At 62.2% G+C, this 57,671-nt stretch carries 50 protein-coding genes and 4 pseudogenes (1 of these 54 running past the window's edge); 25 read left to right on the forward strand and 29 right to left on the reverse strand.

The genetic code is table 11. From position 1 onward, the window contains the following. The first annotated feature begins 119 nt into the window (after positions 1 to 119). The 5 genes from M9890_03570 to M9890_03590 all read left to right on the forward strand — a co-directional run bounded on the left by M9890_03570 (position 120) and on the right by M9890_03590 (position 5,666). Positions 120 to 875, forward strand: a complete 756-nt coding sequence (locus M9890_03570; GenBank protein ID MCO5176042.1) for a glycosyltransferase family 2 protein — start codon at positions 120 to 122, stop codon at positions 873 to 875. After that, the gene (locus M9890_03575) at positions 875 to 1,816 is read left to right on the forward strand and encodes a glycosyltransferase family 2 protein (protein MCO5176043.1); all 942 of its coding nucleotides are present in this window, start codon (positions 875 to 877) and stop codon (positions 1,814 to 1,816) included. The genes M9890_03570 and M9890_03575 overlap by 1 nt, the downstream gene beginning before the upstream one ends. Beyond that, positions 1,816 to 2,913: a glycosyltransferase gene (locus M9890_03580; GenBank protein ID MCO5176044.1), complete on the forward strand. Its 1,098-nt coding sequence runs from the start codon at positions 1,816 to 1,818 to the stop codon at positions 2,911 to 2,913. Before M9890_03575 ends, M9890_03580 begins: the two co-directional genes overlap by 1 nt. Next, on the forward strand, positions 2,910 to 4,445 hold the full coding sequence (locus M9890_03585) for a glycosyltransferase family 39 protein (protein ID MCO5176045.1): 1,536 nt from the start codon (positions 2,910 to 2,912) through the stop codon (positions 4,443 to 4,445). Before M9890_03580 ends, M9890_03585 begins: the two co-directional genes overlap by 4 nt. 126 nt (positions 4,446 to 4,571) lie before the next feature. Continuing rightward, complete coding sequence (locus M9890_03590; protein MCO5176046.1) at positions 4,572 to 5,666, forward strand: L,D-transpeptidase family protein; 1,095 nt, start codon at positions 4,572 to 4,574, stop codon at positions 5,664 to 5,666. On the opposite strand, the gene M9890_03595 is transcribed toward M9890_03590, so the two are convergent. The 5 genes and pseudogenes from M9890_03595 to lysA form a co-directional block, all read right to left on the reverse strand. Next, complete coding sequence (locus M9890_03595) at positions 5,663 to 5,920, reverse strand: YggT family protein (GenBank protein ID MCO5176047.1); 258 nt, start codon at positions 5,918 to 5,920, stop codon at positions 5,663 to 5,665. The two genes, M9890_03590 and M9890_03595, sit on opposite strands and share 4 nt — an antisense overlap. Positions 5,921 to 6,045: 125 nt before the next feature. Next, a complete protein-coding gene (obgE, locus tag M9890_03600; protein MCO5176048.1) occupies positions 6,046 to 7,476 on the reverse strand; it encodes a GTPase ObgE in 1,431 nt (476 codons plus the stop codon). 106 nt (positions 7,477 to 7,582) lie between these two features. Continuing rightward, positions 7,583 to 8,308, reverse strand: a pseudogene (gene rpoD, locus M9890_03605) (RNA polymerase sigma factor RpoD). A gap of 495 nt (positions 8,309 to 8,803) precedes the next feature. Beyond that, positions 8,804 to 8,842, reverse strand: a pseudogene (locus M9890_03610) (hypothetical protein). A 470-nt stretch (positions 8,843 to 9,312) separates the two neighbouring features. Beyond that, complete coding sequence (lysA, locus tag M9890_03615) at positions 9,313 to 10,635, reverse strand: diaminopimelate decarboxylase (GenBank protein MCO5176049.1); 1,323 nt, start codon at positions 10,633 to 10,635, stop codon at positions 9,313 to 9,315. Positions 10,636 to 10,850: 215 nt separating this feature from the next. Here lysA and M9890_03620 point away from each other — a divergent pair, with 215 nt between their 5' ends. Next, positions 10,851 to 12,275 (forward strand): class II fumarate hydratase, encoded by a 1,425-nt coding sequence (locus M9890_03620; GenBank protein ID MCO5176050.1) that lies wholly within the window; start codon positions 10,851 to 10,853, stop codon positions 12,273 to 12,275. 294 nt (positions 12,276 to 12,569) lie between these two features. On the opposite strand, the gene M9890_03625 is transcribed toward M9890_03620, so the two are convergent. Together M9890_03625 and M9890_03630 are read right to left on the reverse strand one after the other, a co-directional pair. Next, entirely contained in the window at positions 12,570 to 13,631 is a 1,062-nt protein-coding gene (locus tag M9890_03625) for a LuxR C-terminal-related transcriptional regulator (GenBank protein ID MCO5176051.1), read from the reverse strand. Then, a complete protein-coding gene (locus M9890_03630) occupies positions 13,631 to 15,415 on the reverse strand; it encodes an AAA family ATPase (protein MCO5176052.1) in 1,785 nt (594 codons plus the stop codon). The genes M9890_03625 and M9890_03630 overlap by 1 nt, the downstream gene beginning before the upstream one ends. 236 nt (positions 15,416 to 15,651) lie before the next feature. Here M9890_03630 and M9890_03635 point away from each other — a divergent pair, with 236 nt between their 5' ends. Next, entirely contained in the window at positions 15,652 to 16,518 is an 867-nt protein-coding gene (locus M9890_03635; protein ID MCO5176053.1) for a polyphosphate kinase 2 family protein, read from the forward strand. A gap of 2 nt (positions 16,519 to 16,520) precedes the next feature. Here the strand turns inward: M9890_03635 and M9890_03640 are convergent, their stop codons facing one another. The 8 genes from M9890_03640 to rny form a co-directional block, all read right to left on the reverse strand. Continuing rightward, complete coding sequence (locus tag M9890_03640) at positions 16,521 to 17,573, reverse strand: hypothetical protein (GenBank protein MCO5176054.1); 1,053 nt, start codon at positions 17,571 to 17,573, stop codon at positions 16,521 to 16,523. Next, positions 17,570 to 17,908: a hypothetical protein gene (locus M9890_03645; GenBank protein ID MCO5176055.1), complete on the reverse strand. Its 339-nt coding sequence runs from the start codon at positions 17,906 to 17,908 to the stop codon at positions 17,570 to 17,572. Before M9890_03645 ends, M9890_03640 begins: the two co-directional genes overlap by 4 nt. Before the next feature lie 13 nt (positions 17,909 to 17,921). Next, the gene (gene dtd, locus M9890_03650) at positions 17,922 to 18,374 is read right to left on the reverse strand and encodes a D-aminoacyl-tRNA deacylase (GenBank protein ID MCO5176056.1); all 453 of its coding nucleotides are present in this window, start codon (positions 18,372 to 18,374) and stop codon (positions 17,922 to 17,924) included. Further along, positions 18,362 to 18,853, reverse strand: a complete 492-nt coding sequence (ispF, locus tag M9890_03655; GenBank protein MCO5176057.1) for a 2-C-methyl-D-erythritol 2,4-cyclodiphosphate synthase — start codon at positions 18,851 to 18,853, stop codon at positions 18,362 to 18,364. The genes dtd and ispF overlap by 13 nt, the downstream gene beginning before the upstream one ends. After that, the gene (gene ispD / locus M9890_03660; protein ID MCO5176058.1) at positions 18,850 to 19,488 is read right to left on the reverse strand and encodes a 2-C-methyl-D-erythritol 4-phosphate cytidylyltransferase; all 639 of its coding nucleotides are present in this window, start codon (positions 19,486 to 19,488) and stop codon (positions 18,850 to 18,852) included. The genes ispF and ispD overlap by 4 nt, the downstream gene beginning before the upstream one ends. Before the next feature lie 185 nt (positions 19,489 to 19,673). Continuing rightward, positions 19,674 to 20,477: a PHP domain-containing protein gene (locus tag M9890_03665; GenBank protein ID MCO5176059.1), complete on the reverse strand. Its 804-nt coding sequence runs from the start codon at positions 20,475 to 20,477 to the stop codon at positions 19,674 to 19,676. 73 nt (positions 20,478 to 20,550) lie between these two features. Beyond that, on the reverse strand, positions 20,551 to 20,835 hold the full coding sequence (locus tag M9890_03670; GenBank protein ID MCO5176060.1) for a stage V sporulation protein S: 285 nt from the start codon (positions 20,833 to 20,835) through the stop codon (positions 20,551 to 20,553). A gap of 649 nt (positions 20,836 to 21,484) precedes the next feature. Further along, positions 21,485 to 23,017 (reverse strand): ribonuclease Y, encoded by a 1,533-nt coding sequence (gene rny, locus M9890_03675; protein MCO5176061.1) that lies wholly within the window; start codon positions 23,015 to 23,017, stop codon positions 21,485 to 21,487. Between the two features lie 256 nt (positions 23,018 to 23,273). Between rny and M9890_03680 the strand changes: the two genes are divergently transcribed. Beyond that, positions 23,274 to 23,549, forward strand: coding sequence for a DUF5808 domain-containing protein (locus M9890_03680; GenBank protein ID MCO5176062.1), 276 nt, complete (start codon positions 23,274 to 23,276; stop codon positions 23,547 to 23,549). A gap of 17 nt (positions 23,550 to 23,566) precedes the next feature. On the opposite strand, the gene M9890_03685 is transcribed toward M9890_03680, so the two are convergent. Beyond that, entirely contained in the window at positions 23,567 to 24,694 is a 1,128-nt protein-coding gene (locus M9890_03685) for a hemolysin family protein (protein ID MCO5176063.1), read from the reverse strand. Between the two features lie 318 nt (positions 24,695 to 25,012). On the opposite strand from M9890_03685, the gene M9890_03690 reads away from it, so the two are divergent. The 8 genes and pseudogenes from M9890_03690 (at position 25,013) to M9890_03725 (ending at position 33,205) form a co-directional block, all read left to right on the forward strand. Continuing rightward, positions 25,013 to 27,571 (forward strand): SMC family ATPase, encoded by a 2,559-nt coding sequence (locus M9890_03690; GenBank protein ID MCO5176064.1) that lies wholly within the window; start codon positions 25,013 to 25,015, stop codon positions 27,569 to 27,571. A gap of 240 nt (positions 27,572 to 27,811) precedes the next feature. Further along, positions 27,812 to 29,198 (forward strand): annotated as a pseudogene (locus M9890_03695) (gamma-glutamyltransferase). 356 nt (positions 29,199 to 29,554) lie between these two features. Beyond that, positions 29,555 to 29,803: a hypothetical protein gene (locus tag M9890_03700; protein ID MCO5176065.1), complete on the forward strand. Its 249-nt coding sequence runs from the start codon at positions 29,555 to 29,557 to the stop codon at positions 29,801 to 29,803. Positions 29,804 to 29,986: 183 nt separating this feature from the next. Next, positions 29,987 to 30,145: a hypothetical protein gene (locus tag M9890_03705; GenBank protein MCO5176066.1), complete on the forward strand. Its 159-nt coding sequence runs from the start codon at positions 29,987 to 29,989 to the stop codon at positions 30,143 to 30,145. Positions 30,146 to 30,527: 382 nt separating this feature from the next. After that, a complete protein-coding gene (locus M9890_03710) occupies positions 30,528 to 30,908 on the forward strand; it encodes a hypothetical protein (GenBank protein ID MCO5176067.1) in 381 nt (126 codons plus the stop codon). A gap of 225 nt (positions 30,909 to 31,133) precedes the next feature. Then, positions 31,134 to 31,385, forward strand: coding sequence for a hypothetical protein (locus M9890_03715; protein MCO5176068.1), 252 nt, complete (start codon positions 31,134 to 31,136; stop codon positions 31,383 to 31,385). Beyond that, positions 31,375 to 32,049, forward strand: coding sequence for a hypothetical protein (locus M9890_03720; GenBank protein ID MCO5176069.1), 675 nt, complete (start codon positions 31,375 to 31,377; stop codon positions 32,047 to 32,049). The genes M9890_03715 and M9890_03720 overlap by 11 nt, the downstream gene beginning before the upstream one ends. Positions 32,050 to 32,161: 112 nt before the next feature. Then, a complete protein-coding gene (locus M9890_03725) occupies positions 32,162 to 33,205 on the forward strand; it encodes a M20/M25/M40 family metallo-hydrolase (protein ID MCO5176070.1) in 1,044 nt (347 codons plus the stop codon). A gap of 142 nt (positions 33,206 to 33,347) precedes the next feature. Here the strand turns inward: M9890_03725 and M9890_03730 are convergent. The 6 genes and pseudogenes from M9890_03730 to M9890_03755 all read right to left on the reverse strand — a co-directional run bounded on the left by M9890_03730 (position 33,348) and on the right by M9890_03755 (position 38,545). Continuing rightward, a pseudogene (locus tag M9890_03730) lies at positions 33,348 to 34,092 on the reverse strand (peptidase MA family metallohydrolase). A gap of 373 nt (positions 34,093 to 34,465) precedes the next feature. Then, positions 34,466 to 35,585 (reverse strand): peptide chain release factor 2 gene (prfB, locus tag M9890_03735; protein MCO5176071.1). Its coding sequence is split into 2 segments (ribosomal slippage): positions 34,466 to 35,515 and positions 35,517 to 35,585, totalling 1,119 coding nucleotides; the frame shifts between segments, so codons are not numbered across the junction. Positions 35,586 to 35,702: 117 nt separating this feature from the next. Further along, positions 35,703 to 35,867, reverse strand: coding sequence for a hypothetical protein (locus tag M9890_03740; protein MCO5176072.1), 165 nt, complete (start codon positions 35,865 to 35,867; stop codon positions 35,703 to 35,705). A gap of 66 nt (positions 35,868 to 35,933) precedes the next feature. Continuing rightward, a complete protein-coding gene (locus M9890_03745) occupies positions 35,934 to 37,184 on the reverse strand; it encodes a hypothetical protein (protein ID MCO5176073.1) in 1,251 nt (416 codons plus the stop codon). Positions 37,185 to 37,253: 69 nt separating this feature from the next. Further along, positions 37,254 to 37,745, reverse strand: a complete 492-nt coding sequence (locus M9890_03750; protein ID MCO5176074.1) for a hypothetical protein — start codon at positions 37,743 to 37,745, stop codon at positions 37,254 to 37,256. 212 nt (positions 37,746 to 37,957) lie between these two features. Beyond that, complete coding sequence (locus M9890_03755) at positions 37,958 to 38,545, reverse strand: LuxR C-terminal-related transcriptional regulator (protein MCO5176075.1); 588 nt, start codon at positions 38,543 to 38,545, stop codon at positions 37,958 to 37,960. 425 nt (positions 38,546 to 38,970) lie between these two features. Here M9890_03755 and M9890_03760 point away from each other — a divergent pair, with 425 nt between their 5' ends. Together M9890_03760 and M9890_03765 are read left to right on the forward strand one after the other, a co-directional pair. Then, entirely contained in the window at positions 38,971 to 39,321 is a 351-nt protein-coding gene (locus tag M9890_03760) for a hypothetical protein (protein MCO5176076.1), read from the forward strand. Next, positions 39,305 to 40,618, forward strand: coding sequence for a hypothetical protein (locus M9890_03765; GenBank protein MCO5176077.1), 1,314 nt, complete (start codon positions 39,305 to 39,307; stop codon positions 40,616 to 40,618). Before M9890_03760 ends, M9890_03765 begins: the two co-directional genes overlap by 17 nt. A 9-nt stretch (positions 40,619 to 40,627) precedes the next feature. Here M9890_03765 and coaE read toward each other — a convergent pair whose 3' ends face one another. The 7 genes from coaE to M9890_03800 form a co-directional block, all read right to left on the reverse strand. Further along, positions 40,628 to 41,227 (reverse strand): dephospho-CoA kinase, encoded by a 600-nt coding sequence (coaE, locus tag M9890_03770; protein MCO5176078.1) that lies wholly within the window; start codon positions 41,225 to 41,227, stop codon positions 40,628 to 40,630. A gap of 44 nt (positions 41,228 to 41,271) precedes the next feature. Further along, positions 41,272 to 43,272, reverse strand: coding sequence for an ATP-binding cassette domain-containing protein (locus M9890_03775; protein MCO5176079.1), 2,001 nt, complete (start codon positions 43,270 to 43,272; stop codon positions 41,272 to 41,274). A 382-nt stretch (positions 43,273 to 43,654) separates the two neighbouring features. Further along, positions 43,655 to 45,568: a molecular chaperone DnaK gene (dnaK, locus tag M9890_03780; protein ID MCO5176080.1), complete on the reverse strand. Its 1,914-nt coding sequence runs from the start codon at positions 45,566 to 45,568 to the stop codon at positions 43,655 to 43,657. A gap of 57 nt (positions 45,569 to 45,625) precedes the next feature. Further along, a complete protein-coding gene (locus M9890_03785; protein ID MCO5176081.1) occupies positions 45,626 to 46,183 on the reverse strand; it encodes a nucleotide exchange factor GrpE in 558 nt (185 codons plus the stop codon). A gap of 22 nt (positions 46,184 to 46,205) precedes the next feature. Beyond that, positions 46,206 to 47,246 (reverse strand): heat-inducible transcriptional repressor HrcA, encoded by a 1,041-nt coding sequence (hrcA, locus tag M9890_03790; protein MCO5176082.1) that lies wholly within the window; start codon positions 47,244 to 47,246, stop codon positions 46,206 to 46,208. A 105-nt stretch (positions 47,247 to 47,351) separates the two neighbouring features. Beyond that, complete coding sequence (locus M9890_03795) at positions 47,352 to 48,056, reverse strand: hypothetical protein (GenBank protein ID MCO5176083.1); 705 nt, start codon at positions 48,054 to 48,056, stop codon at positions 47,352 to 47,354. After that, on the reverse strand, positions 47,999 to 49,585 hold the full coding sequence (locus M9890_03800; protein ID MCO5176084.1) for a bifunctional (p)ppGpp synthetase/guanosine-3',5'-bis(diphosphate) 3'-pyrophosphohydrolase: 1,587 nt from the start codon (positions 49,583 to 49,585) through the stop codon (positions 47,999 to 48,001). The genes M9890_03795 and M9890_03800 overlap by 58 nt, the downstream gene beginning before the upstream one ends. Before the next feature lie 329 nt (positions 49,586 to 49,914). Here M9890_03800 and M9890_03805 point away from each other — a divergent pair, with 329 nt between their 5' ends. The 7 genes from M9890_03805 to M9890_03835 form a co-directional block, all read left to right on the forward strand. Next, positions 49,915 to 51,864 (forward strand): molybdopterin-dependent oxidoreductase, encoded by a 1,950-nt coding sequence (locus tag M9890_03805; GenBank protein ID MCO5176085.1) that lies wholly within the window; start codon positions 49,915 to 49,917, stop codon positions 51,862 to 51,864. Beyond that, positions 51,865 to 53,751: an NAD(P)H-dependent oxidoreductase subunit E gene (locus tag M9890_03810; protein MCO5176086.1), complete on the forward strand. Its 1,887-nt coding sequence runs from the start codon at positions 51,865 to 51,867 to the stop codon at positions 53,749 to 53,751. Continuing rightward, positions 53,748 to 54,734 carry a 2Fe-2S iron-sulfur cluster-binding protein gene (locus M9890_03815; protein MCO5176087.1) on the forward strand — a complete coding sequence of 329 codons (987 nt, stop codon included), beginning with the start codon at positions 53,748 to 53,750 and terminating at the stop codon, positions 54,732 to 54,734. The genes M9890_03810 and M9890_03815 overlap by 4 nt, the downstream gene beginning before the upstream one ends. After that, a complete protein-coding gene (gene fdhD, locus M9890_03820; GenBank protein ID MCO5176088.1) occupies positions 54,718 to 55,581 on the forward strand; it encodes a formate dehydrogenase accessory sulfurtransferase FdhD in 864 nt (287 codons plus the stop codon). Before M9890_03815 ends, fdhD begins: the two co-directional genes overlap by 17 nt. Positions 55,582 to 55,715: 134 nt before the next feature. Then, the gene (locus tag M9890_03825; protein ID MCO5176089.1) at positions 55,716 to 56,963 is read left to right on the forward strand and encodes a molybdopterin molybdotransferase MoeA; all 1,248 of its coding nucleotides are present in this window, start codon (positions 55,716 to 55,718) and stop codon (positions 56,961 to 56,963) included. Next, the gene (locus tag M9890_03830) at positions 56,960 to 57,427 is read left to right on the forward strand and encodes a hypothetical protein (protein ID MCO5176090.1); all 468 of its coding nucleotides are present in this window, start codon (positions 56,960 to 56,962) and stop codon (positions 57,425 to 57,427) included. The genes M9890_03825 and M9890_03830 overlap by 4 nt, the downstream gene beginning before the upstream one ends. Before the next feature lie 8 nt (positions 57,428 to 57,435). Then, positions 57,436 to 57,671: the 5' portion of a hypothetical protein gene (locus M9890_03835; GenBank protein ID MCO5176091.1), read on the forward strand. Its footprint extends 163 nt past the window's final position; the window shows 236 of its 399 coding nt (coding positions 1-236); it begins with the start codon at positions 57,436 to 57,438; the stop codon falls past the right edge of the window.

The raw sequence follows: 57,671 nt of genomic DNA on the forward strand, positions 1-57,671 counted from the left end.
TTGCCTTGCGTCTGCAATAGTCGCAGCAGGAACGCGGCTGCGCGATTTCGGGGCGAACGACGCACTGCGCGAGGCGAACGCGCGCATCCGCCACGCGTTCAGCGATTCGGCATCCGACGATGCGTGATGACCTGACCGCCATCGTTCTGACGCTGAACGAGGAGAAGCACCTGTCTGGCTGCCTCGCTTCCCTCCAGCGGCTCGACTGCGCGATCCTCGTCCTCGACTCCGGCTCCACGGATCGCACCGTCGCGATCGCTCAGGAGGCTGGTGCGGCGATCGAGGCTCGACCGTTCGATGGCTACGCGAATCAGCGCAACGCTGCGCTGGACATGGTGGACACGCCGTGGGTGCTCTTTCTCGATGCCGACGAACGGCTCACACCGGATGGCTGCAATGAACTCCTGGCGGTTCTGGACGGTGTTGCGAACGACGTCACTACAGCCCGCATCCCGCGCCGCAACATCGTGTTCGGTCGGGCATTACGCGGCGGTGGCTGGTGGCCCGATCACCAAACACGCCTGCTCAGGCGTGGCGCGGCGGCCTACGATGCGCGACGGCAGGTTCATGAGGTGGTCGAATCGACGGGGCGATCTGTCGATCTGGCGACACCGCTCATCCACCTTAACTACGAAACCCGCGCCGAGTTCATCGCGAAGCAGCGTCGCTATACGAAACGCGCAGCCAAGCAGGCTGTCTCCGAAGGACACGTGCCGCGCCGCCGTGCCTTTCTCTCAGCGCCGGTTCGCGAGCTTGTTCGCCGCTTCGTCCAGCTGCACGGCTATCGCGACGGCATCATCGGGCTGTTCCTGGCAACCGCGCTCGCCATCGAGCAGGTTCGGTGGGTCTGGCTATGTCGCCGCGGAGCGTTCTGATGGCGGGCAAAGTCGACGCGGTCGTCGTCTCGTATAACGTGCGCGATCTGCTACTCGAATGTCTCGCCTCGTTGATCGGTTCGAAGGCGGCAGGCGAGCTGGCGCGCATCATCGTCGTTGACAACGCCAGTAGCGACGGAAGCGCCGAGGCAGCCGGGGCGTTCGACCCGGCGATCGAGGTCATTGAGGCACCGAACGATGGCTACGGGTCGGGCGCAAACGTCGGCATCGCCGTCAGCGACGCCGAGATGGTGATGGTGCTGAATCCGGACACCGTCGTGCGAGTCGGAGCGATTGCCACGCTGACCGCGTGGCTGGATGCGCACCCGGACTTCGCCATCGCCGGGCCGCGATTGGTCCGCCCGGACGGCACGACCCAGTCCAGTCGTCGAACCTTCCCGCGGCCCTACACGCCACTTTTCGAGAGCTCAATCGTTGAAGAGTGGTGGCCGGGTAATCCTGTGGCCCGCGATTACCATCTGGCAGATAGTGCCGACGACGTGGATCAGGAGGTCGACTGGGTGGTTGGCGCAGCAGTGCTTGTGCGAAAGATTGCAATTCAGCAAGTCGGAGCATTCGATCCATCGTTTCGCATGTATGCTGAGGAAGTCGAATGGTGCTGGCGTTTGCGACAACACGGATGGCGGACTAGCTACGTGGCTGCGGCTGAAATCGTCCATCACGAGAGCGCCAGTGCATCACAGGATTTGCCCCGCCGCCTGCGCGAGTTCGACGACAGTCGCATTCAGCTAACCGAGAGGCTGTTTGGCGCGACCTGGGCACGCCTGGTCAGCATCGGGATTCGGACGGACTACGCCATTCGGCTGCTGCGCGAATCAGCGAAATGGCTACTGGGTCATCGCCGGGATCTGCGGCGCGCGCGGATGCGATTCTATGCGGACGCGCTTCGGCGCGGCCCACAACGCCGGGGAGGCGGTTGATGGCGGGCACCCACGTGCTGCTCGTAACTGGCGAGTATCCTCCGACGCCGGGCGGCGTCGGGGATTACACGGACAATTTGCGCAGTGCCTTGAGCCAGGCTGGCATCGGCGCAACCGCCTATGCACCGGCGAGCGGCGGCAGCCCGCACGTCGTCGAATACGGCAAATGGGGTTGGCGCGCGGCGCGTCGTGTCGGGCGCGTTGCACGGCACGCAGGCGCTGACGTCATTCACATTCAATACCAATCCGGCGCGTTCGACATGCATCCCTCGACCAACATGCTGCCGTGGATGCTGCGGAAGTCGTACCCGGTCATAACAACGTTCCACGATCTGCGGCCGCCGTACCTGTTTCCGAAGGCCTCATTCATTCGGCGATTCACGATGTTGCGTATGGCGCGCACGTCGTCACAGGTCGTCGTGACCAATCCATTCGACGCGGGAACGCTGACGAACGCGGGCATCGAGGTTGTCGAAATCCCGATCGGGCCGAATCTGCCGGCACCGGACACCGCAGCAACGCCGGACATGAACGTGGTCGGCTTCTTCGGCTTTCCCAGCCGGGCGAAAGGCATCGTCGAGCTGATTGAGGCAATCGGACTGATCGACTCGCGTCGCCGACCGAACCTGCTGCTCATTGGCGATCTCGGTACGCCATCGCCCAACAATGACCTCGTGGCGCTGGCCGATATCGAGCGGCTGGCAGGACAGAACGAGGTCACCATCAACCAGACCGGCTACCTGTCCGCGCAGGACGCGAGCAACGCACTGGCGAGCGTCGGCGCGATTGCGCTGCCGTTCCAGCGCGGCGCGAGCTTGCGGAGTGGCTCGCTGCTGGCAGCGCTACAGGCCGGGCGGCCCGTCATCGCCACCGCCCCTCCACGAGCTGAGGCGCTTCGCGACCTCGGATCGCTGCCGCAATTGCTCTCGATCCCGCGCGGCGATACCGGCAAACTGTGGGACGCGATCGAGTCGGCGCTCTCGTCACCATTCGCCGCGGTGCCGCTGCCGGAGCGCTTCGACTGGTCGGTGATTGCCAGCGCGCACGGCGATCTGTATCGGTCAGTCATCGACCAGTGGGAACGCGACCGTCGATGACGGCGATCCCCCGACCGGACACTGGGCAACGCACACGTTTGCAAGAGGCGATCGCGGCCCACGCGACACTGCTGCACTACCTTGCGCTCTCCATCATCATCGCGATCGGTGCGTGGTTGCGGCTGACCGGACTCCGTCGGCAAAGCCTCTGGTTCGACGAAGTCGACGTTGTGGTGCGCGCCCAGCGACCGTTCGATCAGGTGATCCATACTTTCGTTGCTGCCGGGGAGAACGGACCGGTCTACAACCTGATGCTGGCGATCTGGATTCGGGTCGCCGGAATCTCGGAAATCGCTGTGCGATTTCCGTCGGCTGTTGCGGGAGTCCTGACGATCCCGTTGCTGTACATCCTCGCCCGTCGAGTAGCCGGGAACCGCGCCGGTTTGCTGGCAGCCGGCCTCCTCGCCATCTCGCCGTATCATCTCTGGTACTCGCAGGAAGCGAAGATGTACACGCTCGTCGTGCTGGCGGCGGTGGCGTCGAGCCTCTTGCTGGTTGAGGCACTCGCCCGCAACCGCGCACTCTGGTGGATCGGCTACGTTCTGGCGACGACCGCGATGTTCTACCTCCACGTCGCGACCGTGCTGGTGTTCGTCGGTCAGTCGCTCTACGTCGTGCTGAACCGTCGCCAGTGGCGCGGACGCGAGCGCGGCTGGCTGCTGGCAGCGGCGGCGCTAACGCTGCCGTATCTGCCGATCGCCGTCTGGGCCATGCGTGTCGTAGGAGGCGGTGCCCCGACCTGGCAGCCGACCGTCGGTATCTGGGACGCCATCAGCATCCTCAGCATCAAGATGGCGGTGAACAGATCGACGACAGACGTTGAGCGCTGGGGCGCGGCGCTGTACGCCCTGCTGGCCATCAGCGGCGTCTACGTGCTCTGGCGCAGACGCCAGCCGCAGCGCTGGTGGCTGCTCGTTGGATTGCTCGTCGTCGTCCCGATCGTGGGACTCTGGGCAGTGTCGCTGCGGCAATCGGTCTTCTCCGACCGCTATGCAATCGTCGCTCTGCCCGCTTACCTCATTCTGGTCGCGGCAGCAGTGGCGGCCACGCTGGCATCCAGACGCGGCTGGGTGCTTGGCGTGCTGGCGGTGTTCGCACTTGTGACGTTCGCCTGGCAACCGATCCGCGACGTGAACCGGACCTACTCGGCAGTGAAAGAGGACTGGCGCTCAGCCTACGCCGACATCGCCCGGCGCGGTGAACCGGGTGACGTCATCATTGTCCACCCCGGCTACATACTCACGACGCTCGACTACTACTCCCAACGTGAGCCGCTCCTGAAGCAGTATCCGGTAGCCACGATCCCGACCTTCAAGGTCAAGTGGTTGACTCGTGACCTGATGATCCAGCAGATTCACGATCAGGTAGCGGGCGCGCAACGCATCTGGTTCGTGCAGTCTACAGACCGCATACCCGCCGAAGACCCGGACGACACCCTGAGATCATGGCTGATGTCGACCGGAACCGTTCTGTACGACCACAAGGTGACGGGCGTCCGCGTCACCCTGTTTGAGATGCCGGAAGGCTGGTAGCGCTGACCTGTCGTCGTGCCCAATGGTCACGACTACGTCCGATGTCGCCCCTTTTCAATCACACGCATCTGTGGCTTACTCCTGTACGTACACGTACGTACGCTTCTTGAAGGGGGTCCGCGGCGGATGCGGGGCATTGTCGTTAGCTTGGTAGTGTTCCTGATTGTCACAGGAGCGTTGCTCTATCGCACCTCGGCGCAGGGCAATGACACTGCGATCGCAACACCGACGACTCCGGCGCTGGTCGCAATCCCAACGAACACACCTGCTACCTCGGCGGCGACACCAACCGCTCGTCGCAGCCTGAGCCAGACGCAGGTTGAGCGGCTTCCGTCGACCGCAACGGCGACAACACAGATTGAGACAGAGCCGACGCCGGAGCCGACAGAGGCCGCTCCCGTTCAGGAAATCGCCACAGTCGTCCAGAGTGATGAGCCTGCAGACGACATCATCGAGGCCGACTTTGAAGAAGCGGACGTCGTGGAAGACGAAGTCGACGAGTCGGACGAGAGCAGCGATCTGCATCTGGCGGGTGCCGCGACTGCGGACGACGCGCTCCACTCTGGCATCTGGGCAGACGCGATTCACACGATCGACGGCGGTGTGATGGCGATGGTCCTGCCGGAATCAGCCAATGTGCGCTCAGCGCCAACAACCGATGCACCGGTTGTCACCGAGCTGCTCGCCGGGTGGCCGATCACGCTTTACGGTGCCGAGATCGGAGAAATGGCCAGCGGAACAGACGTCTGGTACCGAACCTGGTCGGGGAGCTACCTGTCGGCAGCGACGGTGGGGCCATTTGTAGCACCGACACCGGACGAGACGTACTCTGGTCACTGGGTAGATGTCGATCTGACGACCAATTACGCAATCGCCTATGTCGACTCGACACCGGTGTACGCGGCAATCACGATCACCGGCAAGCCGGGCTTCGAGACGCCGACCGGCACCTACACGATTTTTCGCCGCGTCGAGTCGGACACGCTCGACAGCTCAACGACCGGCATCGCCGCCGGAGATGCCGAGTCGTATCTGATTTCGGATGTGCCGCACGTCCAGTACTTCGCCGATGGCGGGTTCGCGCTGCACGCCAATTACTGGAGCGATCCGTGGGAGTATGGGTATGACCGGAGTCACGGCTGCGTCAACCTGATGCCCGAGGATGCCGCCTGGTTCTGGAACTTCCTCTCGATCGGCTCGGCAGTCTCAATCCACTACTAGCCGATCTGCATCCGCACCAGCATCTGGCGCAGGATCTGCAGGAGCAGGATGGCGAAGATCGGCGAGATGTCGATCATGCCAATACGCGGAACGACCGACCGGATCGGGCCAACGATCGGTTCAGTTAGTTCATTGAGAAAGCGCGAAATAGGGTTCGTACCCTGTGGATCTACCCAGGAAATCAGTGCGCGACCGATAATGGCATAGGTCATTATCTGGAGAAACGTCGCCGCAATGTCGAAGATCAGCGCCACAAGCGGCACCTTACTGTAATCAGGCTCAACATAGAGAAGCGTCGGCGGGCAATAGTCCACACCGACACTTGAATCATATCAAGTTGACTGTTACGGAACCGCCGGAGATTTGCAGAAAGCCGCGCTTAGCGCTTCCGCTGCTGTGCAGTGCGGCCCTTCTGGCGTCGGCGGTGACCGGACTTCACGATCTCGCCCTCGAAGCTGTCTTCGAGACGCTGGCGATGGGTGCGGCGCTCGCGATCCAGCTCGTCGTCTTCGACCGCTGCCTGATCCCAGATCAGTTCGGCATCGCCGATGTGAACGGTATCGCCCGGCTCAACGCCGAGCGCTTCGAGCTGGGCGGAAATGCCTGATGCCTCCAGAATGCGCTGGAAGCGATCCGCTGCATCATCACTGGCGAAGTCCGTCATCGCCAGCGTGCGCTCGATCTTGCGGCCGGTAACGGAGTAGTGATGCCGTGACAGGCGCTCAGCCTCCCAGAGGTCCTCGTTTTCCGTTTCGAGTGTGTACACACGTCGGGTCTCCGGCGGAACAAGATCGGCCAACTTCGGAATGTCACGCAGGCGTTCGTAGATCGCGAACATCATTTCCTTGACGCCCTCGCCGGTCACGCCGGAGATCTCGAACACACGCTCAACACGATCATCAAGTGCCTCGTGGAGCAACGGCATGAGCACCTGCGTATCCGGCAGATCGATCTTATTGATCGCCAGAAAGCGTGGCTTATCGCCGAGCTCGTCCGAATAAGCGCGCAGCTCCTGATCGATTATGTCGAAATCCTGAATCGGGTCGCGATCTTCCATGCCGCCCGAACCGTCGATTACATGCAGCAGCAAGCGGGTTCGCTCGACGTGGCGCAGGAACTCGTGACCCAGGCCAACGCCCTCGGCCGCACCCTCGATGAGCCCAGGGATGTCAGCCAGCACGAATGTATCGCCACGGCGTCCACCAACCTCGACCACACCGAGATTTGGCTCCAGCGTCGTAAACGGATAATCGGCGATCTTCGGCTTGGCGGCACTGGCGGCAGCCAGCAACGTGGACTTGCCCGCGTTCGGGAAGCCAACCAGCCCAACGTCCGCGATCAGCTTGAGCTCCAGCCGAATCCAGCGCTCTTCGCCCGGTTCGCCTAGCTCGGAAATCCGCGGCGCCTGCCGCGTGGACGTCGTGAAGTGGGCATTGCCCAGCCCGCCCTTGCCGCCGCGAGCGATGATGAGCTCGTCGTCTGGCTCGATCAGGTCGGCGATCGGTTCGTCGGTCTCATCATCAATGACGATCGTGCCGGCGGGCACGTCAACGTAGACCGTCTCACCAGTCTTGCCATACATGTTCTGATGGCGACCGGCCTGGCCATGCCCGGCGCGGAAGTGCGAGGTGTACTGGAACGGCAGAAGCGTCGCCATTTGCGGATCGACGCGCAGCACGACGTTGCCGCCGCGACCGCCATCACCGCCGTCCGGCCCGCCCATCGGGACGAACTTCTCGCGGCGGAACGACACGACCCCACGGCCGCCGTTCCCTGCCGTCACTCGAATGCGTGCACGATCGACGAGCAACCGTTAGTCTCCTTTAGCGCACTGCTCCAATGTGCGGGCACCTGCCGCAGCAACAAGCCTGCCACAACCGGCCACCCTGCACCTGTCTCTGCTTGTGCGGACGGGCTTACTCCAGATAGTCGCGCAGTTGCCGCGACTTTGTTGGGTGGCGCAGCTTGCGGAGCGCCTTTGCCTCGATCTGCCGGATGCGCTCGCGGGTGACGCCGAACTCTTTGCCGACCTCTTCGAGCGTGCGGCTGCGCCCGTCTTCCAGACCGAACCGCAGCTCCAGCACGCGCCGCTCGCGGTCCGAGAGCTGGCTGAGCACACTCTCCATCTGCTCTTTGAGCATTTGCTGCGAGGCGGCATCAGCAGGGGCTAGCGCCTTCTGGTCCTCGATAAAGTCGCCGAGGTTGGAATCCTCTTCCTCACCGATCGGCATGTCGATTGACACTGGCTCCTGCGAGATCTTCTGGATGTCGCGGACCTTCTCCGGGGTCAGATCCATCTCGCGGGCGATTTCATCCGAGGTCGGCTCGCGACCCAGCTCCTGCTGGAGCCGACGAGAGGTGCGAATCAGCCGGTTGATTGTCTCGACCATGTGAACAGGTATGCGGATCGTCCGCGCCTGATCGGCGATTGCGCGTGTGATCGCCTGCCGAATCCACCAGGTGGCATAGGTCGAGAACTTGAAGCCCTTGTGATGCTGGAACTTTTCGACTGCCCGAATCAGACCGAGATTGCCCTCCTGGACCAGATCGAGCATCGACATGCCACGACCGACATACTTCTTGGCCACGCTGACAACCAACCGCAGATTTGCTTCGGTCAGCTTGCCGCGTGCCAGATCTCCGCGCACGATCATCTGGGAATAGGTCGTGGCGAGCTGCAACGAGGTGGCAGTCAGCAGGACCACCGCCTCCTCCTGATCGAGGGTGGCATCAGACGCTTCGATGCGCTGTTGAACTTCGCGCGGCAGCAGCTCCCATTCGACGCGGCGACGCCGAAGCTCTTCTTCCAACGCATCGGTGGTCATCCCGAAGCCGTCTGCAACCGATTTCAGCAGCGCCTCAGGTAGCTGGGTGACAGGCAGCACGGCTGCCAGCATGCGCGGTTTGGTTGTGGCAGGCTGATCTGGATACGCCTCAGCGAAGAGGACATCAACGAACCGCCAACCCTCGGTGAATGTGAAGAAGATTGACCGAGCGATCTGTTCGGTGGAGCTGTGAATCGTCGAGGCGATGCTCTGCTCTTCGCCATCCACGTTGCCCTCGTGGATCTGATGCGCAACGCGGACAAGATGATCTCGCTGCTCCATTGCTCGCGCGAGGTCAACTTCCTGCTCGGCGGTCAGCAGCGGCACGCGACCGATCTCGCGCAGATACATGCGAACAGGGTCGTCCAGACTGACGCCTGATAGATCGATATCGGCAAGGCGCGTCTCAAACAATGCGTCCAGCGAGTTCGTCGTCTTCTCAACTTCGACCAAGCCGGATTCGGGCGGCGTTGAATCATCCGTGGGCTGGCTCTCGCGCGTGATAGTGATACCCACCTCCGTCAATCGAGTTTCGATGGCGTCAAGGGTTGCGGGGTCAGCGTCCGGATCCATCTCCTTGCTCAGATCATCCCAACTCAGGTGGCCCGCGCTGACGGCCATTGCGACGATCTTCTCGACGAGGTCAGATCGAACGTCAGCGCTGGTCGCCCGCGCATCCTGCGCGGGACGTGATGCCGATCGGTTCTGTGGCGTATTCGGCTTGCGGGGCTCGAAGGATGTCGTCTGGCACGGGTGCTCTCCCTGGGATTACCTGGGGCGGTGCGAATTGAGTGTGACCTTCGGTGTTGTAGTCGGTTCAGTTATGCGGACGCTGGTGGTGGGCCGCCGATGACATCCCGCCGCAGCAGGTCTTCGACCGTCTCACGGCGCTGGACCAACCGACTTTCTCCATGTTCTACGAATACAACGGACGGACGGTACGCCTGGTTGTAATTGCTGGCCATCGCCAGGCAGTAGGCTCCAGCCGCCGGGATCGCCAATCGGTCACCAGGAGCCAGCTTCGGCAGGTCGACTCGCTCGATCAGGATGTCGCCGGATTCGCAGTATTTCCCAGCGATCGTGACCGGGTACAGATCGCCGTCGTTCGGCGCTCCGACGAGTTCCGCAGTATACGCCGCTCCATACAGCGCCGGGCGAATGTTATCCGCCATGCCCCCGTCCACCGACACATAGGTCCGAATGCCGGGGACCTCTTTCCGGGATCCCACAGTATAAAGCGCAACGCCAGCTTGTCCAACGATTGTCCGGCCCGGCTCGATCGTCAGCACCGGCGTGGGCAGCCCGAGCTGCACTACGCACTCGCGGGCGCAGGCACCGATTGCAGCGGTGTACTCCTCAACGAGTGAGTCCGGATCTTCCAATTCATAGGGGATGCCGAGGCCGCCGCCGGGGCTCATCTCTTCGATCTCGATGCCATGCTCGTCGCGCATTTGCGCGCCGAAGGCAAACAGCGTCTCAACCGTGTCGACGAACGGGTCGATCTCGAAAATCTGCGAACCAACGTGGGCATGGAAGCCGTTCAGCTTCAGTCCGGGGATCGCTGTGATGCGCGCCACGGCCTCGGCGGCTTGCCCATTCTCGATTCCCAGCCCGAATTTGGAATCGGGAATTCCCGTCTTGCGATAATCGTGCGTGTGAACATCGATGCCGGGATTGACCCGAATCAGCACCGCCTGCGGTGTCGCGCGATTGCTGGTCAGCTCCGCCAGCCATGCAATCTCGTCGAAGTTGTCGATGACGATCGTGTCGATGCCGGATTCCAGAGCGAGCTGCAGCTCATCCGGCGTCTTATTGTTGCCATGGAAGTGGATGCGCTCAGCCGGAAATCCGCAGGCGAGGGCATAGGCAAGCTCACCGCCCGACACGACATCCAGCCACAACCCTTCCTCAGCGATGATCTGGAGCAGCGCATGCGACAGACCGGCCTTGCCGGCGTAGACAACACGAGGGCGATCCCAGGCACGGGCAAACGACTGTGTATAGCGGCGACACTGCTCGCGGATTGTCGCCACGTCGAACACATACAGCGGGGTCCCATATGTCTCGGCGAGCGAGTCCAGCAACACACCGCCAATTGCGAGGCAACCATTCTCATCCCGAGTCGCCGTCGTGGGCCAGAGCATCAATCCCCCTTCGCCGCACCATGCTTGAAACAGCCGGACCGCCATTTCGTCCGGCGGCGGCATCCATCGCCGCCTGCTGCGTTCAATTCTCGCAAAGTGCGCAGCAGTATACCGTCACTTGCGATTTCAGAGCGCTCCGCAGGAGTTTCGTACACTACTGGATGGCGACGACTGCAGAGGGTCGCCGATTCGAGTAGTGAGCGGAGATGCACGATATGGCGGAGGAAACCACTTCCAATACGAGAGTCGAACGCGACTCTCTTGGTGAGCTGAACGTCCCGGCTGAGGCGTATTACGGCGTTCAGACGATGCGCGCTCATACCAACTTCCCAATCAGCGACCTCCGCTTTCCACGGCGCTTCATCCGCGCGCTCGGCGAGATCAAGGGCGCAGCCGCACAGGTGAACAACGACCTCGGACTTGTTGATTCGCACCTGGCTGATGCCATCGTCGCGGCGGCTGCGGAAGTTGCGGACGGCAAGCTGGACGATGAGTTCATCCTCGACATCTTCCAAACCGGCTCGGGCACCTCGACCAACATGAACGCCAACGAAGTCATCGCCTCACGTGCGAATGAGATTCTCGGTGAGCAGCGCAACGGCATCACGCCGGTTCACAAGAACGACCATGTCAACGCCGGGCAGTCGTCGAACGATGTCATTCCGACCGCAATCCATCTCTCGGCACTGGCAGCCATTGTCGAAGATCTGGTGCCCGCCCTCGATCGACTGCACGCGTCGCTGCTGGCCAAGTCGGAAGAGCTGATGCCGATCGTCAAGACTGGCCGAACGCACTTGCAAGACGCGACACCCATCCGCCTCGGTCAGGAGTTTCTCGGCTACGCCGGGCAGATCGAGCGCAGCAAGTCCCGCGCGAATGTGGCGATCAGCGAGCTGCGCGAAGTCGCGCTCGGCGGCACTGCGGTCGGCACCGGCATCAACACACACGCGGAGTTTGCCCAGCGTGTTTGCACGCTCATCACCAAGCAAACTGGCGTCGAGATCGTTGAGTCGACAAATCACTTCCAGGCGCAGAGCACGCTTGATGGCGTCGTGGCCGCCAGCGGTGCGCTGAAGACGATCGCAGTGTCGCTGCTGAAGATCGCGAACGACATTCGTTGGCTTGGCTCCGGCCCACGAGCCGGCATTGGTGAGCTCGATCTTCCGGCGGTTCAGCCGGGCTCGTCGATCATGCCGGGCAAAGTCAACCCGGTGATCGCCGAATCGGTCGCGATGGTCTGCGCTCAGGTGATTGGCAACGATGTCACGATCAACATCGCTGGGCAATCCGGCAACTTCGAGCTGAATGTCATGATGCCGGTGGCGTCCTACAACCTGTTGCAGTCGATCGAGCTGCTGGCGACCAGCTGCTCCAACTTCGCCGAGCAGTGCATTGACGGGCTGACTGCGACGACCCGCGGCCCGGAGATGGTCGAGAAGGGGCTGATGATCGGCACTGCGCTGGCTCCGATCGTTGGCTACGACGCAGCGGCGGCGATTGCGAAGGAGGCAGCGAAGTCCGGTCGGACAATCCGTGAGGTTGCCCAGGAGCAAACCGATCTCAGCGACGAAGAGCTCGATCGCGTGCTTGATCCGTCGCAGATGACTGAGCCAGGCACAACGCTCTCGGCGGGCGGCTGATCGTCAGGCTGCGCGTGCAATCCAACTACTGAATAATCCCGATGAGGTCCGCCTGACCGCTGTTCGGCGGACCTCTACATACTGGCCGCGCAACGTCCCGAAGGCGCGACCAAGCCGGGCGGCGCAGCAGAGCGGTGAGAAATCACCACTCCTCTAGCGCAACGGACGCACATCGTTGTGTGTCCGCCAAGGATTCTCCCGGCGCTAGTGCGCGAAAGAATCCTCCGCCCAACAGTACGGGATTTCAGCGCTGTCATGTATCGTAGAAAGTACGTATTTCGGAACGTGGGATTGTCAGATAAGCCCACGCTCAACGACGATGCGGGTTGCGGCAGCTCGCGACGAAACCTTGAGCTTCGCGTAGATCGACGAGAGGTGGGTGGTGACGGTTCGGCGGCTGACGTCGAGCGACGCTGCGATCTCGGCATCGGTCCGACCATCGGCCACCAGGTGCATCACCTCAATCTCGCGGCGAGTCAGCTGCGGAAGCGGCGTCGCCTCGCTTCGAATATGTGTGTGCTCGCTAAACGAAAGCCACGCAACTGAGCCGAGCGCGGTGAGGATGGTGACAGCGGACTCACGCGTTTGATTAGCCTGATCTGCCGAGAGTAGCCGCCGCTGAACTTCGCTGAGCAGCAGCAGACAGAGCCCTTCTTCCAGGCGGTTGTGGCAGCTGCGCGCAATGGCCAGCGCGGATTCCGCCTCCGAGTGCGCCTCAGAGACGCGGCCGCGTTCCATCAGCGCGAGGGCAAGCGTGCGCTTGGCAGTGGCCAGCATCGTCGGCCGCCGTGGTGACGACGATTGCTGGATCGCCTCCCGCGAGAACAGTTCAACGTCGCCCATCGAACCGGTCATAAACGCCTGTATCGCGCGCGCAATCGAAAGCTCGGCCTGCCCCACGGCTGCTCCACTCCAGGTCAGCCAGCGCTCCAGTGCCGCAATCCAGGCGGCAACGCCGCCCGCATCGCCGCTGAACATGGCATCGAGCACTGCCAACTGGATGAGCCGCACGCTCGTCGTGTAGATCTTCGAGCCGGGCTCCGTGGCCGGACCGGCTGGCATTGCCGCGACGATGATCCGGGCGAACGCCTCGTTGTCACCATTATGTATAGCGATCTCGGCGAGGGCAGGTGCTGCTATCCAGCGCAGCGGCTCCGATGCATACACTCGCTCTGCGGCTTCGCGAGCTGTCTGCCAGTCGCCATCGTTCATGGTTACGAACATCGTTGCGACGTCTGAGAGCCTGACGTTTCCCGGCAGATTGACGGTGTCGTCCATCTCAATCGCGTGGCAACAGCCAGCGACGCGAGCACGGCTGTCGCAGGCGTACGGCATGACGACGGGATGAACTTCCATCAGGCAGGTCCAGCCGACCTGCACGTTGTTGCCGACAGCCGCAAACGCCTCCTGTGCGTAATCGAAGACACGACTGCGCGATCGGGATCTCCGAGCATCGCCTGGCTTGCCGCGCGCCCGGCGTATCCATCTGCGACCGGATTCCGGCTCGCTCTCGGCTGGCTGGTTGACGTGTTGATCAGACTCTCCACAAACGGAGCGGAAAGCTCCAGCGCATCTCGGTAGCGACCCGCGAGGGCATACCAGCCAATCAACGTTCCGCGATGCTCACCATACTCGCGCGACCCAAAAGACTCAACCAACTGCAAGCGTGTGAATTCGGGCTCGCTCAGCGCTTCGATGTCGGTGATTGCGGCGGCCATCTCAGCCAGACCGCTGGCAATCTGCCCATCCCAGCATTTGAGAAACCCGAGATGGTAGCGCGTCCCGGCGCTCAGTGTGACATCGCCGATGTCGAGCGCAAGCGCTCTGGCGGATTCGAGGAGCTTGATCGCGCGGCTGAGGTCGGTGAAGCGTAACAGGACGGCTGCGCGATACGTCATCCAGCCGGCGGCGAGCGCTTGCCCATCAACCACACGCGCCAGTCTGGCTGCATCTTCAAGGCGCAGTGCAGCCGTCGTCCAGTCCCCCATGGCCTGCGCACGCTCTGCGGCGCGAAGCAGCCAATCCAGCGCCGCAGGATGTCGCCCCGAGTAGAGATGGTGTGCAACCTCCTCAACTTCAGGGTCCGCGACCTGCGAGAGATATTCGCCGATGCGACGATGTAGCTCCATACGGCGCGATCCGGCCAGCGTCATGAGCATGGATTCACGCGCCAACGGGTGCGCAAACTCAATGCTGCCGTGATTGCCATCGACCAGCATGCCAACTGCCAGAGAGCGTTCGATTGCGTCACGAAACATCTGCTCGTCAAGACCGGCTAACTCGCGCCAGAGCGCAAACCGACTTGCGCGCACCTGATGGCCGAAGACGGAGGCCACTTCGAGCAGCGCCTTGCCGGCGTCACCGGTGCGCGCCACAAGCCCATCCACAATCGAGTGCGCGGTTGGAGGAACGACGACTCGACTCAGATCGCCGAGTCGCCAATGCGAGTTCACGCCGTCGCCCGCCGCGAGTATCCCCTCACGTTGCAGTGCGTTGAGCAGCTCGTGTATCGCGAGCAGGTTGCCTTGCCCATAGCGCTGGATATAGGTCGACAGGCGCTTCAGATCAGCAGGCGTGAGCGGGAACGCGTTGGCAATTGCTCGACTGATCGCCTGCTCGTCGAGCGGCGGGAGCACTACCTGCGTTACATCCGTCTCCCTGAGGAGCGCAGCCAACTGCAAGTGGAACGGGCTTGTTTGGTCGCGCCCGCTATCCCGATAGGTCGCGATCATCAGCAGCGGCGCGTCCCGCAAACGCACAGCAACGCGGCGGAGCAGGGTCAGGCTGTCGGCATCGGCCCAGTGCAGGTCGTCAATAAACAGAATGGTCGGTTGTATCTGTGTGACCTGCTCAAACCAGGCGACGACGGCATCCGTCGTTTCGTCGTCGTAGCCGGAAATGGTCGGCGGTTGAAGAGCTGACAACGCGTGATGGTGTCGAGAATCGGACAGCAGGTCGTGCCAGATCGAGCGCGCAGGCGCGCCCACCAGCTCCAAACAGGTGCAGGTTATCGCCTGCGCGTCCGGGTGACGAGCAAGAAACTGGCGGACGAACGTCGTCTTCCCGATCCCGATCATTCCGCCCACGAGCACAAACCGGCTCCGGCCGCCCTTTGCGAGCCGCCATGCATCTTCGAGCATGGCAAGCTCACGGTCGCGTCCGACAAATAGAGCGGCTGGTCTTGCAGAATCTTCAGACATACGGACAGACTATGCCACGTTCCGTCGGGTTTCGGATGCTCGCGCGCAGATCAACCCCGCATTCCGCCATGCCCAGCCAGCTATGTGCCTCAATCCGACGATCAGGGTGATCGTTTATCATCGGGGCCTGTGCCGGCCGACCGATACGCACCGGGCCACCGAGACAGGAGAACACCATGACGCATGCCAAACAGAGCGAAGAAGCACAGTCCGCATCTGATGAAGCGGTCGTCCCGACTGACCTGCCATATCGTGTCACTCCGGGAGAGCGCGTCAAGCTTGACTCGATCGACCCGGACGACACTGGCGATGTCGAAAACAAGAAGGCTGCAAAGAAGGAGCTGAAGAAGCTCACCAAGCGGCTGATTGCTCTTCAGGAGCGCCTCTATGCTGAGGACAAGCAGAGCCTCCTGGTTGTCCTGCAGGCGCTCGACACAGGCGGCAAGGACGGAGCGATCCGGGGAGTGTTCAGCGGTGTAAATCCGCAGGGATGCCGCGTCTGGTCATTCAAGACGCCGACGGCGGATGAGCTGAGCCACGATTTTCTGTGGCGCATCCATCAGCGCACTCCGGCGAGAGGCATGATCACGATCTTCAACCGTTCGCACTACGAGGACGTGCTGGTCGTGCGCGTCAAAGATCTCGTGCCGGAAGAGGTTTGGCAGCGGCGGTTTGAGGAGATCAACGAATTCGAGGAAGTGCTGGCGAATAACCGGACGACGGTACTGAAGTTCTACCTGCACATCTCCAAAGACGAGCAGAAAGAACGCCTGCAGGCGCGGCTCGATGATCCGGACAAACACTGGAAGTTCTCGGTCGGCGATCTCAAGGAACGCGGATTCTGGGACGACTATCAGGTTGCCTTTGAGGATGTGCTCAGTCGTTGCTCCACCGATCACGCGCCATGGTTCGTCATTCCCGCAAACCACAAATGGTTCCGCAACGTTGCGATTGCTCGCACCGTCGTCCAGACGCTGGAAGCAATGAACCCGCAATTTCCAGAATCGAAAGAGGATCTGTCCGAAGTGGTGATTCCCGACTGATGTCAGGGACGAGATGATTGCGACGACGCGGGCACGGCACCTGCGTCGCTGAGCCACGCTGCGATCTGATCCGGTCGGCGGATGGCAGCACCCGGCTGTCTGGCATCGAGCAATATTCCGGCTCGTCCAACATCAGTGCCCGCACCGGTAGAGATCATGCATTGCGTTTCGCCGCCGACAGCCGCGCCATTGAGCATGGCCAGCCTGACGCGCGCCTGAGTCCAGACGGGCGCGTCAATATGCTGAACACAGCCCCACGGGACGCTGAATCTCTGGATGATGTTGTCGCCGCTTTCGATGACGCCACGAATCGCGAGTACGCCGTCACGAGCTTCGCCGCTCGCTCGCAGCACCACGCCATACGGCAGCAGATCGTGTTGAACGACGGACTCCAGCGCTGCGCTATCGAGCGCACCTGCAAGCGGCAGGAGTTCGTCGGCATCAACGACAGCCATGATTTTGCTGTATGCCAGGTCGACGGCCATGTCTGCAACCTCCAGCAACGCGACGCCGTGTGGTTGCGGCAGGCCGCGCTCGCTCATGACCACCAATCCGGGGATGGGTGTGCGTGCCGTGAGGGCTCGCCGCACCGCCTCAACCGCGTTCGGTCGCGCGTCATGCACCGCTACATCGTCACTTGTGTACACGATGGTGTCGATCAGCGGCACTTGCCCGTGCTCGACGCTCGTTACGACAATTTCAGATTCGTCAGCGGAGTGCTCAACTGCTACGACTGGGTACCCGTGCGTTTGGGCGAGCGACTGGCAGGCGGCAGCGACCGTCTGGCGACGATCGATCATGCGAACCGACGCGGCCGGCAGATCGTCCAGGCCGGAGACAACGAAGATCGGATCGCGCTGGATCTCGGCAGCCTCGAATCCAGTCTGCTCGGCGAGGCTTTCGGCGAGATGCTCGACCGTCGATGACAGCGAATCCTCGCGTCGGCAATCTGCAAGGCCAATCAGGCGCTCGTGTCGCTCGACCGGCGCGAACAAAGCCGACCGGAGCCGATCCTCATGCACCTCGATGACCAGTGAAACAGCCAGATGACTCACCAGACCTGCCAGACGTACAGACCGATCGACGCGATGACGACGAGCGCGACAAGAAGTCCTGCGATCACAAGCGCGGACGGTCGCCGGGTGGCGCTGCTCGTTGTTGCGGCGGGAACGGATGGCGACGGCTGCGGCGCTTCAGCGGCGACCCAGACGGACGATACGCTCGGAACAGAGACCGACGGACGTGCAACCGGCATATCGTCTTCATCGATGCCGCCCACCTCGTCAACATCGTCCGGCAGATTCAGCTCGATGGGTTCGGTGCCGGATTCGCGCAACCAGTCGGGCAGGGCATCGCCCGGGTCATCGCGGTGGTTGTCGTCAGATGGCACGCGGTGCCTCCTGTCAGCGCCGAAGCTCGGCAGAGTCGATCCAGATCGTCACCGGGCCATCGTTGATTAGCGCGACCTGCATGTCGGCACCAAACACGCCCGTGCCAACACGGATACCGGCACCACGAAACTCCTCGGCGACGAGATCGACGAGCGGCGAGGCGTGATCGGGCGCGGCGGCTGAGACGAACGATGGCCGCCTGCCCTTGCGAACGTCGCCATACAGCGTGAACTGCGACACGAGCAGGATCTCGGCGTTGACATCTGACGCTGCCAGATTCATCTTCCCGGCTTCGTCGGAGAAGATGCGCAGTCCGGCGATCTTCGTCGCCAGTTGGCGCGCTTCAGCTTCAGAGTCATCCCCATGCACGCCCAGCAGGACGAGCAGTCCTTGCCCAATTTCGGCGATGCGCTCGCCGGCCACATCGACCGATGCGCTGCGCACCCGCTGCACTACTGCTCGCATGAATCGTCCCGCTCCTCTAGCATCGCGATGGCCAACGCGGCCAGACCTTCACTACGCCCGATCGCCCCGAGCTGCTCATTCGTCGTTGCCTTGACGTTGACTCTGTCACTCGGCAAGTCAAGCAACTCCGCCAGCCGCAGGCGCATGTCGGACCGACGCGGCGCGATCTTCGGCCTTTCGCCAATGATCGTCAGATCGACGTTCACCAACCGGAAGCGGGTCAATACGACCTCCAGCGCGAGCCGCAAGAGGTTGCCGCTATCTGCATCCCGCCAGCGTTCATCGCTCGGAGGAAAGTGGTCGCCGATATCGCCCATGCCTGCTGCGCCCAGAATCGCGTCCGTCACGGCGTGGAGCCCAGCGTCTGCGTCCGAATGCCCGTCCAGACCGATCTCGCCCGGAAACTCAACGCCACACAACACCATGCGCCGGTCGGGTGCAAAGCGGTGTATGTCGTAGCCGATGCCAGCCCGATTCATGATGCCCCTTCAGCGGTTGCGGCGACGATCGCCCGCGCGATGGCAAGGTCGAACGGCCAGGTGATCTTGATATTGCGCGGGTCGCCCTCGACCAGCGCAACCGGATAACCAGCCGCGTGGAGCATACCGCCTTCGTCGGTCGCACTGCCCTCAGCAGTCAGCGCGGACAGCAGCCATTCGCGCCGAGCGGCCTGCGGCGTCTGCGCTGCCGCGAGCTGACTCCGATCGACAACGCCCGCTGACTGACCCGACGGGCCGAGGCGGTGGAGCGTGTCGCTGATCGGCAGAACCGGGATCGCTGCACCGTGCGTCTGCGCCGCAGCAATGACCCGAGTCACGAGCGCTTCAGAGAGCAACGGTCGCGCGGCATCGTGGACAAGCACGATGTTGGCATCCGGCACACACATGAGCCCGGCGCGCATCGAATCACTGCGCTCTGCTCCGCCGAGGCAGGTCATGACGTCGCTATTGCCTGCACTATCGAGCAATGCTCTGCCGCGCTCGATGGTGTGCTCGCCCAGAACGACGACGACGCGATCAATGGCTGGATGGCTCGCGAAGCATTCGACTGACCAGAGCAGCAACGGACGACCGGCCAGATCCAGAAACACCTTCTCGCGATCGCCAAACCGCATCCCTGATCCCGCTGCGACGACGAGCGCTACGGTTAGGGTGGGCGATGGTGACTGGGGCTGTTCTGTTGCGTCGGTCACGGTGCATCGTCCCTCGTGAGTGGAGGCGTCGGAACGCACAAGAGCTTGTCCAGCGAGGATGATGGTCCAGAGGTCCGGGGCAGTCTAGCAAACTCGTCGCAGGCGGTTCAACGCGCCGCAGACGATCGCGCTGGATCGTCGAGAGCCGCCAGGAATGCGGTCAACACGTCGTCCGGAAGGTCGACTCCGCCGAGCTCACGGCCCGCCTTGTAGCCCTCGCCATGATAGTCCGAGCCGCCACTCACCAGCAGATGATGCTGCGCAGCAATCACGGCGATCTCGCGCCGCTGTGCTGGCGAATACTCGCCGTAATACGCCTCAATACCGACGAGGCCAGCGGCGATGAGATCGGGCAGGTTGTCGGGAAAGTGCGGCGATGTCAGTGGATGGGCGTGGAACGGCAGACCTCCGGCACGACGCACCAGATGGATCGCCTCGACCGGCGACAGACGCTGCGATGGCAGATAACCGGGCTTGCCGTTGCCAATGTAGCGCTCGAACGCCTCGCCGATTGAGCCGACATACCCGGCTCGCACCATCGCCTGCGCGACGTGCGGCCGCCCAATTGATCCGCCAGGTGTGTTCGGCTGGATCGCCTGGCGGTCAAGGTCGATGCCAATCTCGCGCAGGAGCGCCACCATGCGGTCGATGCGCGTACGCCGCGCATCGCGCAGGTTGGAGAGTGTCCTCTGCAATGCCTCGCTATGCAGGTCGATCCCATATCCGAGGATATGGATCTCTCCCGGTTCGACGTCGGTTGAAAGCTCAATGCCGGGAATCAGGCGGATCTCGAGCACGTCGGCGGCCCGCTGCGCCGGATCGAGGCCCAATGTCGTATCGTGGTCAGTTAGTGCCAAGACAGAAATCCCCCGCCGATGAGCCTGCCGGAGCAGGTCGGCGGGGGATAGCATCCCATCCGACGCGGTGGAATGCGTGTGCAGGTCAGCCCGGCGAATGCGTGCTGACATTACAGTCTGGTCGAAGCTAGCGTGGCTCAACGATGAGGCGAATCGCGGTTCGATCCTCGTCGTCGATTGTCACGTCAATGAACGCCGGGAGGCAAACTGCCTCAATACCGGTCTCCTGGAGATAATCGCGCGCGATGGCGACGGCCTTGACGGCCTGATTGGTCGCGCCAGCGCCGATGGCCTGAACTTCGGCGCGGCCCGACTCGCGCACGACACCAGCGATCGCGCCGGCAACAGCGCTCGGTCGCGATCGTGCTGATACCTTCAGCACCTCACCGGTGCGCTGCTCAACTTCGACGATGGTCTGCGTTGTTGTCGCGACAGCACCATCAGAATCTTCCCATGTGGCCTGGTGATTGCCGATCTCGGGCTCGACATAGGCGTCTTCGTCTGGCGGGAACTTCGCTTCCGGGTCGATTTTGATATCGCGCAGGTCCAGCTTGCTAAAGAACCGATCCATGAACTTCCTCCATCAGGGCGGCAGCGCCGCTCTGTGCCAGTAGCGGTGTACCGAAATGTGCGTTGCAGAAATGAGCGCTTGTGCGTGATTGTTCGTTTACTCCAGGCCGTACCTCCGTCACTGCATTGGCTTGCGGTGGGAGACTACTCAGATGGATATCGAAGTACGGCGCAACGACGCTGCGTCATCGTCGTCGAGCTTGCGACAAAGCCGACGACCACTCCGATTGTAGTGAAGCACCATCTGTTATTGCGCGAAGAACGCCCCGTTACCGTGGAGCTATACCATCCCCCATTTGACGCCCTTCCCCGTCTGCGGTGCCCAGGTTGCGATGATAGTCTCATCGCATCCATTGCTCGCAGCCTGACGTCAAAGTAGTCATACCACCCTATCGCGAGGGGCGTCAACTGCGAAGAAGTGGCTTGTGAAAGCGAAAACGCCGCAGTCGCGCTGACTGCGGCGTTTTACCTGGATCATGAATTGTCTGAAGCTAGCGCGCGTAATCGATCGCGCGCGTTTCTCGAATAACCGTAACTTTGATCTGACCGGGATATTCGAGGTTCTCTTCGATCTTCTTCACGACGTCTCGCGCCAGTTTAGCCGCAGCGAGATCGTCGACCTTTTCAGGCTGAACCATGATGCGCACTTCGCGACCAGCCTGGATCGCGAAACACTTCTCTACCCCATCAAACGAGTTTGCGACCGCTTCAAGCGCTTCGAGACGCTTGATGTAGGTCTCCACCATCTCGCGCCGCGCACCGGGTCGAGCGCCGCTGATCGCGTCTGCCGTGGCGACGATGAACGCCTCAACGGTTTGCGGCTCTTCCTCACCGTGGTGAGAGGCGATCGCGTGAACGATGCGCGCCGATCGTCCGAGCCGACGCGCGATGTCGGCACCAATCAGTGCGTGCGGCCCGTCGACCTCATGGTCGACGGCCTTACCGATGTCATGCAGCAGACCGGCGGTCTTCGCGACATTGACATCTGCTCCGAGCTCAGCCGCCAGCGCACCGGCGACCAGCGAGACTTCCAGAGAGTGTGCGAGGACGTTCTGTCCGTAGCTCGTGCGAAACTTGAGACGTCCCAGCAGCTTGACCAGGTCTGGATGCAGCCCCTGGACATTGGCCTCGTAGGCGACCTTCTCGCCCTCCTCGCGCATGACCTGCTCCAGCTCGAGGCGCATCTTGTTAACGACTTCCTCGATCCGAGCGGGATGGATTCGTCCATCGTGGATCAGCTTGAGGAGCGATCGGCGCGCGATTTCACGTCGAACCGGATCGAAACCCGAAAGCGTTACGGCCTCGGGGGTGTCATCGACGATCAGGTCACAGCCGGTTGCCTGTTCGAGCGCCCGGATGTTGCGGCCCTCACGTCCGATGATCCGCCCCTTCATGTCATCACTCGGGAGCGGCACAACCGACACTGTCGATTCAGCGATGTAATCAGTGGCAATGCGCTGGATGGTTGTGGCGAGGATTTTTCGGGAGCGTCGGTCGGCTTCCGCCTTGGCTTCCTGCTCGAGCTCGTGGACGCGCCGATTGAGGACATCGCGGATATCGTCTTCGGTTCGTCTGAGCAGCATTTCGCGAGCCTGTTCGGTGCTCAACATGGCTACTCGCTGGAGCTCTTCCTCCTGTCGGGTCTGGAAGGTTTGAAGCTCGGCATCACGTTCGTCGAGCTCCTTTTCGCGACGCTGAAGGTTGCGATCCCGGCGGTCTACCTGTTCGTTCTTCCGGTCGAGCTGTTCTTCTTTCTGCTCGATACGCCGCTCGATGCGTTCGATATCTCGGCGTCGGCCGGCGACTTCGCGATCCATATCATTTCTGACCCGGATCGATTCGTCCTTTGCCTCCAGGACCGTTTCACGTCGCTGCGCTTCGGATTCGTCGATGATGCGCTGCGCCTCCAGCTTGGCCTGCCCGATCATCGAGGTTGCACTCGATTGCAGGTACAGCCTCGTCAGCAATGCTGCGATGGCGCCGCCCAGCACCGCGGAACCGAGCGCAATGAGAACGTAGATCATTCTCGTTGCTCCTTGTTTCCGTAGTGGGCTTCAGTTGGTAACGTTCGGGAAACGCACGAACCAGATTCAGTGCGTCGCTTGATCGCGGATCAACCGTTGTTTCAGGCTGAACAAGTCAAGCATTATCCGATTGATCTTAAAAGTCTACATCAGAGCGTGTCAAACCAGCCATGTACGTACGCGGGAGAGTTCAGGGCGTAATTTGCGTCTCGGGGCGCTTTCACTCGTCGTTCAGATACGCGAAGGGAGACTGCGCGTGCTTCGTTTCAAGCGTCTGGTGAGTCTCGCGCTGGTTGCAATTGGCGTGCTCGCACTCAAGGAACAGACCGACCGTCCGCCGAGCGAGAGCACATGGCACGGTCGCATCTGCGGCGTGCCGTACGAATTCCGGCGTCCGACGCTGGCGCGCATGCGCCAACGCCTCTGGAACCCTGACGACCCGCGCGTCTTCGTGCCGCACGTCTGGGGTGTTGGCTGGACGATCAACCTCAACGCAGCGGCGCATCGGCTGGGCTTGATTCGGGATTCATAATGGGCAGCGGCTGCTGGTCAGTTATCTGTATCAGCGGTCTCTGGTTCAGCGACGCGATCGACGACGAGCTGGGCGATCCGCAAGCCGTCGAGTGCATCGACCCGGAACCGCAAGCCGTCCGTCACAACTTCATCACCGATCTCAGGCTTGCGGCCGATCCGTCCGAAGACGAACCCGCCGATCGTGTCGAAGCTCGGGTCATCAATTGACGTGTCCAGCCGCCGATTGAACTCGCCAATCAACACCAGCCCATTGACCGCAGCCGAGCCATCAGCTGCGAGATCGATATCCGTCTCCGGTCGCTCGAATTCGTCTTGCACTTCGCCAACGATCACCTCGAGGATGTCCTCTAGCGTCAGCAGTCCGGCGGTGCCGCCAAACTCGTCGATCACGATCGCCATGTGAACGCGCCGAACCTTCATATCGGCCAGCAGCTCATCGACCGGCAGGCTCTCCGGGACAATCAGCGCCTCGCGGGTGATCTCGCGAATGTTGAACGTCTCGCGCTGCCCCCGACGCAGCGCGCGGAAGATGTCCTTGACGTAGACGATACCGACGATCTCATCGATCGATCCGCTATAGACCGGAAACCGCGAACGCCCCTCTCGCGCGACGATCGCCGTCAGCTCCGGCAGCGTCACATCGGCGGGCACGCCGACGATCTCGGTTCGCGGCACCATCACCTGGTGCGCAGTCAGGTCGGCGAAGTTGAAGACGCGATGGATCATCTCCTGCTCGCTCTCGTCGAGCTGCCCGCCTTCGGCAGACGCTGTCACCAGCATCTCCAGCTCCTCGACGGTATAAACGAGATGGCGCTCGCCCTCATATCGCAGCCCGAGCGGTCGCAGAACCAGCTCGGTTGCCCAGTAGACGACCCAGATAAACGGACGGAAGATGATCGAGACCAGCTCGGTAACCTGTGCCGTCGCCAGAATGACCGGCTCGGCGCGCTGCAGGGCCAGCATCTTCGGCACCTGCTCACCAAGCACCAGGTGGAAGAGGGTGATCAGCGTAAAGGCGATGAAGATCGCCAGACCGTGCGAGGTGATGAAGACGATGCGTTCGGGCAGCACCGATTCGAGCGCCGGGCCGATCAAACGCGCCAGCGTCGGCTCGCCGACCCAACCGAGACCCAGACTGGCCATCGTGATGCCAAGCTGGGCGGCCGAAATAAATTGTTGGGATCGTCGAGCGCACGGCGAACGATGCGCGCCGCGGCGCTATTGCCTTCGGCAGCAAGCTACCCGGATGCGCGCACTGATGGACGCCGACAAGTGCGAACTCCGCAGCAACAAAGAAGGCGTTCAGACCCACAAGAAACAGAACGATAAGCAGTCGCCAGGCGATATCGAACATCTGGTTGAAACGGCCTCACTCTCACGCGTTCGTTCGCGGCTGGCAGCAGTATACTTGAGGCTAAACGACAACCCTCTCCGGCCATCCGTCGGGACAGAATGAGTGTCATGATTCCTCTACAGCTTACGCTTAAGAATTTCCTCAGTTATCGAGATGAAGTATCGATCGATCTTTCGCCTATCCGCATTGCATGTCTCTCCGGGGACAACGGCGCAGGCAAGTCTGCGCTACTCGACGCGATGACCTGGGCGCTGTGGGGCAAAGCCAGATCGAACAACGACCGCGACATGGTGTCGATCAACGCAGCCGAGATGGAAGTCACCTACGCATTCCGGCTCGGCGACCGTGAATATCGTGTGTTCCGCAGGCGCTCGTTCGCCGGTGCCAGCAAGCACACAGTCGAAGTCGATGTCCGCGCGATTGGAGATACGGCGTGGTCGTCGATGACCGGCGATTCCGTCAGCCATACCCAGAGGAAGATCAATCACCTGCTGTCGCTGGAGTACGACACATTCATCCATTCGGCATTCATCCTGCAGGGCAAGGCAGACGCATTCACCGAAAAGTCGCCAACCGAGCGCAAGAAGATCCTCGGTGAAATCCTGAATCTGCAGGAATACGATGTGCTGGCCAAATCGGCCCGCGACCGCGCCAACACGCTAGGGCGCGAGCTTGCTTCGATTCACGGTCAGATGGGCGAGCTGGACGATCAGTTGGTGGTTCGGCAAGTTGTTGAGGAAGAACTCACGATTACCGGTCAGAGGCTGACTGAACTTGGCCAGCAACTTGATCTTGCGGCACTGCGCGAGCAATCCCTCGCCGTCCAATTGCGCGAACACGACATGTACCAGCAGCAGATCGTCGAGGGCAGCCAGCGCGAAACGCGCGAGACTGCCGCGCGAGACAGTGAGCGTGCACGGCGCGACGGGCAAATCCGCGAGCGCGACCAACTGGTGGAAACCGTCGCACACGCGGACGAGATCGAGCACGGCTGGGCAGAACTCCAGCGCTGGCACGCCGAGGTTGTGCGGCTCAACGAATTGGCCCGTGGCGATCAGGAATTCCAGCGTACGATTCACGCCGCAGAGCGCGAGATCGACGGCGAGCGCGCAACCATTCAGCGCGCAGCAGACCGCCACCAGCAGGCCGCTCAGGCTGCTCGCGATGCGCTGGCGCTGTGCGAGCAGCAACGCATCCGGCTGGCAGAGCTGACGACACGCATCGACGCAGTCGGGGACGCAGGCGCATCACTCGCACAGGTTGCCTCCGATCTGGACAGGCTGCGCCAGAAATACGCCGGGCTCACCTCAGAGAACAAACAACTCGCAATCCAGAACGAAGAGATTACTGCCAACCTTGAGTTGCTAAAGATTGAGGATGCTGACTGCCCAACCTGCCACCGGCCACTGAGCGATCATGACCGTGAGCACGTGCGTGACAACCTGCTCCGCGACGCCGATACGATCCGACGAAGACACAAGGCGAACACCGAGCAACTGGCGGAGATAAAGGTGCAGGGCGATGCCCTTCGCAAAGAGCAGCAGGCGCTCGAAAAGACGTTGCGTGAACTGTCGGGCCACCGCGCGCTCGTGACCCAGATCACCGAAGAGCTGAAGCGCGAGGACGGCATCCGCGCGCAGCTCGCCGAGGACGAGCAGGCACTTGCGCAGGCGCTGAAGATCCTCGATACGGAGACTTTCGCCGAACCGGCGCGACAGCGACTCCTTATCGCCAGAACCGAACAGCAGAAGCTGGGCTACGACCCACGCGTCGCCGCCGAAGCTGCCAAGCACGAGCGCGATCTGCAGCCGTTCGCCGAGCGGAAGACGGCGCTGGATCGCGCTCGTGCCGACATCTCGCGTTGTGATGCCGTCATCGCAGAGATGGACAAGAACATCGCTGCCATGGAAGCCAACCTCGCTGAAACAAGTCGGGCGCTGCACCTGCTCCGCAAGGAGCATCCGATCGACCCCGATCTTCGTGACCGTGCGTTGGCGGCAACTGATGAGGTTGAACGCTTCCGGCGCGAGAAGTCCGCGCTCGAACAGGAACAGGGTCGCCTGGGAGGGCGCATCCGCGATCTGGATGCGCTGCAGGAACGCCGTGACGAGCTGGACGTGAAAGCAACCGAGATTGAGCTGGACGAGAGCGCCGCGAGGATCCTCGGCGAGGCGTTCGGACGGAACGGCATTCAGGCGCTGGTGATCGAGAGTGTTCTTCCGGAACTGGAAGACGAGGCCAACGAGCTGCTGCGCAAGATGTCCAACGGCCAACTGGAAGTGTCGATTCGAACCCAGAAGCAGGCGCTCTCGACCGACAAGGTGATCGAGACACTCGACATCGAGATTCGGGACGAAGCCGGTAAACGACCGTACCAGCTCTACAGCGGCGGCGAGGCGTTCCGCATCAACTTCGCCGTGCGTGTCGCGCTGTCGAAGCTGTTGGCGCGACGGGCCGGAGCCAGCATCGACATGCTTGTTATCGACGAAGGCTTTGGCACGCAGGATAGCCAGGGTCGCGATGGGCTGATCGAAGCGCTGCACTCGATCGAAGCGGACTTCCAGACGATCCTGGTCATCACGCACATCGGGGAAATCCGCGACATGTTCCCGTCACGCATTGATGTCGTCAAGACGGATCGCGGATCGCAGGTAGTGGTCGTATAGCTGAAGCGCAGGCGGCGTCGATCGGCTCAAATGAGCATGCGCGAGGCAATCGGATTTTCCCCGTTCAGCGACACAGTGCGCTAGCATACGAGTGCTGAACACCCGCTGGCCTGGACCTGAGGGAGACTGCGCATGGCTATTGCACCCGTACCTGTCCGCACATCGAACCGGCCGCCAATTCTCGCCCGGCAGGCGGCCATCGCATCCGGCCATTACCTCGCAACTGAAGCGGGCATGCGGATGTTGCGGCAGGGCGGCAACGCGATTGACGCCGGTGTCGCCGCCGGTATCTGCATCGACGTGCTACTGCCTGACCTGTGCAGTTTCGGTGGCGTCGCGCCGATCATCGTCTACCACAAGGCGAGCGGCGATCTCGTTTCGATCTCTGGTCTGGGCTACTGGGGTCGCACAGCGAACATCCAGCACTATCTGGATCATGAGAATGGCGTGATCCCGAGTGGGGTCAAGCGCTCGGTCGTGCCGGGCGCACCGGATAGCTGGCTGACGGCTCTGGCGCGCTACGGCAAGCTGAAGTTCGCCGAGGTCGTCCAGCCCGCGATTGAGCTGTGCGAGGGTGGCTTCGTCATGTACCCGTCGCTGCATCGCAACTTGACAAAGGAACGCGACCAGATCGCTGCCTGGCCATCGACGGCCGCCATCTTTCTGGGCGAAGGTGAAGTCCCGGACGTCGGTTCGGTCTTCCGTCAGCCCGATCTGGCGACGACATTCCACCGCATGGCCGCTGATGAGCACGCGGTCGTGGGCGGGCGGCCGGCATCGAGGCTGCACGCGACGAGTTCTATACAGAACGGCAAGCAGATCGCTGACTTCAGTCTGTCCGCGGGCGGCTTCATCGACGAGGCCGATCTGGCAGAGTCTCCACTCCGAGATCGAGCAGCCGCTCTCGGTGAGCTATCGCGACCTTGATGTGCTTGCCTGCGGTCCCCGGTGTCAGGGCCCGGTCAATTCTTGCGCGGGTGCTCTCGATGCTCGCCGGGCGAGAATCTGAATGAGATCGGCACAACAGCGCCGACTATATCCATTTGGTCAGCGAAGCGTTCAACCTCGCGTTTGCTGACCGCGAACGGCTACTACGGCACCCGGAATCTGCACTTTGCAGGCTGATGGATGTCCTGCTGTCAGCTGATTACGCATCGCGGCGGCGCGCCCAAATCGGACGTGGCGAGTGCCTTCGCGGCAGATGCCAGTCAGGCTGGAGTGATCGACGGATTCGCAGCGCGACAATCTCCGAACGGATATCGACTCAGCAGCGGAGCTGCAGCCGGACACGTCGTACGTCTGTGCAGTCGATGACAGTTCTGGCGACGCCGATGACGGGGACTGGTAGCACGCTGATTGTGCCGGGGCTGGGTCTGGTCTGCCGGAATGCGCTCGCAGTCGTGGGCTCGACCTGGGCAGCACGGCGCTTGCGCCGCGCAAGCGTCCGCGCCTGACGCCGAATCCGGCGATGGCGTTCCGCGACGGCCAGATCTTCATGCCGTTCGGCACGCCCGGCGCGGACATGCAACCGCAGTCGATGGTGCAGGTATTGCTGAACATCGTCGATTTTGGCATGGATGCAGCAGTACCGATGGGCACCGCGGGTTCGGGACCCCAACTATCCTGAATCGTTCTGCTGCACACGTATCGACCGGGTCGACTGAGCCCGGAAGGACGCATACCGCGTGAGGCGGTGACGACTCTCGCTGCGCGAGGGCATGACGTCGAGTGGTGGCCGGAGTGGACACGTATCGTCGGGCAACGTCTGCGCTATCCGGTTGACCATGCAGCGGGTACGCTTGAGGCAGGTGCCGACGCGCGCCGAAGCTTACGCGATTGGCTGGTAAGCCGTCGGCGAGTCCAAAACCACACCTGAGATGAGGCGCATGGAACGCAGCACATGTCCAACCCTGATGCCGCCAACACGGCCATGACGGCTGTCTGCGGTCTGCGCCGCGTCGTTGCGATTCGTGACGCGGCCCGATGACACCGGTCCGTCGACAGTATCGGGCGATCAAGCGCCAGTATCCCGACATCATCGTCTTCTTCCGGCTCGGCGATTTTACGAGACGTTCGACGGCGATGCCGGTGACGGTCGCTGAGGTACTGGGGATCACGCTGACTTCGCGCGAAATGGGCAAGGCAACCGTATCCCGCTTGCTGGCATTCCCTATCACGCGGCAGAGGGCTACATCGCTCGGCTGCTGGCAGCCGCCACAAGGTCGCGATTGAGGATGACAGCCAACGGGCGGACCGATCGAACGGCAGGTGACGCAGGTCGCCGCCCGGCACGGTCACTGACCCGGCCTTCGTCAGCGGATCCGGGAACACGTACATCGTCGCGCTTCTGGCGGATGGCGATCGAGCCGCCTCGCTTACGCCGATGTCACGACCGGTGAGTTCGCGACGACGCAGATGAACGCGTCCGACGGCGTGCTGACGGACGCGATCAGCCGTGAGTTATTGCGCCTGCGGCCAGCCGAAGTCGTGATCCGCGAGGGCGACCTGCTGCTTTCGCTGGTCCCGGATGGCACAACGAAAGTCATCTGTGAATGCCTCCGACTGGCGGCATGACACAGCCAGCGAAACGCTCTGCGATCACTTCGAGGTGACGTCGCTGGAGCCGTTCGGCTGCACGAAGCCTGTTGGCAGCTCGGGCGGTCAGCGCCGCTCACCTATCTCCAATCAACGCAGCGCCAGCCTGCGCCACCCGACCAACCTTTGACCTACTCGACCTCGCGCTTCATGAGCCTCGACGCCCAGACGCGCCGAAACCTGGAACTGGTCGAATCGTCGTCTCGCGGCGGCGGCCCGACGCTGGTGCAGACGCTGGACGCCACACGTTCGCCGCTGGGAGCGCGCCTGCTGCGCCAGTGGATCAATCAGCCGCTCCTGGACCGCTCCGAAATCGAGCGCCGTTACGACGGTATCGACTGGCTCGTCGGCGGAGCGCTCCTTGCGCAGTCGGCTGCGCGAGCAGCTGCGCGGGATCGGCGACATCGAGCGCGTCATCAATCGTGTCGTCAACGCGCAGGCACAACCGCGCGAGATGGCGACGCTCGGCGCGTCGCTCCGTCGCCTGCCCGCGCTAGCAGAGCTGGTGTCGAGCGGCGATCCGCCGCCGATCGTGCAGCACGTCCCGCTGGTCGAGCGCGCGGCGGATGAGACCGAACGCGCGCTGGCCGACGACCTGCCCGCCGTCCCGTCCCGGCCAGCGGCGTCATCGGGCCTGGCCAGCGCCGAGCTGATGGACTGCGACAGACGCTGGCACGCGACAAGAACTACATCGCGACGTCGAACAGCGCGAGCGCGAACGAAACGGGAACTGAAGGGCTGAAGGTCGGATTCAACAAAGTCTTCGGCTACTACATCGAGGTCTCGAACGCCTCGCGCGATGCGGTGCTGACGACTACCTGCGCAAGCAGACGTTGGTGAATGCCGAGCGCTACATCAGCCCGAGCTGAAAGAGGCCGAGCAACGCGTGCTGGCTGCCGAGGAGCGCATCAGTCAGGCCGAAGCGGACGCCTGGGGCGGTTGATCGCAATTGTCGCGGCTGGAGGTGGTGCGCGCATCCGCGACGCCGCGCAGGCCGTGGCGACGCTCGATGTGCTGGCCGGTCTGGCTGGAGATTGCGGCGATGCGCGAGGGCGCACCGGAGTTGTCGGACGAGGATGTGCTGGCTTTTCTCGATGCCGGTTTGCATCCGATCGTCGATGCCAACCTGCCGCGCGGCGAGTTCGTGCCAAACGATGTCCGGCTGTCTGACGACGATGCAAGTATCGCGATCCTGACCTGGCCCAAATATGGCCGGTAAGTCGACCTACCTGCGGCAAGTGGCGTTGATCGCTCTGCTGGCGCAGATCGGCCTGTTCGTTCCGGCAACGCGGGCCCGGATCGGCATCGTCGATCGGATCTTCACCCGCATCGGCGCACAGGATGATCTGGCGAGCGGGCAATCGACGTTCATGGTCGAGATGCTGGAGACGGCGGCGATCCTCAATCACGCGACCTCGCGCTCGCTGGTTGTGCTCGATGAGATCGGACGCGGCACGAGTACCTACGATGGCCTGGCGATCGCGACCGCGATTGTTGAGTACATCCACAACACGCCGCGCCTTGGCTGCAAAACGCTGTTTGCCACGCACTACCACGAGCTGACGACGCTGGCGAACATCCTGCCGGGCGTGCGGAACTACCGGCTGGATGTGCTGGAAGCCGGTGACCGGGTCACATTCCTCCATCGCGTTGTTCCCGGAGGCGCGGACCGCTCGTATGGTGTCTATGTTGCCCAGCTGGCTGGGATGCCACGACAAGTCGTCCGACGCGCCGGGGAGGTGCTCTCCGAGCTGGAGCAGACGGCTGCCAGCGGCGCGCGTGAACGACGCCGCGAGGCGGTGTCCAGCCGCTCCGGACGCGCCAATGCAGCTGACGCTATTCGGCGGCACGCACCCGGCCGTCGAGAAAGCTGCGCGAACTGAGGTGGACGGCATGTCGCCGCTGGACGCGCTGACCATGCTGTATGAGTTGCGCCAACTGGCTGCCGACCGGGAGACGGTCTGAGCGCTGATGATGAGAGGGTAATCACAAACGATGGCGGTCGAAACGATCCTGACCGAACTGATGGCGATTCCCGGCCCAACTGGTCGCGAGTCGCTGGTGATGGACTGGCTGCGTGAACGCTGGCAGGGCCACGCTGAAAGCGTCTGGGACACCAAGGTTTGGCAATCTGCTGGCGCACGTCGGCGGCAACGGGCCAACCCTGCTGATTCAGGGACACGCCGACGAGCTGTCGCTCGTCATCCGCTCAATCGACGCGAACGGCTTCTGTGGCTGTCGAATGGGCAGGCACCGAGCACGAACGTCACACATCGCTACCCGGTGGGGCAGCCGGCGCTGGTCGTCGGACGACATGGACAGATCGACGGTCTGTTCGCTGCGGCGAGCGGCCACATCCTCACCGTCCGTCAGCGCGATACTGAGCGCGTCGATCTGGACACGCTGTTTGTCGACATCGGCGCAGCGTCGCGCGCCGAAGCCGTTTCGATGGGTGCACACGTCGGCGCGAGCATTGTCTGGAACACACCACCGCGCCGCCTCGGCAATCGCCTCTACGGCAAAGCGATCGACGACCGCGTCGCACTGGCGCTGATGCTGACTGAGCTGATTGAAACGGTGTCGCCGGACGATTCGGCCTACGATCTCTACCTCGCAGCTACCATTCAGGAAGAGATCGGGCTGGTCGGCTCGCTGTCGCTCCGCGCCGATGTTGATGCCGATCTGGCGATCGCGCTGGACAACGGGCTGGTTGGCGACATCCCGACTGTCTCCTCCGGTCTGATGCCGACTGTCCTCGGTGGCGGTCCGACGCTGGTCTACAAGGACGCGCATGTGCACTACGACATACGCCTTATCGACCGGCTGACGGACATTGCCAGCGAGCGCGACATCCCGGTTCAGCACGCCGTCTACGAGCAGATCGGCAGCGATGGGTCGGCGCTCATCAAGCAGGGCATCCCGACAGCATTGCTGGGACCTGCGACCCGCTATACGCATTCGGCATTCGAGATGATCGATGTTCGTGATCTGGATTCGTCGCTCGACCTGCTGGCTGCGTTCGTGACGTCTGCACCGTAGGACGAGAGGATCAGGCGCGCTTCAAACGCCGCAGGTGGATGGGAGCCGCCAACGGCGACGCCAAGGCCGATCAGGGGCCCCTATGCCGGTGCAGGCGATCAGCGCGATAAGCTCGCCAGAGCTGAGGCTGTCGTCACCGGTATCAGCGTCCGGCGCTTGTTGCTCGGGCGACGCGTCGCCTCCATAGCCAACTGAATCGCGCCAGGCGGCGTCGAGCTCGTCGATGGTCAGGCCGAGTGATCCTGACTGCCTCGCCGATCGACACTTCATCGCGGAAGATGGCGACTAACTGACCGAGCGCATCGTCGCCGTACTCTTCGGCGATGAACGCGACGACCGCGCCGCTCTGAGCGTAGGAGAGGATCGCCTGATCGGGATCGGTTGGGAAGCTGGAGTTCAGCGCCCGCAGCGGGATGAGCCGTCCGTCATCGATGGCGTCGCGTAGATGCCGCAAGCGCCCGTCGGCTACCTCCTGGGTTGTAGACGGCCAGGCCCTCATCGAGCCAGCTTGGCGGCGAGTTGAATGGATTGCGGGTCGCCTGATAGACGACCAGGTGCGAGATTTCGTGCGGCACCATCCGGCGCACTTCCGTCTCGGCTCCCCTGCCCGGATCAATCTCGGCGACGATCAGCCCCCAGGTCGGGTGCGCCTGACCGCCGATCCATTCGGCTGAGTTCGGCGGTAGCGCACGGTTGAATGCGCGTTCGTCGCCATAGATGACCAGTCGAACCGGCTCCTCGGCTTCGATGTCGAAGCGCTCGGAGAGCTGGCTGATGCCGCGGAGCGCCGTGTTGACAACGTCCCGCGCGAAGTCTTCGTCGCCGCGATACCAGAACAGAGTGACCAGCCCATCGGTGATCGTCTGCCACGACTGGCTCTCGTCCATATAGAAGAGCGTCGCTGGTTCAGATTCGGTGACGTCACCGTCCTGCTCGGTGACGCGCCAACGATAGGTCAGGTCGAGTCCCGGCGGCAGGTAGTTCACGCTGGTGTCGACAACATGTTCCAGCTCGATGTGCCGATCCGGTTCGACTGCGGGAAAGGCAGCCTGCAACTCGGCATCACCGACCGGCTGCCAGAAAAGCGCGACCGCGACGATCGGCGAATCGGCCTCGGCGACCAGTGAGAATGTGATCGAATCCTGAAACGTCGCCGTGGCGCTGGTGTCGAGAAACGTCGCGTCGGCTGCGGCGGCGCGTGGTGGTGCTGCCACGCCCAGCGCAAGGAACCCGGTGATGAGGAAGAGCAGCGCCCAGCGACTAATCCGCACGCACCTGCTCCGATTGTTCCTGAAGCTGCTGATGCAGATAGGACTCAATCGCCGGGTCGAGGTCGCCGTCCAACACCCCTTGGACGTCACTCGTCGAGAAGTCGGTGCGGTGGTCATTGACCATCGTGTACGGCTGGAGGACGTACGAGCGGATGCGGTTGCCCCAGCCCTCAGTGACGTGCTCGCCCTTCAGACGGGCGCGCTCAGCCTCCTGCTCGCGGATCTTCAGCTCGACCAGCCTCGAACGCAGGATCTTGAATGCCGATTCCTTGTTCTGCAGCTGCGAGCGCTCGTCCTGACAGGTGACAACGATGCCGGTCGGGAAGTGCGTGATCCGAATCGCAGAGCTAGTCTTGTTGACGTGCTGCCCACCGGCGCCGGATGAGCGGTAGGTATCGATCCGGATATCCTCGTCGCGGATAACGACCTCGGTATCATCATCGACGTCCGGCAAGACCTCAACGAGCGCGAAGGCGGTGTGGCGGCGGTGGGCTGAATCGAACGGCGACAGCCGCACCAGACGATGCGTGCCGGCCTCGCCCTTCAGCAGGCCGTACGCATAGCGACCGCGGATTTCAATCGTCGTGCTCTTGATCCCAGCTTCTTCGCCTTCGGTCCAATCGAGAACAGACGTGGAAAAGCCGCGCTTATCGGACCAGCGCAAATACATCCGACTGAGCATTTCGGCCCAGTCCTGCGCGTCAATGCCGCCGGTGCCGGCGTGTATCGCGAGGAGCGCGTTACTCTCATCGTGCTCGTCGCTCAGCAGGAGCTGAATCTCCATCTGGTCGAGTTGTTGGCCGAGTTCCGCTGTCTGCTCCCTGATCTCAGTGAGCATCGAGTCATCATCGTCGGCAAGCTCGGATAGCTCCAGCAGATCAGACGCCTGGTGGCTCATTCGCTCCCAGTCATCAACTTGCGAGCGGATGCCGGTGAGGCGTTGCATCAAACGCTGGGCGCGCCCGGCATCATCCCAGAAGCCCGGTTCGACCGACTGCGCTTCCAGCTCGCCTATTTCGCGACGCTTCTCCGGTAAGTCAAAGACGCACCCCGATCTCATCAAGCCGCAGCTTGATGCCGGAGAGGATATCCGGTGTTGTCTGTTCCACAGTGGTACGTTCTCTCGTTGCTACCATCATTCGTCGCGCGCCGTCGGCCCGGACGGCACATGCGGAAGTGTAGCAAGACGACAATGCGGCTCGGAGGGTGGGTAATGCGTCGGAGATCTACAGGCCCGGGTTCTTATTGCGAGTGAGCACCTCTGCCTCGTCGAGAGCCTGACGCTGCGTCTGCGTGTCGGGCCGTGCCTCCCCGAGCAATCGGCGGGAGATGCGATGAGCAACGTACGCGATTGCCAGGAGTCCAGCCGCCAGGGCGATCCATCCAACCATTGAGCAACTCCATTTCCTCTGGTGCGAAGCCCACACGGGACGAGGCTGTACGGGATGCGCATTGCATCACGGTATTTCGATGTGAGTGCTTGCAGATGTCCCCTGCCAGAGCGTTGCGGACCGCTCAGGAAGGATCGTCAAGGAGCGGGCGCTCGAATCGATCGGACCGGCAATCCGAATGGTCGACTCGCCGGCTGCCATTGATGATCCAGGTGTGCGCCGCATACCGGTAGACGCGGACTCGACCGTGTAGCGTCTGCCAACATCATCAGTGACCGATACTTCAGGAGCGTCGATGCCAAGGAACAGGACGGTTGCGTCGGACTCTTGCTCGAGGTTCGAGATCACTACAGTCAGATAGAGTCCCTCGTCGACTTGCTCCACACCCGTAACGGCCAGACGCTCTCCGCGCATGAGCAGCGGTGTTGACGACCACTCGCCGAGCGGGTTGCTGATCTCGATCTCGGACGGCGAGTCATTGATGACAACAGCTGTCATCAGGAAGTTAGCGGTAGCCACGTTCGTGGGGACGTCAGTGAACGAGGCCACCCAGGACATGCCGGTGGTAGATCCTGCGGCGTCAGTTCGATCGCTGGGCTGTATGGAGGCTGGAGTATAGACGATACCGTTGTCCGCCTTGAGCTGGAGCGTCTGTTCTGGAGCTACCAGTTCCACCATCTCGTCCGATTCCACGCGGAACGTGATCTGGATCATATCGCCGCGCCGCTCAACAAGCGTCACACGCATCGTCGCTTTGCCGTTGATGTCGGTTGAGACATCCATCGGGCTGGAACTTGCCGTCGCTGCCTCTTCGCCAAGCATGTCTGGAGTGAGATCGAAAACCCACGGACCGTTCATCTGGAATGGGCCATCGGGGGCATCAAGGAGTATGTCATTGAACGTAATTCGAATGGGATCTGTTGGAATGACCGGGTGGGTCAGCATCAATCCAAACTGCTGCATCGTATCCCCGGGTTGATGTGGTCGCACGCGAATGGACAACCCATCTTTGTCGGATGTGGCGTTGGCAATCTCGATTTGCTGGCCAAGGAACATTGGGGCAAGGAGGTTGCTGTCGCTGGACGGGATGAACTGCGCGGGCAGTGCAAATGAGAACCTGGCCTCTAATCCGACCGATGACACGACGACCTCATCAAGACGAAGAGCGGCATCGTCAGTCTCACGCTCGACCCCGACCTCGACAATCCGCGTCGGTTGCCGAGCCGATACTTCAGGACTCTCCGTTGAGCCACACGCCGCCAATAACGTAAACAACAGGGCCGCTGCTACCACGTGAGTGGCTATCGCGAGCTTCATCTTAGTCATCTCCTGAACTGAGACGCGGTGCTACATCAACGACCTGAAAGCCGACCCGCATGGAAACGCTCACCATGTGAGATGGTAGTGAATCCAGCTATAGTTCGAATCGACCGCCGATTCCCAACCACCAAGTTGCCAGACCGTGCTTCCACTGCAGAAAGCATCTCCGGTCTTGTTGATATATTTCACATATTGTCCTGATACCCAACTGTGAGTCTGATTGTAATAATTATACCACCATCGAGGCGTGTTGTTATATGTAAATGGAACATCACCGGAGGTGACATATCTGATGCTGTACGTGCTGTCGTACTCTACGAACGCGTATCCACAATCCAGGACTGCACCCGAAGTGAGCACATTGACATAGAGTCGCTGGTTATATGTGTAGACCCCGCCCCCGCCAGTTGTGTATTCAATTGCATGCCGCGAATAAAACTGGTTTCCGGGCACGTCTTTGGTGTTGTACGGGCCGGGTGAATATTGTACCGAGGCCATCGCCACAGAGGGAACAACAAGGCACAGCACCAGAATGGCAATCGCGAAACGGATGACCACAAGCGTCCCTCTCTCCCTGATTCCTTACTTGCCGGCAAACGCTCTGGTCAGCAGACAGCGATGCCAACGCGCGCAGCGTGTATCAAAGGTCTGGAGCATTCTTCGTTCGACTGCAATGTGGTAAATCGCAGGACAGTGCGGATTTCCGAGATCCCGGCAGCAATCACTGGTGTGCCGCGGACAGACAGATTGCGACTGTTGTGATGACGTATCTACTCGTCGACGAATCTGGCGATGGCCAGGCCGAGGGCGAAGGCTGACGAGGCGTCCAACTGAGTCTTCAGTCGCGCGATGTCGCTCTCGACGGTTCGGTGGCTCACGTGAAGTTGTGCGGCGACCTCCTTCTGCGTGAGTCCCTGACCCAGGCCGTCTATGACAGCACGTTCGCGATCTGATAGTGACAGGCCGTGGATGTTCGCTGTCTGGATCGAGTGGCTGGCAACATACGCAGCAGCTACATCGCGGGAAACAATGAGCGTCTGGCTGCGAATAGCGGCATTCAGGATGGCGCGCAGGTTGGGACCACGCAGATCCTTCCAGAGCAGATAGCTCAAGCCCCCTATCTCGGCGAATTCGTGCAACTCGTGAAGAGCATAATCGTCGGCGATAATGATGAAGGAGGCCTCGGGCAGCCGCGAACGCACCAATCGGAGGAACGGGATGACCGATTCATCCTCGACCCACCGCCCCGTGAGAATCACGTCCGGGCACCACCGCGTGAGCGGCCCGAGCGCCGCATAACTACCTGTGGTCATCTCAACTTCGAAGCGGTCCGGCAGGCGTTCGATCGTCCGCCGCACGACAGGCCAGCCGATCTCGTCAGACACGAGTACATATACTCTCTGTGACGTCATGGTTGCGCTCTCTTGCCGGGCATCATGTCTGGATCGTCTTCAGCATATCGCATGAGACGGCTCGTTCCAAGCATTTTATGCTTTGCCTACCTGCCTGTCGTCGAGACGGAACGCCATGTGGTCGACTCAACCCGGAGGCGTATGCAGCGTTTGCGGTATCGAGATCATGCTCTCAACGGTGACGGATCTGGTGTTGACGACACGCATGGCTGGGCCATTGCCGCCTGGCCGCGACGCGGACTAAACCCAACGCTGTCGCAGGCGATGCTGTACTGGCTGAGCGTTGGCGGGTGGGGCCGAAGGATGCGTCGGTGCTATCGCCAGTGCCGCCTGTATACGATGTAGTCGTTGTCTCCGGAGAGGTACTGCCGATGAAGTTCGGACAAGTTGAGGGTTTGTGCGTTCCGATCGTGGTTGATGGCGAAGCGCTCGTTCGCGTGACGGTCTACCTTGAGACTGATCAGGGGATTGACATCGTTCGCGAGGTTGAGGTCGAGCCAGAGACCGACGCGAGTGGACGGCCCGATCTCTACGCCGAGGCCGACCAGTGGACGCAGGAGACAATTGCGACCGTTCTGCTCCCACGGGGCTGGGAACTGCTCGGCGCGACTGACCCGCCCACCCGCGCGGCAGATGAAGTGCCGCGCTCCCCGCGCTACGCGCTGCGCACGCCTTACTGGGTACCGCCGCCAGGTTGGAATGATGATGAAACGACGCAATAACAGATTGCGGGTCGACGGGGAGCCGCTCAATCTGGTATCCATCGACGACGCCCGCTGGACTGGCGCGCGTCTCGATCCCGAGGAGGTCTCCGCCGTGATCGCTCTTCGTCGCCGCTGGCTCGTTTCACTCATGCTGCTGCTGGTCGTGTCAATGACGGCGGCTGCCTGCTCCCGCAACTCCGAATCGTCGGCGACTGCGACCGCAACAGCGGGCAACGACAGTGCCCAGGTCGCGACCGAGCCTTCGACTGGCGATCAATCTCCGACTGCACCTGCGGCAGGTTCACCGGCAACCACGCCCGAAGGGCAACAGGTCCCGATTCCCGAACTTGTCACCGGCGGCAACACATACGTTGGCCAAGCAGTCCAGACCTACGGCAATGTCGACACTGTGCTGAGCAGCAACGTCATCGTCCTGGCCGACAAGAGCCAGCAGTTGCTCGTGTTTGGCAGTGCGGACGTGATGCCGGCCAACCTGACTGTCGATGAGTTTATGCTCGTCTCCGGCACAGTTGAGCCGTTCGATCAACAACATATCTCCGACACGCTAGGCATCGGATTTGACGGTTTGGACGTCGCGCGATTTGCCGGCAAGCCGGCGCTCACGATTGACGCCGCACGCGCTGGATCGATACCGGTCGATGAAGCGTTGGCTGATGCGGAGGCACTACAGGGGTTGACGATCGAGATCGGTGGGCAGATCACGTCGATCGTGGATACAAGAGCGTTCGCAGTCTCACCAGCTGATGCCGCCGACACGAGCGCCACGATGCTGATTGCCACACCGTTCGACGCCGTGCCGTCGCAAATGGCGGAGCAGGCACGTGTGCAAGTCGTCGGGCGGATCGTTGTGCTTGATGATGCCGAAGATCTGGGCGACGACTTCGAGTTCCTGAATGACGCAGCGTTTGATCAGTATCGCGGATCGCCGATCTTCCTGGCCGATGTCGTCAACGTGGTCGCCCCAGCGCCGAGCGCGACGGTAGCGGACATCCTCGCCAGCCCGGATTCATGGATCGGCAAGGAGGTGTCAGTCATCGACACGGTCGCTTCGCGACTGACCGACCGGGCCGCGTCGATCAGCGGCGAGCCGGGCATGATGGTCATTGGGCCGGCAGCGCTGTTCACCGCCACGATCCAGCCCGGTGTGATGGTGATGGTGACCGGAACGGTTCAACTCTTCGACCCGACCAACCCGCCGGATGTAGATGGGTTCGATCCGGAGCATCCGGCGGTCGCCGCCTACGCCGGTCAGCCGATCATCGTTGCGACGTCCGTGCAGGCGCTCGGCAACTAGGCGAGCGCGTCAGTCGTTCGCCGTCAGGCGCTGCCAGGCGGCGTGGACCTGGCGGTGGGTATCGTCGAGCGTGCCGCCGTTGTCGATGACGACATCGGCGCGGGCGACCTTCTCTTCCTGCGGCGGTTGGGCATCAATGCGGCGCTCGGCTTCGGCGCGATCGACCTTGTTGCGCCGGATGATGCGCTCGATCTGCTGCTCGCGAGGCGCGGTAACGACCCAGACTTCATCACAATCGGCCGCCATGCCGGATTCGAACAACTTGATCGCGTCAAGCACCAGCACGTCCGGACCAGGCTGCTGAATGGCGTCGCGTTTGCGCGCCAGCACCGGCGGCCAGGTGATTGCCTCCAGCGCACGCAACTTGGCCGGATCGGAGAACACGACCGCTCCGAGCGCGGGCCGATTGATGCTGCCATCGGGGTTCACCGTGTCCGGGCCGAACTGCTGGCGAATTGCGTCGGCTATTGGAGAGCCCGGGCCCATCAGCTCGTGCACGATCTTGTCGCCGTCGATTGCCTCAGCGCCGAGCGCGGTCAACATCTCGACAACGGTCGACTTACCGGTCGCGATGTTCCCGGTCAGTCCGATGACGTGCTTGCGGCGCATGGCGTGGCGACCCTTCTGATTTCAGGCGATCATCGATGTCGGCGCTATTCTGCGACCACCGACATCAGCGCGTCCAGCGTCGCCGTCGCATCGGACCACTCGGCATAGGCGCGTTCGAGGTCAGCTTGTAGCTTCTCGTACTCCGCGCCGAGACGAGCCACTGCATCCACATCCTGGTCGATGCTGGCGCGTGTCAGCGCGTCGGACGCCTCGTTAAGTCGCTCCTCCAGCCGCCCGACCTCACGTTCGGTGGCCTTCAGGCGCTTTTGCGCGTCCCGTAACGCACGCTCATTCTGGCGGTTGGCGCGGAGCGACGACGTGGACGGCGGAGTTGGTGTCACAACCGGCTCCTCGCGCTGTGCTTCGCGCAATGGCGCAGCTGGCGGCGCGACGCTCGACGTTGTCGCGACCCGCGCCTCACGGTGCCGTAGCATGTCGGAGTAGTTGCCGAGATAGGTGGCGATGTCGCCGTCCTCGATATTCCAGATGCGATTGGCGATACGGTCGATGAAGTAGCGGTCGTGCGAGACAAACAGCATCGTGCCGTCGTAGCCATCCAGTACCTCTTCGAGCGCCTCGCGCGCGCCGATGTCGAGGTGGTTTGTCGGCTCGTCCAGGATCAGGAAGTTGGCCCGCTCCAGGGTTAGTCGACAGAGCGCCAGGCGACTGCGCTCTCCACCGGAGAGCGCCGAGACCGGCTTGAAGACATCATCGCCGGTGAAGAGGAAGCGACCAAGCAACGTGCGCGCGGCCTCCTCGCCCAGCGGCTTGTCGTATAGCAGCGTCTCCAGCACTGTCCGCGTGGGGTCGAGCCCTTCGTGTCCCTGAGCGTAGTAGGCGACGCGGACGTTCGTACCCAGCTCGATCCGACCAGCGAGCGTTGGCAGCTCGCCGATGAGCGTGCGCAGCGTCGTTGTCTTGCCGGATCCATTCGGGCCGAGCAGCGCCACGCGATCACCACGTTCTATTTGCAGCTCTCTGGTCGTCTGCACCATCACGTCCGGCTCGGTCTCGCCCATCTCTGGCCGCGGCAGGTAGCCGACGGTGATCGGCTTGACGGTCATGACCGTTCGACCGGGACGCAGCTCGGCGCGCATGCGCAGCGTCAGCTTCTCGTGCTCCTGCGGGCGCTCCAGACGTTCGAGCCGCGCCAGCCGCGTCTCGCGGCCTCGTGCTTCCTTGGAGCGCTGTCCAGCCTTGTACTTGCGGATGAACTCCTCGGTGCGGGCGATGAACTCCTGCTGCTCTTCGTACTCTTTCAGACGGCGAACCATCCGCTCCTCACGGAGTTTCAGGTAGCGGTTGTAGCCACCCGGATAGTCCTCAAGATTGCCGAACGCCAGATCGAGCGTGCGAGTCGTGACGCGGTCAAGGAAGTAGCGATCGTGCGAGACGACGACGAACGCGCGATTCCACGAGCGCAGGAATTCCTCGAGCCACTCGATTGCCTGCAGGTCGAGATGGTTCGTCGGCTCGTCGAGCATCAGGAGATCCGGGTCAGACAACAGCGCCTTCGCCAGCGCGACGCGCGTCTTCTGACCTCCGGAGAGCTGCCGCACCGGATCGCCGAACATGTCCTCGGCGAAGCCGAGGCCGGCTAGCACAGCGGCGGTGCGGTGTTCCATCTCGTAGCCGCCATGGGTCTCGAACTCGGTTGAGAGCTTGCTGTATTCGTCAAACAGGCTCTCCAGCTCGGCACCGTCTGTGCTGGACATCTCACGCTCGATCTCGGCCATGCGATCCGCGATTGCGCGGACATGCGCAAATGCTTCGAGCGCTTCCTCGTAGAGTGACCTGTCGGCGGAAAATGACGCTTCCTGCGCCTGATAGGCCACGTGCAAGCCGGTCTGGAACGTCAGTTCGCCGGTCGACGGTTCATCGAGACCGGCGATGATCTTAAGTAACGTCGACTTGCCGGCCCCGTTGGTGCCGACGAGTGCGACGTGCTCGCGCTCATTGATCTGAAAGGTGATGCCGGAAAAGATCTCTTCGGTGCCGAAGGTCCTGCCAATATCCTGGACGGTAAGAATTGTGCTGGCTGCCATGCTGCGCGAGCCTCCTCAGTGCCTGCTGGTGCTAGTGATGGTAGTCATAATGTTCGGGAGTGGGGCGATCTGTTCGACCCGTCGGGGAGTGGCGCGGTATTGAGCCACAACCAAGATCAGAACTACTGTTCTAATCCATCGACGGACAGGCCGAAAAGCCCCGCAAGCAGGTGCATCTGAGGAGCAACTCTGTCATGGAACCGCGGTACGTCAAAACTGTGACCTACCCTGCCAATGCCTGAAGCGTCGTCCCGGATATATCACTCCGGACTGAAAGTGTACGACATCTAGCGGGCATACCCGTCATCCAACGCCGACTGACAGAAAGAGAAAACACCCCGTCCCAATGGGACGGGGTGTTGCTGCGTCGTGCGAGAAGCGATCAGCCGACTTCGCGGAACTCGCCCTCGACGGTGGTGTCGTCATCGTCGCCGGACGGCGAGTCCTCGGCGGCACCGTCAGTCGCTTCCGGCTGCTCGGCGGCCTCGGCCTGCTCGTACATGGATGCGCCAGCCTGCGAAAGCGTCTGGTTCATCTCGTCGTACGCCGTGCGCAGACGCTCGATGTTCTCCGGATCGTTGGCCAGAATGTCGCGCACGTTGGCGACCTTCTGCTCCAGGTCGAGCTTGACATCGCTCGGGACCTTGTCGCCGTAATCGGAGAGCGTTCGCTCGGCCTGGTAGACCATCGCCTCAGCCTGATTGCGGAACTCGATGGCCTCGCGGCGCTCGCGGTCTTCGCTCGCGTGCGACTCGGCCTCCTTGACCATGCGGTCAATCTCATCCTTGTTCAGGCCGCTCGATGCGGTAATGGTCACCTTCTGCTCACGCGAGGTCGCCTGGTCCTTGGCCGACACGTTCAGGATACCGTTGGCGTCGATGTCGAAGGTCACTTCGATCTTCGGGATGCCGCGCGGCGCAGGCGGAATGCCGTCCAGAATGAAGCGCGCCAGCGTCTTGTTGTCGTGCGCCATCGGGCGTTCGCCCTGGGTGACGTGAATCTCGACCTGCCCCTGGCTGTCCGAAGCCGTGGTGAAGATCTGGCTCTTGCGGGTCGGGATCGTCGTGTTGCGCTCAATCAGCGCGGTGGCCACGCCACCGAGCGTCTCGATCGAGAGCGTCAGCGGCGTCACGTCCAGAAGCAGGATGTCCTTGACCTCGCCGCCGAGGACGCCGGCCTGGATCGCCGCGCCAATGGCAACGACCTCGTCCGGGTTGATGCCCTTGTGTGGCTCTTTGCCAAAGAAGTCCGTGACCGCCTTCTGGACGGCCGGCATGCGCGTCTGGCCACCGACCAGCAGGATCTCGTCGACATCGGACTTGCTCAGCCCGGCGTCCTTGAGTGCTGCATCCATCGGGCCAACGCTGCGCTTGATCAGGTCTTCGACAAGCTGCTCGAGCTTCGAACGCGACAGCGTCACGTTCAGGTGCTTCGGGCCGCTGGCATCCGCCGTGATGAACGGCAGGTTGATGTCGGTCTGCTGCGTCGAGGACAGCTCGATCTTGGCCTTCTCGGCGGCTTCCTTGAGGCGCTGCAGAGCCATGCGGTCGCTGCGGAGGTCGATGCCCTCCTGCTTCTTGAACTCGTCCGCCAGCCAGTCGATGATGCGCTGGTCGAAGTCGTCGCCACCGAGGTGGGTGTCGCCATTCGTCGCCAGGACCTGGAAGACGCCCTCGGACAGATCAAGAATCGAAATATCGTACGTGCCACCACCGAGGTCGTAGACGGCGATCTTCTCGTCGCCCTTCTTCTCCAGACCGTACGCAAGGGCCGACGCCGTCGGCTCGTTGATGATGCGCAGGACCTCAAGACCGGCGATCTGACCGGCGTCCTTGGTTGCCTGGCGCTGGCTGTCGTCGAAGTAGGCTGGGACGGTGATGACCGCCTTGTCGACCGTCTCGCCGAGATACGCCTCGGCGTCCGCCTTCAGCTTCTGCAGCACCATCGCCGAGATCTCGGCTGAGCGGTACCAGCGGTCGCCCATCTTGATCTCGATGCTGTCATTGTCGCCCTTGCGTACTTCGTAGGGGACGAGTTTGAGATCGCGCTGGACCTCCGGCTCATCGAAGCGGCGGCCGACGAAGCGCTTCACCGAAAAGATCGTGTTGCGCGGGTTCGTCACGGCCTGGCGCTTGGCGAAGCGGCCAACGAGGCGCTCACCACTAGCGGAGAGCGCGACGACGGACGGCGTCAGCCGCTCACCCTCTGCGTTCGTAATGACCGTCGGCTCGCCACCTTCGATGACGGCGACGACGGAGTTGGTTGTCCCGAGATCAATCCCGATCGTTCTTCCCATTCCGAGAGTCCTCCTCAAAATCTGCCCTGGCCCAGATCGGCGCGGACCGGGGTACTGCTATGCCTGTGGCGTCTCATCCGCTGCGTTGGGTTGAGCGCCGACCTTGACCATGGCTGGTCGAATAACCGTGTCGTTTACCAGATATCCGCGCTGGAATTCCTCCACGACCGTGTCTGCGTTCGTGACGCCTTCTTCAATCATCACGGCGTCATGACGGCTGGGGTCGAACGGCTGGCCGAGGCTTTCCATCGGCTTGACCCCTTCACCCGATAGCAGGTTCCAGAGCTTGCGCTCCACCAGCCGGAATCCCTCAAACCAGGCGTCGGCGGCAATGGCCTCAGGTGCTGAGGTGAGTGCCCGCTCAAAGTCGTCGGCAATCGGCAGGAGCTTGCGAATGATCTCCTCAGTTGCGCGATGGCGGGCCATCTCGCGCTCCTGCTCGACCCTGCGCCGATAGTTGGCGAACTCGGCTCGCGAGCGCTGCAGTGTGTCCAGTAGCTCGGCTGATTCAGCGCGTAGCTGGTCCAGCTCCGACACTGCGTCGTTGCCGGTGGTGGCGAATTCGCCGTCTTCAGCTGGGTCTCCGCCTCCGGTGCGTTCCAGATCTTCAATCACATCGTTCCTCCACACCTGATCGTCAGGCATCGTGCGTCGTATACAAATCACGCATGAGATCGCTCATCAATCGGGCCATATAGCGCACCGACGAGATCGACCGTTCGTACGGCATCCGTCGCGGACCGAGAATGCCCAGCAGGCCGGTGACCTCCTGGTCGACTCCATAGGTCGCGACAACCACGCCGAACGGCCAGAGATCCTCCGACCGGTTCTCCTCGCCGATGAACACCTGGATGTCGTCGCCATCCGACAATTGCGGCAGCAGCTCCGACAGCAGGGCACCGCCGCGCAGCAGATCGAACAGCTGCTGCGACGACTCCGACCCGGCGAATTCTGGTTGCTGCAGTGCATGTTCGAGACCGTGATAGTGCAGCTCGGTCGTGCTGGTCTGGGTCGTTTCCAGTGTTGAGATGACATGCTCGGCGACGATCCGATCCAGCCCTGCGAGCCCGTTCACCTTGCTGCGCGCCTCATCCGATGTCAGATTCGCCAGCAGCAGGTTCAATCGATCGGCGCAGGCAGACAGCGTTGGCTGGCTGATCTCGTCGGAGACATGCAGGACGCCTTGTCGGACGGTACTTTCTTGCGTCACCAGAATGAGCAGGATCGAGCGGTCGTTCAGCGACAACAGCTCGAAATGCCGCAGGCGCGAAACGCTCGGCTTTGGCGACGTTACGAGCGAGACGTTCTGTGCAAACCCGGCCAGTACGCTGGCAGCGAGCTGCAGCCAACTTTCCAGTTGCGTCTCGACCTGCCGGAACTGGTGGCGGATCATGATCTGTTCGCTCGGCGGCAGGGCCGACTCGACGGCGTAGTTTTCGACGTAGAAGCGATAACCGCGATCGGTCGGCACACGACCAGCAGAGATGTGCTGCTGATGGATGTAGCCCATACGCTCCAGCGAGACCATCTCGTTGCGCACCGTTGCCGACGAGATGCGCAGTGGATAGCGGTCTATCAATGTATGTGAACCTACGGCGCGGCTACCCTGAACGTACTCCTTGACGATGAGCCGCAGGATTTCGCGTTGTCGTAGCGTCAGTTCGTCGTCCGATGCCATACCATTCTCACAGACTTAGCACTCATCGTTGTTGAGTGCTAACGACTGAAAAGGATAGCAGTTGATACGGGTAGAGTCAAGGTTGAAGGACGGGGTTCGAAGGGACTAATCGTGGTTGGCGCGGGCTGCTCCGGCGGCTGTCTGGCTGAGCTCGCGGCGCACGTCGAAGACGCCACGGATGGCCTCGACACGCTGGAGAAGGTGGCTGAGCTGCTTGACGCCCGAGACCTCGATCGTCATCAGGACGGTGACCGTGCGGTCAGGATGCACGTCGGTCAGCACCGAGAGCAAATTGACGCTTTCGTCAGCAACGAGCCCGGTGATATCACGCAACAGTGCGACGCGATCCCACGCCTCGATCCGGATCGCCACTGGATAGGAACGAGTCGCCTGCTCACCCCAACTGACATGCACCTTGCGCCCGTCCTCATCGACGTTACGCATGTTGCTGCAGTCGGCACGATGGACGGTGATGCCGCGTCCGCGTGTGACGTAGCCAACGATGTCGTCGCCATAAACCGGCTTGCAGCAGTTTGCGAGGCGCGTGTAGAGGTCGCCAACGCCCATTACCTGTAAGGTCGACGGTCCAGTGATTGATGAATGCGTCGGCGGCGGCGTGAGCACTTCCGGCTCGCGCGACTCAACCAGGCGCGTGGCGATCTGCTGCGGCGTCACGCCGCCGTAGCCGACTGCCGCCAGAAAGTCGTCGAGACGCTGGTAGGAGTGGAACTGACGGGCGATGTCATCGAGCTTCATCTCGATGCCAAGGCGGCGCAGCTCACGCTCAAGGACGTCGCGTCCCTGCGCGATGTTCTCGTCGCGCTCCTGACGACGGAACCACTGACGGATCTTCTCGCGGGCACCGGCGGTCTTACGACGAAGCCGTTGGATGGCATCAGCCAGTCGCGGCTGGGGCCGACCTTCGTCTTGCTGGTCATGATCCGAACAACCTGGCCGTTCTGGAGCTTGTAGTCCAGCGTCACCAGCTTGTCATTGACTTTCGCGCCAACGCATTGATGGCCGACCTCAGTGTGAATGCGGTAGGCGAAGTCGATCGGCGTCGCCTCGGCCGGCAACTCGACGATGTCACCGCGCGGCGTGAAGACGTAGATCATCTCGCGGAAGACGTCGGACTTCAGCGACTCAACGAACTCCTGCGCATCGACGACTTCCTCGCGCCAGTCCATGAGCTGGCGCAACCAGGTGATCTTAGCGTCGAGCGACGGATCGACCTTGCCGCCTTCTTTGTAACGCCAGTGAGCAGCGATGCCGTATTCCGCGACGTGGTGCATCTCGGTCGTGCGGATCTGAATCTCAATCGAGTGGCCTTCCGGCCCGAACACGGCGGTATGAATCGACTGGTACATGCTCTCCTTAGGAGTCGCGATGTAGTCATCGAACTCGCCGGGGATCGGTCGCCAAAGGGAGTGGATCACGCCGAGCGCGGCGTAGCAGTCCTGCTTCTCGGGCACGATGATGCGCAGCGCAAGGACGTCATAGATCTCGTCGAACCGCGCCTCTTTGCGCTGCATCTTGCGCCAGATCGAGTAGATGTGCTTTTCGCGCCCCGTGATTTCAGCTTTGATGCCGAGCGGGTCGAGCGCTTCCTGGAGCTGTTCGCGGACGCGTTCGATATAGGTCTCGCCGTCCGTGCCACGTCGCTCCAGCGCGCGAACGACACCGAAATATTGCTGCGGATCGAGGTAGCGGAAGGACAGATCTTCTAGCTCGGACTTGATCTGCCAGATACCGAGTCGATTTGCCAGTGGCGCGTAGATCTCCATAGTCTGCTGTGCGATGCGCTGCTGGGATGCGGGCTTCAGGTGGTACAGCGTACGCATGTTGTGCAGTCGGTCGGCCAGCTTGATCAGCACGACGCGGACGTCGTCGGCCATCGCCAGGAACATCTTGCGCAGGCTCTCTGCCTGACGCGCTGATTCGCGTGTCGCGCGGTCGTCGTCCGTCCCTTCGCCAGACCACGGGATCTGGCTCAGCTTGGTCACGCCTTCGACCAGGGCTGCGATCCGCTCACCGAACTCGTTCTCGATGTCCTTGATCTCGGTGTCGGTATCCTCGACCACGTCGTGCAGCAGCGCGGCGGAGAGCGTCTCGGGATCGAGCTGCATCTCCGCCAGGATCATCGCGACTGCCACGGGGTGAATGATGTATGGCTCGCCTGACTTCCGAACGATGCCGTCGTGGGCATTGTTGGAAAAATGGTAGGCGCGCTCGACGACCTCAGTATCCATATCTGGCATGCGCCGATGGATCACCGCCAGGAGCGTCTCGAGATCCGGCTGCTCTTCGTATTGCGTTTTGTCTGCTGCAGGAATAGCCATATTCACCGCCGTCGATTCGACTCGTCCCGGCGCCGTTCGGCAATACTCCGATTGGTCGTCTGGATGCAGTTGTCGTGCAGCCTAATTGTGCCAAATGGCGCAAGATCTCGACGATGCGCTCGGGCAGCGCACGAGAGATGCCATCGGATTGGTGTTGCAATGCGCGCGTCCGTTGCCCTTTCCGGCAGGGAACGTTATCCTGACCGTGACAGCGCTTGTCATATAGTAAGCGCGTAACACAAATTCGCTTGGACAACCTTCCACGCATAGCGGCGCTCTGCCAACATCGTCCCAGGTAGCCTGCCGCACGTGGCGGAAAGGAGTGGGATATGGCGAAGCGGATGCGTTATACCCGATTGACCCAGCCACTGATTCGCGAGAACGGCGAGTTCCGGCCGGCGAGCTGGGACGAGGCGCTGGAACGCGCGGCGACCGGCTTCCGGCGCGCCATCGAGCAGCGCGGTCCCGACACATTCGGGATGTTCTCGTGCTCGAAAGCAACCAACGAGGTCAACTATCTCGCTCAGAAGTTCGCCCGGCAGGTGATCGGCACCAACAACATCGACTCCTGTAACCGCACTTGACACGCTCCAAGCGTCGTCGGTCTGACGGCAGTATTTGGAGCGGGCGGTGGCACAAGTTCGTACGAAGAGGCCGAGCACACTGACCTCATCATTCTCTGGGGATCGAATGCGCGCGAAACGCATCCGATCTACTTTCACCATGTCCTGCGCGGCATCCGCAACGGAGCCCGCCTCTATGTGGTCGATCCACGCCGCACCGTCTCGGCGCAATGGGCGGACACGTGGCTCGGGCTGGATGTCGGCTCGGACGTTGCGTTGGCGAACGCCATCGGTCGCGAGATCATCGCAGCCGGCCTGCACAACGTGGCGTTCATCGAACGCGCGACGACCGGATTTGATGAATACCGCGAGTCGGTCGAGCCATACACACTGGAGTATGCCGAGAAGATCACTGGCGTTCCGGCGGCGGCGATCCGCGAGCTGGCTCACACCTATGCACGGGTCGACCGGGCGCAACTGTGCTGGACGCTCGGCATCACCGAGCATCACAACGCGGTTGACAACGTGTTTGCGTTGATCGATCTGGCGCTGCTGACCGGCCACATCGGCCGCTACGGGGCCGGACTCGTGCCGCTGCGCGGTCAGAACAACGTCCAGGGCGGCGGCGATATGGGAGCGATCCCGAACAAGCTGCCCGGTGGATACGACGTTGAGAACGACGCCGAGCGCGAGCCGTTCGAGCGCATGTATGGACATCCAATCCCGCCGGTCAAGGGCAAGCACCTGTCCGAGATGCTTGACGCTATGGAGCACGGCGAGATGACGACGCTCTATGTCGTCGGCGAGAACCCGGCGCAATCAGAGGCGGATCAACTGCGGACAGTCCGACTGCTGGAGGGTCTCGATCATCTGGTCGTTCAGGACATGTTCATGACCAAGACGGCGCAGCTCGCTGATGTGGTTCTGCCGGCCAGCGCTTCGTGGTGCGAATCCGAGGGGACAGTGACCAGCTCTGAGCGGCGCGTCCAGCTCGTTCGGAAGGCGCTCGACCCTCCCGGCAACGCGCGCGATGACAGCGACATCATGATGGATATCGCTCGCCGCCTCGGCCAGGAATGGTCGTATGAGTCGGCCGAAGATGTCTGGGACGAGCTTCGCGAGCTCTCAGAATGGCATCGTGGCATGAGCTACGAGCGGCTTGAGGCGCTTGACGGCCTGCAGTGGCCCTGCCCGAGCGAGGACCATCCGGGCAGTCCGTTCTTGCACGATCGACTTTGGACCGATCCGCTGCTCGGCCCACCTGCGCCGTTCCACGCCGTTCATCATTCGCCACCGCTGGATGAGCTGACGGACGAGTTCCCGCTGCGGCTCACGACTGGGCGGCGGCTGGATGGCTTCAACACCGGCGTGCAGACCGGCGGGTTCCGCTCGCCGCTGCGCAGTGGCGAGACGATCGACATTCACCCCGATGAAGCAGCAATGCATGGCGTGGAAGACGGTGAGGTCATTCTCGTAGTTTCACGGCGCGGCGCTATCCATGCAGCAGTGAAGCTGGATCCGACGTTGCGTCCCGGCCTTGCCTTTATGTCGTTCCACTATCAGGACTCAACGGCGACGAACGTTCTAACGATTGATGCGACCGACCCGAAATCCGGGACGGCCGAATTCAAGGCGGCTGCGATCCGGATCGAAAAGCTCCCAACCGGAGAGGTACCGGAGCTGGTCGGAGCAGCCGTGGGAGTACGGGAGCACTGAGTGGATCTCCATCTGATTCCCGGAGCCGCCCCGAACGATGCCGAACGTGAGGTCATCGACGGGCTGCTCGGGACGCCCGAAACTACCTGGCACGGCGCAGAAACGCGCACGTCGAACGAAGGTCATGTCGGCCACGGGGGCCACGAGCTCCGCGGCCGCAGACACGAGCTGCTGCCTGCGCTGCAAGCACTGCAGATGCGGGTTGGCTATATCAGCCCCGGCGGCCTGAACTACGTTTGTCAGCGGCTCGGAGTGCCACCAGCTGACGCGTGGGGCGTTGCCAGCTTCTACGCGCTGCTCTCAACCGAGCCACATCCGCCGATCGTCGCGCACGTCTGTGATGACATCGCCTGCCGGATGCGCGGCGGACTGCAGATCTGCGAGGCGCTGGAGCAACGACTCGGCCCTGCCGGGACACCGGCATTCGACGGGGCTGTCACCTGGCACCGCAGCCCGTGCCTCGGCCACTGCGACTGCGCGCCGGCTGTCCTGATGCATCACGCGGGCGAGTCGCCGGTCGAAGTCACGCTGGCACCAGCCAGCATCCCGTCGACGCTGGCGGCGCTCATGGACGGCCCAGCCGGGGCGACTCCGCAGCGCAGCGGCGGTGACGCAGTGCCGCAATCTGCCGATCCCGAAGGCAATGGCCTCCGGCTGCTCCGGCGGATCGGCAATGTCGATCCAACCAGCATCGACGAGTACCGCGCAACTGGTGGATACGAGGCGCTGCGACGAGCGATTACGCTCGGGCCGGAGGGCGTCATTCGAGAGATCAACGACGCGCGCCTGACCGGGCGCGGCGGTGCTGCCTTCCCAACCGGGCGCAAGTGGAATGACGTCGCACGCGCACCGGCGCGACCGCACTACCTCATCTGCAACGCCGACGAGTCTGAGCCGGGCACGTTCAAAGATCGCGTCATCCTGGAAGAGGACCCGTTTGCGCTCATCGAGGCGATGACGATCGGTGGATACACCACCGGATCCGAGACCGGCTTCATCTACTTGCGCTTCGAATACCCGCTAGCGCTTGAGCGGCTGCAGCATGCGATCGACACTGCTCGGCAACGCGGTCTGCTCGGCGACAACATCATGGGTGCCGGGTTCTCGTTTGACATCACCATCCGGCGCGGTGCAGGTGCCTACATCTGTGGCGAAGAGACGGCGCTGTTCAACTCGATCGAAGGTCTGCGAGGCGAGCCGCGCAACAAGCCGCCATTCCCGACACAGGTCGGCCTGTTCCTGAAGCCAACGGTCGTAAACAACGTCGAGACGTTCGTGAACGTCCTCGAAATCATGCGCATTGGCGGGCCTGCCTACGCCGAAGTCGGCACGCAGGGTTCGACCGGCACGCGCCTGTTCTGTGTCTCGGGATGTGTACAGCGACCGGGAACCTATGAGTATCCGTACGGTATGACGCTGCGTGAAATCATCGAGCGCGCCGGCGGCGTCCCTGCTGGTCGGACGCTCACGGCGGTACTGCTCGGCGGGGCAGCCAGCACCTTCCTGACGCCGGACGAGCTCGACATGCCGATGACGTTCGAGGACACACGCGCTGCCGGCGCTTCGCTCGGCTCTGGCGTGGTGATGGTGTTCGACGATTCGGTTGACCTGACCGACACGGTCCTGCGCATCGCTGCGTTCTTCCGCGACGAATCGTGCGGACAGTGCGTGCCATGCCGCGTCGGCACTGTCCGCCAGCAGGAGGCGCTGCTGCGGCTGGCGTCCGGCAATACGCTCGGCACAATTCAGGATGAGCATCAGCGGCTGGCCGATCTGGCGCTCGTGATGCGCGACGCATCGATCTGTGGTCTCGGACAGACGGCGGCCAACGCGGTTCAATCTGCCGTGCAAAAGCTTCCGGTGTTTCAGAACGGAAGAGCCTCATGAGTACGATGATCACATTCGCGCAGCTTGCGCGTCGCACTGTTACGCTCCAAATCGACGGACAGGAAGTCACGGTACCCGAAGGCACGACGATCCTCGACGCGTCAAAGCGCGTGGGCATCGAGACGCCAACACTGTGCTATCTGGAGACGCTGACGCCGGTGAACGTCTGCCGCGTCTGCGTGGTAGAGGTCGAGGGCTCACGCGCTCTCGTGCCAGCCTGTGCTCGCGCTGTTGAGCCGGGAATGGTCGTTCACACCGACAGCGAGCGCGTTCGCCATAGCCGCAAGCTGGTAATGGAGTTGCTCGGGTCTTCAGTCGATATGGAGTATGCGTCCGACGAGGTACAGGGCTACTTCGGCACGTACGAGGCTGAGCCGGAACGCTTCGGCCCGCCTGCACCACCGGAAGTCCTGGGCTCCCGCGACGCGGCCAAAGCCGGTCACCACGTCGAGACGCCGAACGGTTATGCCGCAACGGTGGATCAACCAGTCAAGAACGACAACGCACTCTACATCCGCGACTACTCGCGCTGCATCCTGTGCTACAAGTGCGTCGAGGCGTGTGGTGAAGATGCCCAGAATACGTTTGCGATCACAGCGGCTGGGCGCGGATTCGAGACGCGCATCTCGACCGAGTTCGATCTGCCACTCGGCGATTCGGCCTGCGTCTTCTGCGGCAACTGCATTGGCGTCTGCCCGACCGGCGCGTTGATGTTCACGACCGAGTACGAGATGCGCCAAAACGGCACCTGGCACGAAGAAGAGCAGACGGTCACCGATACAATCTGCCCATACTGCGGTGTCGGTTGCACTCTCTCGCTCCACGTTCAGGATAATCAGATCGTAAAGGTCACCTCGCCGCTCGACCACGACGTCACTTCAGGACATCTTTGTATCAAGGGTCGATTCGGCTGGCAGTTCGTCCAGAACCGCGCTGAGTCGCCCCCACAGGATGGGGACCGCTCCGATGCCGCCGGTGACTGAACAGGACACTCATCTTCCCGCGCAGGTAACGCGCATCGGCGCTGACGGCCGGACGGTCAACACTGACACTGTCGCGGTCGAAGAACCGATGGAGATCAGAATCGTGCAATCGGTCGAAGGCGTCACCAGCCGTCGGCCGATTGCCATTACGATGCGCACGCCCGGCGACGACTTCGAGCTTGCCATCGGCTTTCTGTTCGGCGAGGGCCTGATTGCCAGCCGCGAGGACTTCGTCGATGTCTCTTACTGTCTCGACGATGACGTGCAGGAGGAGCAATATCTCAACGTCGTCTCGGTCACGCTCCGAACCGGGCTGGACATCGAACTCTCGCGCGTCGAACGTAACTTCTACACAACTTCCAGTTGTGGTGTGTGCGGCAAGGCGTCGCTTGAGGCTTTGGAGATGCAGGCGTGCACGCCGCTGACGGACGGGCTCGTTGTCGATCCAACGATCATCCAGCAGTTGCCGGAGCGGCTTCGCTCTGCACAGTCTGTCTTTCAGAAAACGGGCGGACTCCACGGCGCGGGCCTCTTCGACGCGAACGGCAAGCTGCTCGATTTGTGCGAAGACGTTGGTCGGCACAACGCGCTCGACAAGCTGATCGGGAAACAGGTAATCGCCGGGCAGGCACGGCAGGACGATCGCATCCTGCTGCTCAGCGGACGTGCCAGCTTCGAGCTGCTGCAGAAGGCGCTGATGGCGCGCATCCCGATCGTTGCAGCAGTCGGTGCTCCATCGAGCCTGGCCGTCTCGCTCGCGGCGAACTTCAATATCACCCTCTGCGGCTTTGTGCGCGCCGACGGATTCAATGTCTACAGCGCGCCGGAGCGTTTGTCCCGCGGCTAGATTCAGGACGTACAGACCACACCTGCAGCGCCGACGGATCATGCGCCGCTCGGCGCAGCCGCTATGCGACGCCAGCGGAAAGTCGGGCTATCATATGCGCGATCAACTGATAGCAACCGGCGGAGGTTCTTTTCATGACTCAGCCCCAGGTCGATCGACTCCTCCATCCTGACGAGGCGCGCAAGATCGTCATCAGCCACGTTGAGGCACTTGAGCCGGAGTTTGTGCCGCTCGATCAGGCAGGCGATCGGTTTCTGGTTGACGACTTCGTCGCTGATGTGAGCCTCCCGCCATTTCCTGCTGCGACGATGGACGGCTACGCCGTCGTCCACGACGATCCGTCGAAACTGCGCGACGTGCTCGGCTCTGGCTTTGCCGGCGATGCGGCGACCGTGAAAGTCACCCCGGGCACGGCGGCCAAGATTATGACCGGCGCGCCGGTGCCGGAAGGTGCAGACGCAGTCGTGCAGGTGGAAAACACGGAGCAGGTCGACGGTCAGGTTGCGATTCACCAAGCGAGCGTTTCGGCCGGTTCCAACATCCGGCAAATCGGCGCTGACCTACGTGAAGGCGACCTGTTGATCGCGGCGGGTTCCCGACTCGGGCCGCCGGAGATCGGTCTGCTCGCCTCACTCGGACAGGCAAGTGTCCGTGTTGGCCGCCGCCCCCGCGTGGTGATCTATTCGACCGGAAATGAGCTTGTTGACCCGAGTGAGATGCCGGGTCCCGGCCAGATCCGCGACTCCAACCGGTTCTCGCTGGAGCTTGCGGCGCGTCGTGCCGGGGCCGAGATCGTTCGCGTCGGCCACATCGCCGACGAGGAGGACGACGTTCGCGCGGCACTCACTAACGCGCTGGCCGAAGCGGACATCGTGATGACGAGCGGTGGCGTCTCGATGGGCGACAAGGATCTGATCAAGCTCATCCTCGGAGAGATGACCGAGGTGCACTTCCGCCGCCTGTTCATGAAGCCCGGCAAGCCGATGACGTTCGCGACAACGACGGACGACAGCGGCAACAAGAAGCTGCTGTTCGGTCTGCCCGGAAATCCCGTCTCCTGCCTTGTTTGCTTCCATCTGTTCGTCCGACCTGCAATCCAGATCATGCAATCAACTGCGCCCGACAGCTTCCCGACCGTGCAGGTCACGCTGGACCACGACATCGAGCCGTCCGACCGCATCGAGTATCAACGCGCCGTCGTCAGCGTTGCGCGAAACGGCACGCTGCAGGTGCGCACAACTGGCTCGCAGATGTCGGCGCGGCTGATGTCATTCGTCGGCTCGAATGCGTTCCTGATCGTGCATCCGAACGACGACTACTACCCGGCTGGATCGACGCTCGACGCCGTACTGATCGAGCCACCCGGACCTGCCGCTTTATGACAACAACGCGGCGGACGATAGCCCTCTGCGTCCTGATACTGATTGCAATTCTGGCCGGTGCGAACCTCGTGGTCGCGTCTGGGCGATTTAATTCGGCCTACCAGGCGTACGACCAACTCGGGCTGACGCTCACGAGGTTCGACTATGTCAGCCCGGATGATCCGATCCAGACCGAGTTCGTCATCTCGAATCCGACCGATGAGCAGGTCACCGTGCTCGTCGTCGAGTTGCGGGTGCAGATTGGCGTGCACGACACCGGCGGCGGGGAGTTTCGCGAGGTAGCAACGTTGCGACGTGGCGAATCCTACACAGTCACAGTGCCGCTGCGGATCAATGACAAGGAGTACGTGCGGCGCGCGAAGACGCCGTTGGACTGGCGCGTATCCGGACGCGTTCAGGTGCAACTGAATCCGGCGATCGATCCGGTCTGGATTCCGTTCGTCGTTCGATACCTGCCCGAATGAGAGATACGGTGCGGCTGATCTTCATCATCGTAGTGGCCAGCGTGGCGAACGCCGGCATTGTTGCCAGCACGACGACTGACCTGCGCGATCTGACGCTGGTGCGCGTGAGCGACATCTGGCTGCTTCCGGCGCTCATCATCGTGGGGACGCTGCTCTCGCTGGCGATAGGCGATCTCGGGCGTAGCGCGCTCGCGCTCGTCGCGGCCTCGGTGCTGGGCTCGATGCTCTTCGCGCTGGCGGTCGC

This window comes from Thermomicrobiales bacterium (assembly GCA_023954495.1).
In the GTDB taxonomy this organism is placed as follows: domain Bacteria; phylum Chloroflexota; class Chloroflexia; order Thermomicrobiales; family CFX8; genus JAMLIA01.

Excerpts from the sequence above, each read along its gene's own strand:
- dtd (MCO5176056.1), bottom strand. The coding sequence starts at position 18,374 with ATGCGAGCAGTAGTGCAGCGGGTGCGCAGCGCATCGGTCGATGTGGCC.
- M9890_03620 (MCO5176050.1), top strand. The coding sequence starts at position 10,851 with ATGGCGGAGGAAACCACTTCCAATACGAGAGTCGAACGCGACTCTCTT.
- M9890_03590 (MCO5176046.1), top strand. The coding sequence starts at position 4,572 with ATGCGGGGCATTGTCGTTAGCTTGGTAGTGTTCCTGATTGTCACAGGA.
- M9890_03720 (MCO5176069.1), top strand. The coding sequence starts at position 31,375 with ATGGCCGGTAAGTCGACCTACCTGCGGCAAGTGGCGTTGATCGCTCTG.
- M9890_03740 (MCO5176072.1), bottom strand. The coding sequence starts at position 35,867 with ATGGTTGGATGGATCGCCCTGGCGGCTGGACTCCTGGCAATCGCGTAC.
- M9890_03800 (MCO5176084.1), bottom strand. The coding sequence starts at position 49,585 with ATGGCTATTCCTGCAGCAGACAAAACGCAATACGAAGAGCAGCCGGAT.
- M9890_03700 (MCO5176065.1), top strand. The coding sequence starts at position 29,555 with ATGACACCGGTCCGTCGACAGTATCGGGCGATCAAGCGCCAGTATCCC.
- M9890_03725 (MCO5176070.1), top strand. The coding sequence starts at position 32,162 with ATGGCGGTCGAAACGATCCTGACCGAACTGATGGCGATTCCCGGCCCA.
- lysA (MCO5176049.1), bottom strand. The coding sequence starts at position 10,635 with ATGCTCTGGCCCACGACGGCGACTCGGGATGAGAATGGTTGCCTCGCA.
- M9890_03580 (MCO5176044.1), top strand. The coding sequence starts at position 1,816 with ATGGCGGGCACCCACGTGCTGCTCGTAACTGGCGAGTATCCTCCGACG.
- M9890_03635 (MCO5176053.1), top strand. The coding sequence starts at position 15,652 with ATGACGCATGCCAAACAGAGCGAAGAAGCACAGTCCGCATCTGATGAA.
- M9890_03630 (MCO5176052.1), bottom strand. The coding sequence starts at position 15,415 with ATGCTCGAAGATGCATGGCGGCTCGCAAAGGGCGGCCGGAGCCGGTTT.
- M9890_03825 (MCO5176089.1), top strand. The coding sequence starts at position 55,716 with ATGACTCAGCCCCAGGTCGATCGACTCCTCCATCCTGACGAGGCGCGC.
- M9890_03575 (MCO5176043.1), top strand. The coding sequence starts at position 875 with ATGGCGGGCAAAGTCGACGCGGTCGTCGTCTCGTATAACGTGCGCGAT.
- M9890_03745 (MCO5176073.1), bottom strand. The coding sequence starts at position 37,184 with ATGAAGCTCGCGATAGCCACTCACGTGGTAGCAGCGGCCCTGTTGTTT.
- M9890_03765 (MCO5176077.1), top strand. The coding sequence starts at position 39,305 with ATGAAACGACGCAATAACAGATTGCGGGTCGACGGGGAGCCGCTCAAT.
- M9890_03760 (MCO5176076.1), top strand. The coding sequence starts at position 38,971 with ATGAAGTTCGGACAAGTTGAGGGTTTGTGCGTTCCGATCGTGGTTGAT.
- M9890_03570 (MCO5176042.1), top strand. The coding sequence starts at position 120 with ATGCGTGATGACCTGACCGCCATCGTTCTGACGCTGAACGAGGAGAAG.
- M9890_03690 (MCO5176064.1), top strand. The coding sequence starts at position 25,013 with ATGATTCCTCTACAGCTTACGCTTAAGAATTTCCTCAGTTATCGAGAT.
- M9890_03705 (MCO5176066.1), top strand. The coding sequence starts at position 29,987 with ATGAACGCGTCCGACGGCGTGCTGACGGACGCGATCAGCCGTGAGTTA.
- hrcA (MCO5176082.1), bottom strand. The coding sequence starts at position 47,246 with ATGGCATCGGACGACGAACTGACGCTACGACAACGCGAAATCCTGCGG.
- M9890_03685 (MCO5176063.1), bottom strand. The coding sequence starts at position 24,694 with ATGGCCAGTCTGGGTCTCGGTTGGGTCGGCGAGCCGACGCTGGCGCGT.
- M9890_03775 (MCO5176079.1), bottom strand. The coding sequence starts at position 43,272 with ATGGCAGCCAGCACAATTCTTACCGTCCAGGATATTGGCAGGACCTTC.
- fdhD (MCO5176088.1), top strand. The coding sequence starts at position 54,718 with ATGCCGCCGGTGACTGAACAGGACACTCATCTTCCCGCGCAGGTAACG.
- M9890_03585 (MCO5176045.1), top strand. The coding sequence starts at position 2,910 with ATGACGGCGATCCCCCGACCGGACACTGGGCAACGCACACGTTTGCAA.
- dnaK (MCO5176080.1), bottom strand. The coding sequence starts at position 45,568 with ATGGGAAGAACGATCGGGATTGATCTCGGGACAACCAACTCCGTCGTC.
- M9890_03625 (MCO5176051.1), bottom strand. The coding sequence starts at position 13,631 with ATGGAAGTTCATCCCGTCGTCATGCCGTACGCCTGCGACAGCCGTGCT.
- ispD (MCO5176058.1), bottom strand. The coding sequence starts at position 19,488 with ATGCGGTTTGGCGATCGCGAGAAGGTGTTTCTGGATCTGGCCGGTCGT.
- rny (MCO5176061.1), bottom strand. The coding sequence starts at position 23,017 with ATGATCTACGTTCTCATTGCGCTCGGTTCCGCGGTGCTGGGCGGCGCC.
- M9890_03665 (MCO5176059.1), bottom strand. The coding sequence starts at position 20,477 with ATGCTATCCCCCGCCGACCTGCTCCGGCAGGCTCATCGGCGGGGGATT.
- M9890_03830 (MCO5176090.1), top strand. The coding sequence starts at position 56,960 with ATGACAACAACGCGGCGGACGATAGCCCTCTGCGTCCTGATACTGATT.
- M9890_03815 (MCO5176087.1), top strand. The coding sequence starts at position 53,748 with ATGAGTACGATGATCACATTCGCGCAGCTTGCGCGTCGCACTGTTACG.
- coaE (MCO5176078.1), bottom strand. The coding sequence starts at position 41,227 with ATGCGCCGCAAGCACGTCATCGGACTGACCGGGAACATCGCGACCGGT.
- ispF (MCO5176057.1), bottom strand. The coding sequence starts at position 18,853 with ATGAATCGGGCTGGCATCGGCTACGACATACACCGCTTTGCACCCGAC.